The following is a 56,789-nucleotide window of genomic DNA, read 5'->3' on the forward strand; positions in this document are numbered from 1 at the left end:
AGATAATGTAGATCCCGGCAAGCGTAGCGATAAACGGCAGGATAGCCAGCACGCCCACGCTCGCCATATTGGCGCCGGTCAGGTTCTTGAGGATCGTCGGCAGCCACAGCGTGTAACCGTAATCCCCGGTCTGGTAGAAGAAGTTGAGCAGTACCAGCTTCATCAGTCCCGAGTTGCGAAACACTTCCCGCACCGGCGCGTTGCTCACCGGCGCTTCCGAACGTCGAGCCTCCCGCTCGGCGGTTAATGCGGTAATCAGATATTCGCGCTCACGCTCCGGCAGCCAGCGCGCCTCTTCCGGACGGTCGCTAATCATCAGCCACCATACGGTCAGCACCACCAGCGACAGCAGCCCTTCGATGATAAACAGCCAACGCCAGTCGAGCGCCGAGATAATCGCCCCGGAGACCGGCGCGGTGAGCATGCCGCCCAGCGGGGCAAACATCATCACAAAGGCATTCGCACGGCCAATCTCTTTTTCCGGGAACCAGTTGCTGACCATCGTCAGCACCACCGGCAGCATGCCGCCCTCGGATACACCGAGGATAAAACGCAGCGCCAGCAGCTGGTATTCATGGGTCACAAAACCGGTAGCAATCGAGACAATCGCCCACGCCAGCAGCGACCAGGCGATAAACCGCTTACCGCTGCCGTGAACCGCAATGCGCCCGCCCGGTATTTGCAAAAAGAGATAGCCAATAAAGAATATCCCACTCGCGACCCCCGCCATCTGGCTGGTAATACCCAGGTCGGATTCCATGCCGCCGGGCAGCGCGAAGCTGATATTAACCCGGTCCATAAACGAAATAATGCACGCGATGAGAACAGGCGCAATGATGCGCAGCCAGCGAGTGCCAGGTATTTTCTCATTCATCATTCATACTCTCTCTCGAGGGGAAGCCATGCTCAGCATGGCGAAAAGAACCGAGGGTTAATCAATGGCATTCGGTAATGGCATCGCGTTGAAAAAGGCGTCGACGTTCTTGAACACCACCTCGCTCATCCGTTGGCGGGTTTCGTGGGTGGCGCTCGCCACGTGCGGCAGCAGCACCACGTTATCCATGGCAATCAGCGCCTCAGGCACGTGCGGCTCTTCTTCATACACATCCAGCCCTGCACCGGCAATGACACCGTTTTGCAGGGCGTGAATCAGGGCTTTCTCATCCACCAGGGTGCCGCGCGCGATGTTAATCAGCCACGCGTGTTTTGGCATCACGTTAAACACGCTGGCATCGATCAGCCCGCGGTTTGCCGCACCGCCTGAAGCGGCAATCACCAGAAAGTCGCTTTCGTGGGCCAGGGTGTGCAGGTCGGCGCACCATTGATAGTCAACGTGATTAAGCTTTTTACGGTCGGTGTAGAGGATCTCCATATCAAATCCGCTGGCGCGACGGGCAATGGCCTGGCCGATGTTGCCCATGCCAAAGATACCGAGGCGTTTACCACTAACCTGAGTCGCCAGTCCCGGTCCTTGTTTCAGCCATTTGCCTTCGCGAACAAATTTGTCGCCCTGGCACAGCTGACGCGCGCCTGCCAGCAGCAGCCCCATCGCCAGGTCGGCAACATCGTTGGTCAGCACGCCGGAAGTGATGGTGACGGCAATGTCATGAGCGCGGGTATAGTCGAGATCCACCGCGTCAGTACCAACACCAAACACCGCCACCAGCCCGGCGTTAGGCAGCTGTTCCAGCACGGCGCGGGTGACGCCGATATCACCACGGGTGACCACCGCCTGCACCTGATGGCCGACTTCGCGTAAGAAAGCCTGAGGGTCAGCCTGTTCATACAGACGATAGACCAGGAAAGCGGTGGAGAGTTTATCCATCAGGCCGTCTACGACCGGAGCAATCAACAGTACCGTGTTTGGGTTTACAATATTCATCGTGTTACCTGTTTAAGCGTTTATACACTTCATCCTTCAAGCCGCCTCGGCGTTGGCTGCGCTCGCTCACCCCAGTCACTTACTTTAGTAAGCTCCTGGGGATTCACTCGCTTGCCGCCTTGATGCAACTTGAAAGATGTTGTGTAGAGAAATTTGTTACGCCTATCAAACGGGTTTTCACGATGTCATTTTGCGATCTGCATCACGGCAGATCGTGTTAGAACTCCGTGTTACGGATGACGTGATCGTGGAAGCAAAAGCCCGCTGGAATGCGGGCTGGATGGCAACAATTGAATAACATGGCCAGCGTGGCAGGTGAAGGCTAGATGGTCTCGCCCATCGATAAACGATAGTGCAGGTCCACCTTCTCGATTGTAGGTAACCCTTTTATTTTCTTGATTAAAATCTCGGTGGCGACCTTGCCCATTTCAAAACGCGGGGTCAATACGCTCGCCAGACGCGGGCTAACCACCTGGCCAATCTCCAGCCCGTGGAACCCAGCAATCGCCATCTCCTGCGGCACCGTGATACCCGAAGCGATGCACTCCTGTAACACCCCGACCGCCAGGTCATCGTTGGTGCAGAGAATGGCGTCCATCTCTTTATACATCTGGCGGGCAAGGGTCATCATTCCGGTGCCAATTGACACCGAAGAGACCTTGTTTGGCGCTATGCGCCCAACGGCCAGACCCGCCTCTTCCATTGCCCGGCAGTAGCCCGCATAGCGCTGCTCATCGCGAATATCCGACATCGAGCCAAAATAGATAATCTGTTTTTTGCCGCTGGCCAGCAGCATGTTGGTCATATCCAACCCGGCGCGGTAATTATCGAAGCCCACGTTGATGCGGTCGGCGTTATCCGATAGCCCCATCACCTCGGCAATGGGTATTTTTGCGGCTTTCAGGTATTTCTCCGCCCGCAGCGTATGGACCGATTCGGTTAGCAGCAGCGCCTTGACGTTCAGCGCCAGTACGGTAGCAATCTGTTCCTCTTCACGCTGGCTGTCGTAATCGTAGTTCACCACCAGCGTTTGATAGCCGTGGGCGGTGGTGACCGATTCAATGCCTGCCAGCACGTCGGAGAAAATCTGATTATTAAAAGAGGGGATCAGCACGCCAATGCGCGGCGCAACGTTACTGCTTATGGCTGGATTATCGGCATCCGGCTGGTAGCCCACCTCTTCAATCACGCTGGCAATGCGTTCGGCGGTTTCCGGCTTAACCTTCTCGGGGGTACGTAAATAGCGGCTGACGGTCATTTTGGTTACCCCCGCCAGCGCGGCGATATCCTCTAACGTGATGCGTTGTACTTTCATTAGCCCTGCCCGTCATTGCCGAAATCCTGTGGCCTATTATGCCAGCAGGTTACAAAAAAGAGAAAGCGATAACCCATCGTCAAAGCCCCGTATGGCGCGGTTTTCGCCCGGTTTTCCTCTTCAGGATCACACATGCTGTAACCCCTTTTTGTAACATAGTTGAGAGTGATCTTCATCACAGTTTCACCGAGGCAAAAACCGTGAGATAGGGAGCATCTTCTTGGCGCATCGGCTCGCAATACAGGACACTGTGATGAACAACTTATTCAGCCTGCAAGGCAAACGCATTTTAATTACCGGTTCCGGACAAGGTATCGGCTACGTGATGGCTCAGGGACTGGCCCAGTACGGCGCGGAAATCATCATCAACGATATCTCCGCAGAACGCGCCGAGCAGGCGGCGATGAAACTCCGCGACGAGGTTGCCACCGCCCATACTGCGGTCTTTAACGTCACCGACCCGGAGTCGGTGGAAAACGCTATTGCCGATATTGAAACTCGTATCGGCGCTATCGACGTGCTGTTTAATAACGCCGGTATCCAGCGCCGCCACCCGTTCACCGAGTTTCCAGTGAAAGAATGGAACGATGTGATTGCCGTGAACCAGACCGCGGTATTTCTGGTGTCCCAGGCCGTGGCCAAACGCATGATGACGCGCGGCGCGGGGAAAATCGTCAATATCTGCTCGATGCAGAGCGAACTGGGGCGTGACACCATCACCCCGTACGCCGCCGCCAAAGGCGCGGTCAAAATGCTGACCCGCGGAATGTGCGTGGAGCTGGCGCGCCATAACATTCAGGTTAACGGTATCGCTCCTGGCTACTTTAAAACCGCCATGACCCAGGCGTTGGTTGATGATAAAGCCTTCACCGACTGGCTATGCAAACGTACGCCAGCCGCCCGCTGGGGCGACCCGCAGGAGCTGGTTGGCGCGGCGGTATTCCTGTCGTCGAAAGCCTCTGATTTTGTAAATGGGCATCTGCTGTTTGTTGACGGCGGCATGCTGGTTGCCGTCTGAGTCGGGAGCAAAACCATGGCAGGACAATGCATTATTTTAATGGGCGTCTCCGGCACCGGAAAAACCACCGTCGGGCAGGCGCTTTCCCAGGCGCTGGGGGCGAAGTTTATCGACGGCGATGACCTTCACCCACGGGCCAATATCGTCAAAATGGCCGCCAGCCAGCCGCTGGAGGATAGCGACCGCCAGCCGTGGCTGGAACGTATAGGCGATGTGATCTTTAGCCTCGGGCAGAAAAACGAGTCCGGCGTGCTGGTCTGCTCGGCGCTGAAAAAGCGCTACCGCGACCAGCTGCGCGCGGGTAATCCGCACCTGCGTTTCCTGTGGCTAACCGGCGACTACGACTGCATCTTGAAACGTATGCAGGCACGCAAAGGCCACTTTATGCCGGAAGCGTTGCTGCGAAGCCAGTTTGCTGCGCTGGAAGCCCCAGACGACCGCGAGCCGGACATTCTGCCGGTCGATATTTCCGGCGATGTACCGGGCATTGTCGCCCGCTCGCTCACCCTTTTAGCCCATCAACCCGCATCGGGAGTTCCGGCATGATTATCGACACGCTGTACAACGCGGAGAAAACCACCTTTTATCCGCAGGCTATCCGCAAGGCGCTACGCGCCGTGATCCAACAGGAGCCACATACCCTGCCGCCGGGTAAATATACCGTCGATGGCGATAACCTGTTCTTCAACGTGGTGGAAGGAGAAAGCAAACCGCTTGCCGAGCAGCGCCCGGAGTACCATCGTCAATATATTGATATTCACATCGTACTGAAGGGTGAAGAGATTATTGGGGCAGGCAATAAAGGGCTGGAGATTGTCGAAGATGGCGCCTTTAACGACGCGCACGATATCGGCTTTTGCACGCAAATCAGCAGCGAAACGCTGATTCACCTGCACCCGGAAGAGATTGCCATCGTCTTCCCCGGCGAGCTTCACCGCCCGATGAGCAGCCTTGGCGCAGGCGCACCGCTGCATAAGATCATCGTCAAAATCAATAGCGCACTGATTTAAACGCTATGCGCTGGCCCCGCACTGCATTGCATTCGCGGGGCCACGAATAACGTTTAGTTATCGAGCTCACCCATCGACCGCACCTGATCGCGGTTGATCTGTTCGGTTTTGCCGGTTTCAGCATTTTTGTACGACACCAGGCCTGTATCTTCATCGACCTGCGGTTTCCCGTCGGTGACGATAGTCTTCCCATCGGTGGTTTTTAACGCCTGGTTGGATGAACACCCAGCAACGGTAAAGAGCGCGCCGGCGGTCAGAATCGCTACGGTAAGTCGCTTATATTGCATCATGTTTCCCTCCTGCTTCTCAGCTAAAATCGTTATCACTCTAACCATTTTAGGTTAGCGGGCTGAACGCGAGAGGGAAACCAGAACACTCCGAAGCGGCATTTTAGCCGTGTTGTTGAGCAAAGCTCACCGCTGCGCCAATAAGATTGGCGTCGTTGCGGTACTGGCAGAGCAGCAGCTTCGGCATAAATTCCGCGAGATCTTTTTCCGCGACCAGATCGGTTAAGCGAGAGGCGATCCCGGCAAAAATGGTATCGCTGGCAGAGATCCCACCGCCAATCACCAGACAATCCGGATCGTAACAGACCTGCAAATTCAGCAGCCCAACGGCCATCCAGTGATAGAACTGCGCCACTTCCTGCTTCGCCACCTCATCGCCCTGCTCGGCCAGACGAAACATCTCGGCCCCGGAAACCGAATCCAGCTCAAGCGACATCCGCTGCGCGTAGCGCCTCGCCATCGCGACGGCAGTGCCCAGTTCGCTGAACGTCTGCCCGCCCTCCAGCGTCATCAGACCAAATTCTCCGGCATAGCCGTGGCTGCCACGGCGCAGCACTTTATCTTCCAGGATAGCCCCGCCCACACCTGACCCGACAATCACAAACAGCACATGGCGGTCGTCGCGCCCTGCCCCGAGCGCTGCTTCGGCAATGCCCGCCGCGTTGGCGTCGTTCTCAATACTGACCGGCAGACCAAGCAGCGCCGTCAGCGCCTCGACAATCGGGAAGTGGTGGATGTAGGGAATAGCGCTGAGGCCGCCAATCACGCCGCGCGCGGGGTCTACGCTGCCGGGAGCGCTGATGGCCACGCCCTGAATGTCATAGCGCTGCTGGTACTGACGGCAGATGTCCAGCAGCTGGGCCTGCATCTTCTCCCAGCTATCAGGCGTTTTTACTGCCCCCGTATCCGTTAAAGCTTCCTGATGCCAGACGCCGTATTTAATAGAACTCCCACCCCAATCAAATAACAAAATAGCCATATATATTCCGTAGTTATGAGTGTTAACAGAAAGCAAGAGGGCTATTATGCCGGGAGGATAAGGACTTAAACTTGTGCGTTCTCTCAACATGAGAAATACCACCGTAACCCGTCCAGGCGAAGCGGGTTAGCGCTGAGCCGACCCCGGCGGCGCTTTGCCTGGACGGCTACAAAAACAAAAACGCCGGGCAGTTGCCCGGCGTTTTATTTTATCGCTCGCACTTATTTTTTAATCTGTGCGTGCATTTCCTGGACGGAAGTCACTTTGTCTTTGGCATCCGCATTCAACGCCATCGCCGTCGCGAAACCGCCGTTCAGGGTGGTGTCGTAGTGCACTTTGTACTGCAGCGCGCTGCGGCGAATCAGCTTGGAGTCTTCAATCGCCTGACGACCTGCGGTGGTGTTGATGATGTAGGTGTATTCGCCATTCTTGATACGGTCCTGAATGTGCGGACGACCTTCATGCACCTTGTTCACCAGACGCGGGTTGATACCGGCTTCGCCCAGCACAATCGCGGTACCGTGGGTCGCATCCAGCTCGAAGCCCTGTTTCAGCAGCTTAGCGGCCAGGTCAACCACGCGCTCTTTATCGCCTTCGCGAACGGAGAGCAGCGCACGGCCCTGTTTCTTCATGGTGGAGTTGCTGCCCAGCTGTGCCTTGGCGAACGCTTCCGCGAAGGTACGGCCCACGCCCATCACTTCCCCGGTAGAGCGCATTTCTGGCCCTAACAGTGGGTCAACGCCTGGGAATTTGTTGAACGGCAGCACCACTTCTTTCACCGAGTAGTACGGTGGGATGATCTCTTTGGTCACGCCCTGCTCGGTCAGGGTTTTCCCTGCCATCACGCGCGCCGCCACTTTGGCCAGCGGTACGCCGGTTGCTTTGGAGACGAACGGTACGGTACGCGCCGCACGTGGGTTGACTTCAATCAGGTAGACTTCGTTGTCTTTCACCGCAAACTGCACGTTCATCAGGCCGCGTACCTGCAGTTCGAAGGCCAGTTTCTGCACCTGCTCACGCATCACATCCTGAATTTCCTGGCTCAGCGTGTAGGCTGGCAGGGAACACGCGGAGTCACCGGAGTGAACGCCAGCCTGCTCGATGTGCTCCATGATGCCGCCAATCAGCACCATTTCGCCGTCGCAGATAGCGTCGACGTCGACTTCAATCGCGTCATCCAGGAAGCGGTCCAGCAGCACCGGCGCGTCGTTGGATACGCTGACGGCGGTCTGGAAGTAGCGCTTAAGGTCAACTTCGTCATAGACGATTTCCATCGCACGGCCGCCGAGTACGTAGGACGGGCGCACCACCAGCGGGTAGCCAATCTCTTTCGCCTTCTCAACCGCTTGTTCAATCGCGGTCACGGTGGCGTTCGCCGGCTGCTTCAGCTTCAGACGGTCAACCGCATGCTGGAAGCGTTCACGGTCTTCCGCACGGTCGATGGCATCCGGGCTGGTACCGATAACCGGTACGCCTGCGGCTTCCAGTTCACGCGCCAGCTTCAGCGGGGTCTGGCCGCCGTACTGCACGATAACGCCCTTCGGCTTCTCGATGCGCACGATTTCCAGCACGTCTTCCAGGGTGACCGGCTCGAAGTACAGACGGTCGGAAGTGTCGTAGTCGGTAGAGACGGTTTCCGGGTTACAGTTGACCATGATGGTCTCGTAACCGTCTTCGCGCAGCGCCAGTGAGGCGTGTACGCAGCAGTAGTCGAATTCGATCCCCTGACCGATACGGTTCGGGCCGCCGCCGAGGACCATGATTTTATCGCGGTCAACGGACGGGTTGGACTCGCACTCTTCTTCATAAGTGGAGTACATGTAAGCGGTGTCGGTGGCGAATTCCGCCGCACAGGTGTCCACACGCTTGTAGACCGGGTGCAGGTTGTACTGGTCACGCAGCTTGCGGATTTCCGCTTCGCGTACGCCCGCCAGTTTTGCCAGACGCGCATCGGCAAAGCCTTTGCGTTTCAGGTGGAACAGGAAGTCAGCGTCGAGGCCGTTGATGCCCACTTCCGCCACTTTCTCTTCCAGACGTACCAGCTCTTCAATCTGTACCAGGAACCAGCGGTCGATGTTGGTCAGGTTGAACACGCCGTCGACGGAGAGGCCCGCGCGGAAGGCATCGGCGATGTACCAGATACGCTCAGCGCCCGCGTCTTTCAGCTCGCGGCGGATTTTGGTCAGCGCTTCAGGATCGTCGAGGCTCACTTTCGGGTCGAAGCCGGTCGCGCCGACTTCCAGGCCGCGCAGCGCTTTCTGCAGGGATTCCTGCTGCGTGCGGCCAATCGCCATCACTTCACCAACAGATTTCATCTGCGTGGTCAGACGGTCGTTCGCGCCGACAAACTTCTCAAAGTTGAAGCGTGGAATCTTCGTCACAACGTAGTCGATGGACGGTTCGAAGGAGGCCGGAGTACGGCCGCCGGTGATGTCGTTCATCAGTTCGTCGAGGGTGTAACCCACTGCCAGCTTGGCCGCCACTTTCGCAATCGGGAAGCCGGTTGCTTTGGAGGCCAGCGCCGAGGAGCGGGATACGCGCGGGTTCATTTCGATAACAATCAGGCGACCGTCTTTCGGGTTCACCGAGAACTGGACGTTAGAACCGCCGGTTTCGACGCCGATTTCACGCAGTACCGCCATCGAGGCGTTACGCATGATTTGGTATTCTTTGTCGGTCAGGGTCTGCGCGGGCGCCACGGTGATGGAGTCACCGGTGTGGATACCCATCGCATCGAAGTTTTCGATAGAGCAGACGATGATGCAGTTGTCGTTCTTATCACGCACCACTTCCATCTCGTACTCTTTCCAGCCGATCAGTGATTCATCTATCAGCAGCTCGTTGGTTGGCGAGAGGTCCAGGCCGCGTTCGCAGATTTCTTCGAACTCTTCACGGTTGTAGGCGATACCGCCACCTGTGCCGCCCATGGTGAAGCTTGGACGGATGATGCATGGGAAGCCGACGTCAGCAGCAACTGCCAGCGCTTCTTCCATGGTGTGCGCGATACCGGAACGGGCGGTGTCGAGGCCGATTTTCTTCATCGCCACGTCGAAACGGCGGCGGTCTTCTGCTTTATCAATCGCGTCGGCGGTAGCACCAATCATGGTCACGCCGAACTCTTCCAGCACGCCCTGACGCTCCAGTTCCAGCGCGCAGTTCAGCGCGGTCTGGCCGCCCATTGTTGGCAGAACCGCATCCGGACGCTCTTTTTCGATGATTTTGCGTACCACTTCCCAGTGAATCGGCTCGATGTAGGTGGCATCGGCCATTTCCGGGTCGGTCATGATAGTCGCTGGGTTGGAGTTCACCAGAATGACGCGGTAGCCCTCTTCGCGCAGCGCTTTACACGCCTGGGCACCGGAGTAGTCAAACTCACACGCCTGACCGATAACAATCGGGCCCGCGCCCAGAATCAGGATACTTTTTATGTCTGTACGTTTTGGCATGGCTCTTATTACTCCTGATTATTTCGCGGACTGACGGTATTGCTCAATAAGCTCGATAAAGTGGTCGAACAGCGGCGCCGCATCGTGCGGGCCTGGGCTCGCCTCTGGGTGGCCCTGGAAGCTGAACGCCGGTTTATCGGTACGGTGAATCCCCTGCAGGGTACCGTCGAACAGAGATTTGTGGGTCACGCGCAGGTTGGCTGGCATCGACGCTTCATCCACCGCAAAACCGTGGTTCTGCGCGGTGATCATCACCACGTTCTTATCCATGTCTTTCACCGGGTGGTTACCACCGTGGTGACCAAACTTCATCTTGATGGTCTTCGCACCGCTCGCCAGCGCCAGCAGCTGATGGCCGAGGCAGATGCCAAATACCGGCACATCGGTCTGGAGGAATTTTTCAATCGCGTCGATAGCGTAGTCGCACGGTGCCGGGTCGCCAGGGCCGTTAGACAGGAACACGCCGTCTGGATTCATCGCCAGAACTTCTTCGGCGGAGGTTTTCGCTGGCACCACCGTCAGGCGGCAGCCGCGGTCAACCAGCATACGCAGAATATTGCGCTTCGCGCCAAAGTCGTAGGCCACCACGTGGAACGGCAGCTCTTCTTCGGATTTCGCTTCCGGCAGGTCACCCGCCAGCGTCCAGCTACCCTGCGTCCAGCTGTAGGCTTCAGCCGTGGTCACTTCTTTTGCCAGGTCCATCCCATTTAAGCCCGGGAACGCTTTGGCTTTTTCTAAGGCCAGCGTAGCATCCAGGTTATCGCCTGCGATGATGCAGCCGTTCTGAGCGCCCTTCTCGCGCAGCAGTCGCGTCAGCTTACGGGTATCGATATCGGCAATCGCCACAATGTTATGGCGCTTGAGGTAAGAAGAGAGGTCTTCGGTGTTGCGGTAGTTGCTGGCAATCAGCGGCAGGTCGCGAATAACCAGACCCTGAGCGTGAACCTGAGAGGACTCTTCATCGGCGGCGTTGGTGCCGACATTACCAATATGGGGATAAGTAAGGGTGACGATTTGGCGAGAATAGGAAGGATCAGTGAGGATTTCTTGATAACCGGTCATTGAAGTATTGAAAACGACTTCCCCAACCGCCGAACCCGTTGCCCCGATGGCCCGACCGTAAAACTGGGTTCCGTCTTCCAGAACCAATAGCGCTGACTTAATCAAAACACCCTCCAGAGAATATTTACTCGCTTTATTTGCATATTAATGCATAACAATGGCACAAATCAATGCAAATCTGCTTACCGACGTATTTCTGGCAAACGGCGGTATTCTAGAGATAGCCTCGGCAAATGTCTACCTTAAAGGACAATTTTTATTATTATTTTGCGCCACTGATGTGACAGCAAGGCGATAGCCATCAAAAAGATCAACTAACTCATTGTAGAAAACGCTTGCGGAGCAGGAAGAGTGTTAAATTTCACTGAAGGGAGTAAAAAAGTAGACCAGATGGTCAAAATTTACATTTAACCAACACATTTAAGCAGGATAACATCTAAAAATAAGCCCTTCATAAACAAATCATAAAAAAAAGACAAAATAAAAGGGCAATAAAATATTGCCCTCTGTAATCAAGTAATTACGACTACAATAACCACATCACGATGGGTAATAAATACTTATAGCTCATTCAAATTCAGCACATCACGCATATCAAAAAGACCATTTTGCTTTGACTTAAGCCACAAAGCCGATCTTACCGCGCCGTTGGCAAACGTCATGCGGCTGGAAGCCTTATGCGTGATCTCTACACGCTCGCCAATATCAGCAAACATCGCGGTGTGTTCACCGACAATGTCACCGGCGCGAACGGTGGCAAAACCAATGGTGCCCGGCACGCGTTCGCCGGTATAACCTTCACGCGAGTAGACCGCGCACTCTTTTAAATCTTTATCCAGCGCCCCGGCGATCGCTTCGCCCATTGCCAGCGCCGTACCCGATGGCGCATCCACTTTGTGGCGGTGGTGTGCTTCAATAATTTCGATATCGGTATAGTCGCCCATTACCTTTGCCGCTTTCTCCAGCAGCTTGAGCATGACGTTAACGCCAACGCTAAAGTTGGCCGCGAAAACGATCGCAATCTCTTCTGAAGCCTCGCGAATGGCCTGTTTCCCCGCATCGTCAAAGCCGGTGGTGCCAATGACCATGCCTTTACCGTGCTGGCGGCAAAACGCCAGATGCGCCAGCGTGCCTTCCGGGCGGGTAAAATCGATGAACACGTCAAAATCATCTTTTACCGCTTCCAGGCTGCTCTGAACGGTGACGCCAGACTTGCCCGCGCCCGCCAGTTCACCGGCATCGCTGCCCAGTAAAGAAGAGCCTTCACGCTCAAGCGCGGCCCCTAATTGAACCCCTTCCATCGCCAGGGTTGCCTGGATTAACTGCCGTCCCATGCGGCCGCCAGCGCCAGCAATGGCGACGCGGATTTGTGCATCATGCATAGCTATTCTCTTTTGTTAAAATTGCGTAAATCGTTTTCAGAGTAACCAGCCCGCTGCAGGGTCGCCAGCCGAAAACGCCCATAATTAGAATTTAATGATAAACAGAGAGGAATATCAGTAAAAGACATGATTCATCCCGCAGGATGAATCAATAGCATAGGCAGGAAATGAAGTGAAACTTACTCAGAATAGAAAGGACCGGCCGGGAAATGACTTAAAAACCAGGTCACCGCCAGTAAATCCGCGCTACCACCTGGGCTTAAGTTGCGCGCTATCAGCTCGTCATCAAGTTGCTGCATCGCTTCAATTCCACCGTCTACCAGCACCCCGCCCTGCCACAATAATTTTTGCGCCTGCTGCTGAACGTAATTGAGCCCTTCCAGCCCACCGCGGGAAACCAGATTGGTGTCGTCATTCCAGGCCATCAAATGTAATAACGTTTGCAGCAGCGCCAGATTGATATCGTCATGCTCCTGAAGTACACGGTGATAAACGGGCAGCGCCTGCGTTCTGACGGTACGAAAACCGCTCTCCGCCTCGCCGCGCGCCCCCGCCAGCCCGTAACGTAAAAAGTGCAGTTCTCCCTTGCTGAGCTTACCGCCTTTCTCCAGCGACAGTTCCCGCGCCACCATATCCCGGCACAGGCTCGCCACGGTGTCGCAAATATGGTGCTGCGAGAGCGACTCCCCCTGCGCGACGAGGCGGCCTATCACCGTACTGAGCAGCCCGAAGGCAAAAATCGCGCCGCGATGCGTGTTCACGCCGTCGGTCGCCTGCAGCATGTCATTTTCGCAAGCCAGCCCCAGCGGACGAATCATCACCAGTACCATCTGCGGCTCCAGCTTTGCGGTGCTGCTTCCCATCATGAAAAACTTTTCCATCCACGGCGCAATCGCCGCGGTGCTGCGCTCAAAGGCAGCCAGATCCATGTCCCGATGGGCACCGGTATTGCGAATATCCACCAGCCCCGGTTTTGGCGTTAACCGCACTTCAGTCAGCAGCGCACGCGCCACCAGTCCAATAACCTCTTCGGCTTTCAGCGTTACGCTAACTGGCGTATGCCGTTCCGTCACTACGTTCACGCTCATAGCTATCAATCCTTCGTGCAATTTCATCCAACAAGAGGTCGAGAGAGTGCACTCGACCTCGCGCACAGACGTGGGCATTCTCCTGACAAATCAGGCATTGCCGGGCAGGTAGCCCCAGTTCACGACGCGAAAGCGACCGGCCGTCGCTATCAATCACGTCAATATCCCAGAGCCTGCCCAGCGGATGCTGCTGCTCCAGCAACACCAGCTGTCGTTTCAACGCTTTAGCAGGCGCGCAGACCGCCGCCATCCATTCCGGGCCGCTCGGCGCATCCGTGTGCGCTTCCCAGACGGTGACCCATTCCCTCTGCTGACAGACCGCCGTCATCTCACGTTGCGCATACTGCGCAACGCGCTGCCACACGGGGGAGTTTTTGACCGCTCCCGGCGCCACCAGTGAAAATGAGATCAGCGGCAGCCGGTAACAGTCCAGCGCCTGACGCTGACGCGCCGCGCGGCTATCGCGCGCATGGAGCATCGCTTCCAGCGTTACCGGCTGACCACTAGAGAGTAGGTCTGCGCCGTTCATCAGTGTTTCACCTGGCGGATCACGTCGATCACCGAACCATCGCGATAGCGCACCACTGCCACGATTCGGTCGGTAAAGGCAATAGGTTCCGGTTTACCCGTCAGTTGTTCCGCGCGCTGCTGGAGCTGTTCGATGGCCATCAGCGCTACGCCAGCCTGCTTCAGGTTATCAATCAGATCCTGACGCGCCGGGTTCACCGCGATGCCGTGATCGGTGACAAGCACATCGACGCTCGCCCCTGGCGTGACGGTAGTCAGCACCTTCTCCACCACGCAAGGAATGCGCCCGCGCACCAGCGGTGCGGTAATAATGGTGAGGTCGGCCCCAGCCGCCGTGTCGCTATGCCCGCCGGACGCGCCGCGCAGCACGCCGTTCGAACCGGTCATCACGTTCACGTTGTAGTTCACGTCAATTTCCAGCGCGCTGAGCATCACGACGTTCAGCCGTTCGCATGCCGCCCCTTTGGAGCCAGGGTTAGCGTACTGGTTGGTGGAAATCTCAATGTGATTAGGGTTTTGCGCCAAAGACCGCGCGGCATCGCCGTCAAAGGATTGGGTATCGAGCAGCGCTTTGATCAGCCCCTTCTCATGCAGATCCACCATCGTGCCGGTGATCCCACCAAGGCCGAAGCTGGCGGTAATATTGTGGCGACGCATTTTATCTTCGAGGAAGCGCGTCACTGCCAGCGACGCGCCGCCGGTACCGGTCTGCAGGGAAAAGCCGTCGTTAAAATAGCCCGAATGTTCAATCACCTGCGCCGCCTGACGCGCGATCAGCAGCTCGCGTGGGTTGCTGGACAGGCGAATCGCCCCCGCGGTGATCTTCGCCGGATCGCCCACTTCATCGACCTGAACAATATAATCCACCTGATCCTGCGCAATGCTCGCCGGATAGTTCGGGTATGCCACCCACTCTTCCGTTAGCAGCACCACACAGTTGGCATGTTCGGCATCAACCTGCGCATAGCCCAGCGAGCCGCAGCGCGATTTACCGCTAAAGCCGTTCGCGTTGCCGAACTCATCGCAGCACGGTACGCCGAGGAAAGCGACATCGATATTCAGTTCACCGCTCTGGATAAGCTTCACGCGCCCACCGTGAGAGTGGATCTGCACCGGATTTTCCATCAACCCGGCGGAGATCTCCTCACCTAGCTGGCCGCGCAGCCCGGAGGTGTAGATCTGGCGGATCACGCCATTTTTAATATGCTCGATAAGCGGCCAGTGCGCGTCAATCAGGGAACTGGAGGCGAGCGTTAGATCGCGAAAACCCATTTCCGAGAGCTTCGCCATCACCATATTGACGACTTTATCACCACCGCGAAACGCGTGGTGGAAGGACACGGTCATGCCATTTTTAAGCCCGGAGCGACGAATCGCCTCTTCTAATGAGTCGCATACCTTGCGCTGGCGCTTTTCGTTTTCGCAGGCCAGCCACGGGCTATTGTGGGTCACGCCCTGGTATGGCTGTAATCCTTCCGGCACGACGTATTGCTGTTCCAGCATGTTGATTGTCTCTTTCATGGTTCCCTCCTTAATCACGAATGCCGGAAGCCGACAGCGCCACCACTTTGCGAGCGTGGTCGATAATCGGGCCGTCGATCATTTTGCCGTTCAGCGACACGACGCCAAGGCCTCGGGACTCCGCCTCTTCGGCTGCGGCAATCACTTCCCGCGCATGCTCCACCTCTTTTAAGGTCGGTGAATAAGCCTGATGCAGCAGCTCAATCTGGCGCGGGTTCACCAGCGATTTGCCGTTAAACCCGAGCCCCTTAGCCAGCTGAACCTCTTTGAGGAACCCTTCTTCATTGTTGATATCTGACCAGACCACGTCATAGGCGGCGATACCGCCTACGCGGGCGGCGTGCAGCACGGCGCAGCGCGCGTAAAACAGTTCGGTGCCGTCGCCACGGCAGGTGCCCATATCCATCACGTAATCGAAGGCCGCCAGGGCAATCGCCACCATGCGTGGGCTGGAGGTGGCAATCTCCACCGCGTTCACCACGCCCAGCGCTGATTCAATCGCCGCCATCAGTTTGGTGCTGCCTACTTCACGCCCGCATTCGCGCTCAATGCGCTCAACGTGGGCTTCCAGCTCAAGCACATCCTCTTTACGGTCAGTTTTTGGCAGACGGACAATATCCACGCCAGCGCGGACGACGGCTTCCAGGTCGGCCAGGCCAAACGGTGTGTTTAGCGGGTTAATGCGCACCACTTTCTCAACGTCTCGATAGAAAGGATGCTGTAGGGCGTGGTGTACCAACAGACGAGCGGTGTCCTTTTCGCGCAGCGAAACGGCATCTTCCAGGTCAAACATTACCGCGTCGGCGCCGTAGACAAATGAGGTACTCAGCATGGCGGCATTCGCGCCGGGGATAAACAGCATACTGCGACGAGGTTTCATAGCGCACTCCATTGAATGTCGGTCTGCTCAGCCGCGCGCAGCGCTGCCGCCTGTACCCTGGCCCGCAAAATGCACTCCAGCGCCCCTTTGTCATCGACGCTGACCTGCGCACGTTCGACCCCCAGTTTCTCCAGCGTTTCGCGAACTACGCTTTCAATCGCCGCGCCAAACTGCTGCTTCACCAGGCTCTCCAGCTCCAGCCGGATACCCGGCTCGGAGGAAGGGCCAATCCTGACCATTACATCGCTGGATTCCAGCGTGCCGGCCAGGGCATCCTTAATGATTTCCATAGGTTATGTTCCTTGTTAACGGTATTACGTCATGCGGTTTCAGTCTGTTCAGCGGCAAGGCGCTGTAAAAAAGCCAGCGTCCCGGCGGGCACCAGCGCACTCACCGCTCGCCAGTCACGTTCGGCGTAGAGCTTTCTGACCCGCGAGGCAGAAACGGGAGCCCCCCCTTTCTCCATACGCGCCAGCTCCACCACCTCAATTGCCGGGCCGCGACCGTGCGCTGAGCCCAGAATGTCGTGCATTCGCTGGTTGTATGCGCGCGTCAGAGGGCAGAACGGCTCGTTGCCGACAAAGCGGTGGGTAATGCCCAGCGCAGGCGCCAGATGTTCGCGAAATAGCTGAAGATCAATCTGGCTGTGGCAACCGTCCACCGCCCCCTTTTCTTTGAGGAAGTAGCCTGGGAAGGTCGCTCGCGAAATCAGGTAGGCGGAACCAGGGTGAAGCGTGAGGTTCTCGATGCCGCCGACCCCTTGTTCGATCAGCGCCCAGCGGTCGGTGTAACGAAACTGCGAGGCGTCTTCTTTCACCACAAACAGATGCAGCCAATCACAGCGCGCCGCCGCTTGTTCAATCAGATAGCGATGGCCGAGCGTAAAGGGATTGGCGTTCATCACGATGGCGCCAATGGTCTTTCCCGGCTGACGATAGAGCGCCAGTTGGCGGCAAAAGCGGGCCAGCCGCTCGCTGCTGTTTTCCATCAACACCGCCAGCGTCCCCGCCTGTGCGATGGGCCAGAAACCCGCGCCGGAAAACAGCACGCTATTTTCTGGTTTGGTAAACAGAAACAGTTCGCTGCGATTGAGTTCATAGGCCAGCGTGAGCAGTTCGGTCAGCAGCTTCAGGCTCAGCCCTTCGCCCTGCAAGATGGGAGAGACGGCGATGCATTTGAGTACGTTGCCAGCGATAGCGCCGCAGCCCACAATGTCGTTTTGCCACTCGGCGCACACCACCACTTCACAATCGGCTTCCAGAGAGAGCCCGGCCTGCTTCAGAAAGCTCGCCACCGCCTGGCGGCGCGTTTCATCTTTCTGCGGATAAATACGTTTAAACGTTAGATTCATTATTCTGCGTCCGTAAGCAAATAACGCCGCATATTTCGCCAGCGTTTACGCTATTCGTCTGGAATAGAAATCACATTTCCCATGCTAGTTTTATTACCTTTATGGTTTTTATGTTCTTAATTAAAGAGGAAAATAAAAATAATTAAATTAATAAAAAACACCACCGTTCAGTGAACATAATCACATCTCATCGGGAATTGAATTTATTAATATGCGCGGCGTTACCTCTCACGATAAACAGGATGATGTTTATGACTAACATGACCCAAACTCCCGCTGCGGAGAAGAAGGGCGCGCGCGACCTGCTGGGATTTAAAATCTTCGGCATGTCGTTACCGCTTTACGCGTTTGCTTTAATTACGCTATTACTTTCACACTTTTATAACGCCCTCCCCGATGACTTAGTTGGCGGCTTTTCCATTATGTTTATTATCGGCGCCATTTTTGGCGAAATAGGGAAGCGCCTGCCAATATTTAATAAATATATTGGCGGCGCACCAGTAATGATATTCCTGGTTGCCGCCTACTTTGTTTATGCCGGCATTTTCACGCAGAAAGAGATTGATGCGATTAGCAACATCATGGATAAGAGTAACTTCCTTAACCTGTTTATTGCGGTGCTGATTACCGGCGCGATTCTGTCGGTTAACCGCAAGCTGCTGCTGAAATCACTGCTCGGCTATATTCCAACCATTCTGACCGGGATCGCAGGTGCCGCCCTTTTTGGGATCGCCATTGGTCTGTGCTTCGGTATTCCGGTTGACCGCATCATGATGCTGTACGTGCTGCCAATTATGGGCGGCGGTAACGGCGCGGGCGCGGTACCGCTGTCTGAAATCTACCATTCCGTCACCGGGCGCTCCCGCGAAGAGTACTACTCTACCGCCATCGCCATTCTGACCATCGCCAATATCTTTGCCATTATCTTTGCTGCATTCCTCGATATCGTTGGTAAAAAATACACCTGGCTTAGCGGTGAAGGTGAGCTGGTACGTAAAGCCTCGTTCAAAACTGAAGACGATGAAAAAGCGGGCCAGATCACCCACCGTGAAACGGCTATTGGCCTGGTGTTATCCACCACCTGCTTCCTGCTGGCTTACGTTGTCGCCAAAAAGATCCTGCCCAGCATTGGCGGCGTATCTATCCACTATTTCGCCTGGATGGTACTGATCGTCGCGGCTCTGAACGCCTCTGGCCTGTGCTCACCAGAGATCAAAGCCGGTGCTAAACGTCTTTCCGACTTCTTCTCCAAACAGCTGCTGTGGGTGCTGATGGTTGGTGTCGGCGTTTGCTATACCGACCTGCAGGAAATCATTGATGCGCTGACCTTTGCGAACGTGGTGATTGCGGCGGTTATCGTGGTCGGTGCCGTTATCGGTGCCGCAATTGGCGGCTGGCTGATTGGCTTCTACCCTATCGAATCGTCCATTACCGCAGGCCTGTGTATGGCGAACCGCGGCGGTTCCGGCGACCTGGAAGTGCTTTCCGCCTGTAACCGTATGAATCTTATCTCCTATGCACAAATCTCCTCCCGTCTGGGCGGCGGTATTGTGCTGGTCATCGCCAGCATCGTGTTCAGCATGATGGTGTAATCAATATGCACGGCGGTGTTCGTGTTGCCAATGCCAAAGTGAACGTAGAGGCCAGAGCCGGGGGCGGCCGAGGGAAATCCACTCTACGACTCCTTAGCCGGATTCATGAGGCATTGGTCAACACCGGCACCGCCGTGCCCTTGTTCTGGATAATCATTTATGGCTGCTGCCGTACTGCTGGGTGAAGGCTTCACCCTGATGTCTATGGGGATGGGATTCGTGCTGGCGTTTCTGTTCCTGCTTATTTTCGCTATCCGCATGATGTCCACCGCCATCGCCCGTTTTTTCCCCGAGCCCGCCGCCACTCCCGCGCCGCGCGCCGTGCCCGTCGTGGACGACTTCACCCGCTTAAAGCCGGTGATTGCCGCGGCCATTCACCATCACCGTCTTAACGCTTAAGTTCCGGAGGGAACCATGACTCTCGCGATTACCGATGTCGTCCTGCGCGACGCCCACCAGTCCCTGTTTGCCACCCGTCTGCGCCTTGATGACATGCTGCCCATTGCCGCTCAGCTTGATGACGTCGGCTACGGCTCGCTCGAATGCTGGGGCGGCGCCACCTTTGACGCCTGCATCCGCTTCCTCGGCGAAGACCCGTGGCTGCGCCTGCGCGAGCTGAAAAAAGCCATGCCGAAGACCCCGCTGCAGATGCTGCTGCGCGGGCAGAACCTGCTCGGTTACCGTCACTATGCCGACGATGTGGTGGAGCGCTTTGTCGAGCGGGCGGTGAAAAACGGCATGGACGTGTTCCGCGTTTTCGATGCCATGAACGACCCGCGCAATATGAAAGCCGCCCTGCAGGCGGTGCGCAGCCACGGCGCGCATGCCCAGGGCACGCTCTCCTACACCACCAGCCCGGTGCACACCCTGCAGACCTGGCTGGACCTGACCGAACAGCTGCTGGAAACCGGCGTTGACTCCATCGCTATCAAAGATATGTCCGGCATCCTGACCCCGATGGCGGCCTATGAGCTGGTCAGCGAAATCAAAAAACGCTACGACGTACGGCTGCACCTGCACTGCCACGCCACCACCGGGATGGCGGAGATGGCGCTGCTGAAAGCCATTGAAGCCGGCGTTGACGGTGTGGATACCGCCATCTCTTCGATGAGCGCCACCTACGGCCACCCGGCTACCGAAGCGCTGGTCGCCACGCTGGCCGGCACTGCCCATGACACCGGGCTCGACATTAACAAACTGGAAAATATCGCCGCCTATTTCCGCGAGGTGCGCAGGAAATACCACGCCTTTGAAGGCCAGCTGAAAGGCTATGATAGCCGCATTCTGGTGGCGCAGGTGCCGGGCGGGATGCTGACCAACCTGGAAAGCCAGCTGAAGCAGCAGAACGCGGCGGACAAGCTTGACCTGGTGCTGGCGGAAATCCCCCGCGTGCGCGAAGACCTCGGCTTTATTCCACTGGTGACCCCGACCTCGCAGATTGTCGGCACCCAGGCGGTGCTCAACGTGCTGACCGGCGAGCGCTACAAAACCATCGCCAGAGAGACGGCGGGCATTCTGAAAGGTGAATACGGCCGCTCCCCGGCCCCGGTGAACGCCGCGCTGCAGGCGAAGGTGCTTGACGGCGCGCAGGCCATCACCTGCCGCCCGGCGGACCTGCTGAAGCCGGAGCTGGCGGCGCTGGAAGCGGACATCACCCGTCAGGCGCAGGAGAAGGGGATTCCGCTGGCGGATAACGCCATCGACGACGTGCTGACCGTGGCGCTGTTCCCGCAGCCGGGCATGAAGTTCCTCGAAAATCGCCACAACCCGGCGGCGTTTGAACCGCTGCCGCAGGTGGAGCGCGCGAAGCCCGCCCCGGCAGAAAAACCATCCTCCGCCGGTATCTACACCGTGGAAGTGGAAGGTAAAGCCTTTGTGGTGAAGGTCAGTGACGGCGGCGATATCAGCCAGCTGACAACCACGACCGCCGCGCCGGTTGCAGCCCCGGCTCCGGCGGGCGCAGGTACTCCGGTTGCCGCCCCGCTGGCAGGCAACATCTGGAAAGTGGTGGCGACCGAAGGCCAGCACGTGGCGGAAGGCGACGTGTTGTTGATTCTGGAAGCGATGAAGATGGAAACCGACATCCGCGCTGCGCAGGCCGGAACGGTGCATGGCATTGCGGTGAAAGCCGGGGATGCAGTCGCGGTCGGCGACACCCTGATGACGCTGGCATAACGGAGAGGACGAATGGAAAGTCTGAACGCCCTGTTCCAGGGCATGGGGCTGATGCACCTTGGCGCCGGCCAGGCCATCATGCTGCTGGTCAGCCTGCTGCTGCTGTGGCTGGCGATTGCGAAGAAGTTTGAGCCGCTGCTGCTGCTGCCGATTGGCTTCGGCGGCCTGCTCTCCAACATCCCGGAAGCGGGCATGGCGCTGACCGCGCTGGAGAGCCTGCTGGCCCATCACGACGCCGGACAGCTGGCGGTGATTGCAGCGAAGCTCAACTGCGCGGCGGACGTACACGCCATTAAAGAGGCGTTAGCGCTGGCGCTGCCGTCAGTGCAGAGCCAGATGGAGAATCTGGCGGTGGACATGGGCTACACGCCGGGCGTGCTGGCGCTGTTCTACAAAGTGGCGATTGGCTCCGGCGTGGCGCCGCTGGTTATCTTTATGGGCGTCGGCGCGATGACCGACTTCGGCCCGCTGCTGGCGAACCCGCGCACCCTGCTGCTCGGCGCGGCGGCGCAGTTCGGCATCTTCGCCACCGTGCTGGGTGCACTGACGCTGAACTACTTCGGCATCATCCCCTTCACCCTGCCGCAGGCGGCGGCGATTGGCATCATCGGCGGCGCGGATGGCCCGACGGCGATTTACCTCTCCAGCAAGCTGGCCCCGGAACTGCTGGGGGCGATTGCGGTGGCGGCCTACTCCTATATGGCGCTGGTGCCGCTGATTCAGCCGCCGATTATGAAGCTGCTGACCAGCGAAACGGAGCGGAAAATCCGCATGGTGCAGCTGCGTACGGTCAGCAAGCGGGAGAAAATTCTTTTCCCGGTGGTGCTGTTGCTGCTGGTAGCGCTGCTGCTGCCGGACGCAGCGCCACTGCTGGGGATGTTCTGCTTCGGCAACCTGATGCGGGAAAGCGGGGTGGTGGAGCGTCTGAGCGACACGGTGCAGAACGGGCTGATTAATATCGTGACGATATTCCTCGGGCTGTCAGTGGGGGCGAAGCTGGTGGCGGATAAATTCCTGCAGCCGCAGACGCTGGGCATTCTGCTGCTGGGGGTGATTGCGTTTGGCATCGGGACGGCGGCTGGCGTACTGATGGCGAAACTGATGAACCTGTTCAGCGCGAACAAAATCAATCCGCTTATCGGCTCGGCGGGGGTCTCGGCAGTGCCGATGGCGGCACGTGTCTCGAACAAGGTAGGGCTGGAGTCGGACGCGCAGAACTTCCTGCTGATGCACGCCATGGGGCCGAACGTAGCCGGGGTGATTGGCTCGGCGATAGCCGCAGGCGTGATGCTGAAGTACGTAATGGCGATGTAATTTACGTTGGGATACGCGTGGCGTATCCCATTTTCATCCCAATGTAATCTGAAAAAAAAGCAAATATGAACTGGCTCAGGAACCGTATGTCCCGAATGTCGGAATATCTCCTTTTTAAATATATACACCTCCCTATGTTTATCCGAAAAATGGCCCTGTGGTTTTCCCGATGTTCCTTCCAGAATCGCATCTTTCTGCTGATCTTATTTACCTCAACGGTGGTGATGCTGGCGATGTCCTGGTACCTCACCAACATCACTAAAGACCGATTGCACTATCAGGTCGGCCAGCGCGCGCTGATTCAGGCGATGCAGATCTCGGCAATGCCCGAACTGGTTGAAGCCGTGCAGCACAACGATCTTGCGCGGATAAAGGCGCTCATCGACCCAATGCGATCGTTTTCCGATGCCACTTACATCACGGTTGGAGACGAAAAAGGCCAGCGCCTTTACCATGTGAATCCCGATGAGATTGGTAAATATATGGAAGGGGGAGACAGCGATGAGGCGCTGTTTAATGCCAAAAGCTACGTCTCCGTTCGTGAAGGATCGTTAGGGTCATCGCTGCGCGGCAAGTCGCCTATTCAGGATCAAACCGGCAAGGTCATTGGCATCGTGTCCGTCGGCTATACCATCGATCAGTTGGAAAACTGGCTCAATCTCCAGATTGGATCGTTTATGTTTCCCATGGCCGTCTTACTGCTATTGCTCCTCTACTGTGCCAGACGGTTTTCCCTGCACATTAAAAAACAGATGTTGAATATGGAGCCGCAGCAGCTTTCGCAGTTGCTCATCCAGCAAAGCGTATTATTTGAGTCGGTTTTTGAGGGGCTTATCGCTATCGACTCGTTTCACCGCATTACCGCCATTAACCAGACGGCACGGCGAATGCTGAACCTTAGCCAGCCAGAGGCCGAGCTGATTGGGCAAGCAATAGATAGCGTGGTGACGCCTGAAACCTTTTTTTATGATGCGCAGCAGAAGAACAAAAAAGATGAGATTGTGACGTTTAATGACGTCAAAGTGATTGCCAGCCGCATGGCCGTTATCTTAGACAGCCAGCCGCAGGGATGGGTAATCAGCTTTCGCAGCAAAGATGATATCAACACCCTCAGCCTGCAATTAAGCCAGATTCAGCAGTACGCCGACAACCTGCGCGCCGTTCAGCACGAGCACCGCAACCTGATTTCCACCATCGCCGGGCTGCTTTTCCTCAAGCGCTACGATAACGCGTTGGCGCTAATTCAGCAGCAGTCTGAGAGCCACCAGAAAGTGCTCGATTTTATTGCCCACAACTTTAAAGACCACCACCTCGCCGGTTTACTGATTGGCAAATATTACCGCGCGAAGGAGCTGGGTCTGGAACTGGTTTTCGACCCCGCCTGCTACGTCGAGCAGCTACCGCTATCACTCTCTCATAACGAATGGATCTCCATTGTCGGCAACTTACTGGATAATGCCTACAACGCCACCCTGCTCAATCAGGCGGGCGCACGCCAGATCGAATGTCTGATCAACAGCGAAGGCAGCGAGGTGATCATCGAAGTCGCCGATCAGGGTATCGGCATTGATGAAGATATCCGCCAGCATATTTTTGAACGCGGCGTGACCAGCCGTGACAGCGGCGATCACGGCATCGGTTTATGGTTAGTTCGCAGCTACGTCGAGCAGGCTAACGGCAACATTATTATTGATAACAATAGCCCTTACGGCACCATTTTTACCCTCTACCTACCCTTTACCAGAGACGAACATCATGGATAGCATTACGACGCTGATTATTGAAGATGAGCCGATGCTGGCGGAAATACTGGTGGATACCATCAAGCAGTCACCGCAATTTCAGGTCATCGGCGTGGCCGATAAAGTGGAAAGCGCCAAAAAGCAGATTCGCCTGTATCAACCCGATCTGATCCTGCTGGATAACTTCCTACCCGATGGTAAAGGCATTGATTTAATTCGCCATACGATCAACACACAGTACACCGGGCGGATTATATTTCTCACCGCCGATAACCATATGGATACCATCAGCGAAGCATTGCGACTGGGGGTGTTTGATTATCTGATTAAGCCAGTGCACTACCAGCGATTACAGCATACGCTGGAACGCTTTGCCCGCTATCGTGGCTCGTTACGCTCCAGTGAGCAGGCGAACCAAACCCACGTTGATGCACTTTTTAATATTCAGGCCAAAGAGCAGATAGCGGAGCCCTCCTCAGGGCTGCGCGGTATCGATGAAAACACCTTCAACCGCGTACTGCAGATATTTTCCGACCCGCGCACGGTGCACACCGCCGACTCGTTAGCGCGGATCCTCGGCAGCAGTAAGACCACCGCCAGACGCTATCTGGAGCAAGGCGTGAAGAACGATCAGCTGGAGGCGGAGATCAGCTATGGCAAAGTCGGCAGGCCAGAGCGCATCTATCGCGGCAAGATTCCAGAACTATGATCCCAGCGTGTAGTTGACGATCATCTGCCCCTTTTTCATCTTCACCTGGGTAATCGTGACCGGCCCAATCTCAGAAAGATGGGCAACGTGCGTTCCTCCACACGGGTAAGCCGGGAGATGGCCAAAGCCAACCTGTCGTAGTCCGTCAGCGAACGTCACCTGACGGGCGAGATTTTCCGCCTGCCAGGCGCTGATTTTCGCCAGAAGCGACGGCGCATCCGGCAACGTGGCGTTGTCCTCCGCGGCGAAAGTAATACGCCCCTCATTGGGCCAATGGTGCGCTTTGATCGGATGCCAGCCGTACTCTGTCCCCGCCAGGCCGATCAGATGCCCCGCAGAATGCAGCCGAGCGTGCAGCTTGCGCTGCGCCGCATCCACACGCAGATTCACTGCCCCGGAGGATAACGGTTTTGCCACCATATGCAGCACGTCGTCACCGCGCGCAAGCACCGCTTCAACCGGTTCATCATCAATCCAGCCCACGTCGGCAGGCTGCCCGCCGCCCTGCGGGTGAAACAGCGTGCTATCCAGCACCACCGCGTACCGCCCGTCCGGCTCAGGCGTACAGCTCAGTACGTTAGCCCGGCCTTCAGTATCATCGCAGGTGTAATAAAGACGTTCAGTCATGGTTGTTCTCCTCTTAATGAGAAGAGTATATTCACTTTATCAACGGCGATAATCCTGCTCTCACTCAATGCATCTTTGCCTGGTACGCACAAATGAACCCTAACCTTCTACCCGACCTTGCCACCTTTGTGTTGATTATCGACCAGGGTAGCTTTACCGCGGCGGCAAAAGCCGCTGGAGCCACGCCTTCCGCTATTAGCCGCAGCGTGTCGCGCCTGGAGCAGGCGCTGGGCAGTAGGTTGCTGCATCGCACCACCCGCAAGCTGGCGCTGAGCGAGACGGGGAAAATGGTGTACGAACACGCGCAGGAGATGCTGAATGCCGCGCAGATGGCGCTGGATTCCGGCAGTAGTCGCCAGCAGGTAGCCCAAGGCAAGCTGACCGTTAGCGTGCCGAAAGCGGTGGGGCATTTTGTGATTCACCCGCTAATGGCCGAATTTCTTAAGCGCTACCCGGATGTCGACGTGTGCCTGCGCCTGGAAGACCGCTATATGGATTTGATTGACGACGGTGTCGACCTGGCGCTGCGCATCAGCCAGTCCCCCTCCCCCGGCCTGTACGGCAAAGCGTTGATGCCGGTAAGCCATGTGATTTGTGCTACCCCGGCGTATTTGCGTCAGCACGGCACGCCCGACACGCCGCAGGCATTGCGCCACCATAGCTGTATCAGCCTCGGCGAAACACCCGCCGATGCACGCTGGAAATTCCGACTTGGCGAGAAGAGCGAGACGATTCAGACCCACGGACGCTACGCCGCCAACCATACCGGCGTGCGGCTAGACGCGGTGAAAAACCATCTTGGTATCGGCAGCCTGCCGCTATTTACCGCGCGGGAAGCGCTGGCTAACGGTGAGATTGTGCAGGTACTGCCGGAGTGGGAGTTTATCAGCGACTACAGCGGCGATCTGTGGCTGTTATGGACGCGTAACCAGCATATGCCCGCCAGAATGCGGGCGATGATTGATTATCTGAGCGAGAAGCTGCCGCAGCGCTATGACTGACAAACGCTGAGCAGCAAACGCCGCAGCCAGCGGTGTGCGGGGTCGGCATCCATACGCGGGTGCCACATCTGTGAGACGGTAATCTCAGGCGTCTTTACCGGCAGCGTAAATGATCGATACCGCTCAGCCCCAATACGGTTCTGTAGCCCCGCAAACCAGGATAATGGCACCTGCGCAATAAGGTCAGTATCCTGCACAACCGCCAGCGCCGCCGTATACCCCGGCACAATCGCCGCCACGCAGCGCGATAGTCCTAGCGCTGCCAATGCCTCATCAACCGGCCCTTGCCCACTGCCGTGACGCGAAGCCACCACATGCCCCCAGCGCGCGTACACTTCAGCGCTCAGCGTACTGGCCAACAGCGGATGGTTTTTTCTCACTACGCCGACAAAGCGATCCCGGAACAGCGCCTGCAAACGGATCTCCGGCCCCATCTCCTTCTGCACGCCAATCTCCAGGCACACCCGCCCTTCACGCAGCGGTGCAGACTCCTTTTCCGGTTTGGCGACAAAACAGAGACGCACACCAGGCGCTTCCGCTGCTGCCGCGGCGACCAGACGGGCGCCAAAGGTTTCAACAAAACCTTCATTGGTGCGCAGCATGAAGGTTCTTTCCAGCGTCGGTAGCGTCAGCGCGGAAAGCGCCGGGCTGAGCACCTGACGTGCTTCCAGCGCTGCGCTGTTAGCCCTTTCCTGAATCGCTTGCGCATGTGGCGTAAGCACCATCTTTCTTCCCGCTCTCACCAGCAGTGGGTCGTTCGTCGCCGCACGTAAGCGACTCAAGGTGCGACTCATCGCCGAGGCGCTCAGCCCCAAACGGCGCGCCGCACCAGCCACGCTCGCTTCACTGAGCAGCGCATCAAGCGCCACCAGCAGATTGAAATCAGGTTCCGTCATGTCATCTCTTTTTGATAAGGCGTTTGGTGCAGGTTATTACTGTAGATGCTGCGTCTTCCGCCGTATATGAAATGCACCTATATTTTCTGCAACTCATCCGTATTACCGCAGGAGATACCCCCATGCAGGCAAAAACCGTACTCATCATTGGCGCATCACGCGGCCTCGGGCAGGCAATGGCAGAGGCGTTTATCGGTCATGGCTGGAATGTGATTGGCACCGTACGTCAACTGGCACCCGCTACTCCTTTACATCAGTTGGCGCTCCAGCATCCGGGCAGCGTGCGTATTGAGCTGCTGGATATTTGCGACGAGGAGCAGATAGCCGCGCTGGCGCAGCGCCTGCAAGGCCAGCGCATCGATATGCTGTTTGTGAACGCCGGTACCACCAATCGCGAACCTTCTCAGGGCATCGGAGATATTACAACGGAAGAGTTTATGCAGATAATGCTGACTAACGCGCTGGCCCCGATGCGGGTGATTGAGAAGCTAGAACCACAGGTTACCACCGGAGGACTGATTGGCGTGATGTCCTCAGGACAGGGGAGTATTGCTAATAACGAAAACGGGCAGCGGGAACTGTATCGCGGCAGTAAGGCGGCGCTAAATATGTTTATGCGCAGCGTTGCCGCACGCCCGGCCATGCAAAGCCGGCCAATGGTGACCATGGCACCGGGGTGGATCAAGACCGATTTAGGCGGCCCTGATGCCCCTTACACCATCGCCGAGACCATTCCCTCACTGGTGAACGTGCTGCTGGAAAAACAGCAGCGTCCCGGGCTAGAGTACCTCGATTTTCGCGGTAACACCGTCCCCTGGTAAACGCTTATGGCGCTAATGCAAAAACCTCCGCCACCCACTGGCGGAAGCCTTCAACGTCCAGCCCCAGCGCCACCTGCGCGTTAGCGGGCTGGCCGAGCTTCCCTTCAATATCCACGACCGTTGTCCCAGCGGTAAATTGCCCCTGCGTTTCAACGGCGACGTAGCAGCTTTGCAGGGTAAACAGCGCCGGACGCGCCAGCCAGGCAATCGCGCATAGATCGTGCATGCGCAGGCCGCTCTGCATACTGCCGCTGCGGTAGTGGCTGAACAATGCATGGAGCATACCGCCGGTTTTATTCAGCGCGGGCAGCGAGGCCAGATATTCCGGCGAGAGTGTCGCCTGGTTGGTGACGTCCAGACCGCACATCACAATCTCCAGACCGCTGCGGAACACCAGCGCCGCCGCTTCCGGATCGATAGCGATATTAAATTCGGCGTTCGGCGTAAAGTTACCGCGACCGGCGGAACCGCCCATAATCACCAGGCGGCGAATATTGAAGCGGCATTCGGGGTACTGCGTCAGCAACAGCGCGATATTGGTCAGCGGACCAATGGCAACCAGCGTGACGGGTTCCGACGCCAGCATCAGCGCATCGCGGATTGCCTGAAATGCCGGTTTTGCCAGCGGCTGGCGGTTATGCTCGACAAAATCATAGCCCTCCATGCCGGACTCACCGTGCACCGATGCGGCGTCGCGCAGTGGACGAACCAGCGGCGCGGCCGCGCCCTGCGCCAGCGGCACATCCGCCTCCCAGAAATGCAGCAGCTGCAGGCCATTTCGAGTCGTTTTCTCGACAGAGACGTTGCCGGCGACGGTGGTCATAAGCTGGAGATCCAGCTCGGGAGCAAACAGCGCGGCGGCAATCGCCGCAGCATCGTCGATACCGGGATCGGTATCCAGGAAGATAGGCAGTCGCATGATTTCTCCATAAAAAATGCCAGACGTTAAGCCTGGCATTTTTTCACATCTGCGGGAGAATTAATTTATTCGACTTCACGAACATCCACACGCAGTTCACGCGGCACCTCAAAGACGATGTTCTCTTCGCGGCCTTCAAGGGTTATCGCCTCGCCGCCGCCTAACGATTGCAGGCGAGCAATGACGTTCTGCACCAGAATATCCGGCGCGGATGCCCCGGCGGTGACGCCAACGCAGGCCGCTTCTTTAACCCAGGCTTCCTGAATGTCAGACGCATCGTCAATCAGATAGGCCGCTTTACCCATCCGCTGCGCCAGTTCGGCCAGACGGTTGGAGTTGGAAGAGTTCTTCGACCCAACGACCAGCACCACGTCAGCCTGCTGGGCGAGCGATCGCACGGCTTCCTGACGGTTGGTGGTGGCGTAGCAAATATCATCTTTGCGCGGGCCAACGATTTTCGGGAAGCGCTGGCGTAGCGCATCGATAACGTCGGAGGTATCATCCACCGAGAGCGTGGTCTGAGTCATAAACGACAGCTTGCTTTCGTCTTTGACATCGAGCGTCAGCACGTCTTCCGGCGACTCAACGAGGTACATGCCCCCTTTCGGATTGCTGTACTGGCCCATCGTGCCTTCAACTTCCGGGTGACCGGCGTGGCCGATAAGAATCGACTCTTCACCACGACGACTCGCGCGCGCCACTTCCATATGCACTTTAGTGACCAGCGGGCAGGTCGCGTCAAAGACCGTCAGGTCACGACTTTTCGCTTCGTTCCGCACGGCCTGAGAGACACCATGGGCGGAGAAGATCAGGATAGCGCCGTCCGGCACTTCGCTAATCTGCTCGATAAAGATCGCGCCACGTGAACGCAGGCTATCCACCACGTAGCGGTTATGCACAACTTCGTGACGAACGTAGATTGGCGCGCCATAGATGGCGAGCGCATTTTCAACAATGCTGATAGCGCGGTCAACGCCTGCACAAAAGCCGCGTGGGTTGGCCAACAGGATCTGCATGTTACGCCTCCAGTACCGGATCGACTTCCAGTACTTCAATATCAAAATGAACGGTATGGCCCGCCAGCGGGTGGTTGAAATCAACCGTGATGGAGTCACCGTTAATCTCGCGGATCACGCCAGGCATCTCGCTGCCGTCCATTGCGGTGAACAGCATGATAGCGCCGATTTCCGGTTCGCCCGCATCCATAAATTCGCGGCGGGAGAAATACTGGATAAGATCTGGCGTGGAAATACCAAACGCCGCGTCAGGCTCCAGAGAGAAGGATTTTTTGTCCCCGGCCTTCAGGCCGAGAAGATGCTGCTCCAGCCCTTCAGACAGGGAGGCATCGCCCAGACGAAACAGCGCCGGTTTGCCGTTGTTACGGGTCGACTCTGCGGTAGAGCCATCGTCCAGTTTCAGCGTGAAGTGCACCAGCACCGCACTATTGCTTTGAATCGAGTTAGACATGCAGGGACAGCCTTTTATCTTACGACATTGGAATGACGATTATTGTTATAAAATAGTGCACCGTTGAGACTCCCCGGCGTCGCTTTGCTCGGCCGGGCTACAGACTGGAGTAGCCCGGCCGAGCAAAGCGACGCCGGGAAAATCACGGAACTATGCCTGCTTTTTCGGCAGGAAACCTTCCAGCACGATCAGCGCTGCACCGATACAGATTGCCGTATCGGCCAGGTTGAAAGTAGCAAAGTGCCAGTCGCCGACGTAGAAATCGATCATGTCGACAACAAAACCGTGCCACAAACGGTCGAACAGGTTACCCAGCGCGCCGCCAATAATCAGCGCGTAGGCAATGTTGTTCAGCTTTTGCGTGGCCTTCGAGCGATACATCAGCACCGCCAGCGCAATACAGATACCGATAGCGATACCCGCAAAGAACCAGCGCTGCCAACCGCCACTGTCGGCCAGGAAGCTAAACGCCGCACCATAGTTACGCGCATAATGCAGATTAAGCGACGGGAACAGCGAAACCGTCTCCCCCAGAGCAAAGTTCTGGAGGATCAGGTATTTGCTGCCCAGATCGATAATCAGCACGACGACAACCAGCCACAGCCAGCGTAGCCCTGTTGAACAAATCGATTTACTCATCAGGCAAACTTACGTTTTTCGCCGTCACCGGCCACGTTGCTCACACAGCGTCCGCAGATTTCTGCGTGTTCCGCCACCTTACCGACGTCCTGAGTGTAGTGCCAGCAACGCGGGCACTTCTCGCCTTCGGCTTTATTCAGCGCCACTTTCAGCCCTTTCAGCAGTTCGCTCTGCTGGGCATCAGCGGTTGCCGCTTCATAATCAGCAACGGTCGCCCCGGAGGTCAACAGGACAAATCGTAATTCGTCGCCAAGCGCGTTCAGCTTAGCCGCCAGTTCTGGCTGGGCGTACAGGGTGACTGCCGCTTCCAGAGAACCACCGACTTTCTTATCAGCACGCGCCTGCTCGATGACCTTGTTCACTTCGCCACGAACCTGCAGCAGTTCTTCCCAGAACGCATCGTTCATCGCTTCGCTGTCGGCCAGGCCAAACAGACCTTCGTACCATTCACCGGTGAAGACGTACTTCTCGCGGTTACCCGGCAGGTAGCCCCAGATTTCGTCGGCGGTGAAGGACATGATCGGCGCCATCCAGCGAACCAGCGCTTCTGCGATATGGTACAGCGCAGTCTGGCAGCTACGACGCGCCACGCTGTCCGCTTTCGCGGTGTACTGGCGGTCTTTGATGATGTCGAGGTAGAACGAGCCCATTTCTACGGAGCAGAAGCGCATCAGGCGCTGTACCACTTCGTGGAAGTCATAGGATTCGTAGGCTTTCATGATGTCAGCCTGCGCTTCTTGCGCACAGCCTACGGCCCAACGATCCAGCACCACCATCTCTTCCGGTTTCACCATGTCTTTTACCGGATCGAAACCGTTCAGGTTCGCCAGCAGGAAGCGCGCGGTGTTACGGATACGACGATAGCTGTCGGCAGCACGTTTCAGGATCTCATCCGATACCGCCATTTCGCCGGTGTAGTCGGTAGATGCCACCCACAGACGCAGGATATCCGCGCCCAGTTTGTTCATCACGTCCTGCGGAGAAACGGTGTTGCCGATAGATTTAGACATCTTACGGCCCTGACCATCCACGGTGAAGCCGTGGGTCAGTACCTGGCGATACGGCGCTTTGCCTTTCATGGCGACGCTAATCATCAGGGAGGACATGAACCAGCCGCGGTGCTGGTCAGAACCTTCCAGATACATGTCAGCTGCGTGGCCGCCGAATTCAGGGCGCGCATCGACGACGGAGTAGCTGGTTGAACCGGAATCGAACCATACGTCCAGGGTATCCGGCACTTTGACGTAGTTGTCTGCGTCGTCACCGAGGATTTCACGCGGGTCGAGATCCCACCACGCCTGAATACCGTCTTTCTCAACGTACTTAGCGACCGCTTCCATCAGTTCAGTGGTACGCGGGTGAAGCTCTTCGGTGTCTTTATGCACGAACAGCGCCATTGGCACGCCCCAGGTACGCTGACGGGAGATACACCAGTCAGGACGGTTCGCCACCATGGATTCGATACGTGCTTTACCCCAGGCCGGGATCCAGCCGCTCAGATCTTCTTTCGCCAGGCCTTCCTGCTCGATGCGGTCGATCTCTTTCAGAGACTGAATACGCAGGCCTTTTTTATCCATGCTGACGAACCACTGCGGGGTCGCACGGAAGATGATCGGTGACTTGTGACGCCAGCAGCATGGGTAGCTATGCTGCATTTTTTCTACGTGCAGCAGTGCGCCTTTTTCCGTCAGCAGCGCAACGATTTTGTCGTTGGCTTTGAAGACGTTCACGCCGTCCAGTTCTGGGTAAGTGCCTGCCAGGTAAGCGCCATCAGGGCCAACCGGGTTAGCGATCTCCAGACCGTATTTTTGGCTGATCACGTAGTCGTCAGGGCCGTGGCCACCGGCGGTATGTACCGCACCGGTACCGGCATCCAGCGTCACGTGGTCGCCCAGAATAGCCGGAACGTCGAAGCCCATGAACGGGTGGGTGAAGCGCAGCAGTTCCAGCTCGGCGCCTTTGACGGTGCCCAGAATGGTGTAGTCGCTCACGCCGATGCGCTTCATCACGCTCTCAACGAGGTCGCTTGCCAGAATCAGCGCCTGGCCGTCAATTTGCACCAGCGCGTAGTCGAAATCAGGTGCCAGAGAGATAGCGCGGTTCGCTGGCAGGGTCCACGGGGTGGTGGTCCAGATAACCAGGGAGACTGGGCCGGTCACGTTCGCGGCACCAAATTTCGCTTTTACCGCATCCGGGTCAGCGGCGTGGAACGCCACATCGATGGATGGAGAGGTTTTGTCGTAATACTCAACTTCCGCTTCCGCCAGCGCAGAACGGCAGTCAACGCACCAGTGCACCGGCTTCGCGCCTTTGTGCAGGTGGCCGTTAGCTACGATTTTGCCCAGCGCACGAATGATGTTGGCTTCGGTTTTGAAGTCCATAGTCAGGTATGGCTTCTCCCAGTCGCCCAGCACGCCCAGACGGATGAAGTCGGTACGCTGACCGTCAACCTGGGTTGCGGCGTATTCGCGGCACTTCGCGCGGAACTCGGCAGCGGTAAATTTCTCGCCCGGCTTGCCAAACTCTTGCTCAACTTTCAGTTCGATAGGCAGGCCGTGGCAGTCCCAGCCAGGCACGTACGGAGAGTCATAACCGGAAAGCCCTTTGGACTTCACGATAATGTCTTTCAGAATCTTGTTAACCGAGTGACCAATATGAATGTTGCCATTCGCATAGGGAGGGCCATCATGCAGAATGAACGTTTTTTTGCCTTTTTTGGCTGCACGAATGATGCCGTACAGGTCATCATCAGTCCAACGCGCCAGCATTCCCGGTTCGCGCTTGGCGAGATCGCCGCGCATCGGGAACCCTGTTTCCGGCAAATTCAGGGTTGATTTATAGTCACTCATCAGATTCTCGGTTCCGTATATTTACGTAGGCATTTAAGCCGGGTTTGAAAGCCCAAAAAACTCGCGGGCCGTTAATTCATCACGCGCAATCTGCGCTTTTAGTTCATCCAGCGACGCAAATCGCTGCTCGTTGCGTATTTTTTTACGCAGCACTACATCTATATGGCGACCGTAAAGGTCCATTACAACGTCGAGCAAATGCACTTCCAGTTGCTGACGAACGCCAGCAACGGTCGGGCGCGTACCAATGTTTGCCACGCCCGGCAGAGGCTTATCACCCAGCCCCATGACTTCTACCGCATAGACCCCTTTTACCGGGGACACCTGACGACGCAGCGGTAAGTTCGCCGTCGGGAAACCGATGGTTCGGCCCAGTTCATCGCCGTGCACCACGCGCCCGGAGATGATAAACGGATGGCCAAGAAGACTTTCGGCCTGTTCGAGATTATCCTCGGCCAGCGCCTGACGTACAGCGGTGCTGCTGATACGTACGCCGCCGTGACAGAAGGTTTCGGTGCTGGTGATATCGAAACCAAAATCTTCGCCAGCCTTCTGTAATAACAAGAAATCGCCCTGACGACCAGCGCCGAAACGGAAATCATCGCCAACAGCGAGGAACTGCACCCCCAGACGCTTCACCAGCAGTTCGCTGATAAAGTCCTGCGCGGTCAGCGCCGCAAAGCGACGGTCAAAACGCAGGCAGAGGACGTAGTCCACTCCACTCTCGGCCAGATAGCGCAGCTTTTCGCGCAGGCGCGTCAGGCGAGCCGGGGCCTTGTCAGCCGCGAAGAGCTCCAGCGGCTGCGGTTCAAAAATCATCACCACCACAGGCAAACCGCGCGCTCTGCCCTCGGCACGTAAGCCTTGCAGTAACGCCTGATGCCCGCGATGCACACCGTCGAAATTACCAATGGTCAGCACGCACCCATGCGGTGCCTGACTGAGATTATGTATGCCGCGTATCAGCTTCATGTCTGGCTCAAAAGAGTGAAAATCGTCAGAGTATACCTTGTACAACCCGCCACGTTAACCCGCGATTACGCCTCACGGCGGAAAGAAGGAATGTTTTCATCAGCATCCGCTGGAAAGGTAAGAAAATATGGCCGACGCGCATGATTTTTGTGCCGGAAGGACTGTATTCGTCGCCCACAAGCTGGTAGAATCCTGCGCCATCAATACGTAATGCAGCGTTGTCAAATTAACGGCGCTTATTTGCACAAATCCATTGACAAAAGAAGGCTAAACGGGCATATTCCTCGGCCTTTGAATTGTCCATATAGAACACATTTGGGAGTTGGCCTTGGCTAATATCAAATCAGCTAAGAAGCGCGCCGTTCAGTCTGAAAAGGCTCGCAAACACAACGCTAGCCGTCGCTCTATGATGCGTACTTTCATCAAGAAAGTATACGCAGCTATCGAAGCTGGCGACAAAGCTACTGCACTGAAAGCATTTAACGAAATGCAACCAATCGTGGACCGTCAGGCTGCTAAAGGTCTGATCCACAAAAACAAAGCTGCACGTCATAAAGCAAACCTGACTGCACAGATCAACAAACTGGCTTAATCGCCCGCTTGTTATCAGCTTTGAAAAAGACCCGCTTAATGCGGGTTTTTTTATGCCTGTAATTTGGGTATTTTCCCGGCGGCGCTTCGCTTGGCCGGGCTACAACCCTTTGTAGCTCGGGCGAGGTGTGCAACACCGCCCCCGGGGAACTACCGGTTACATCAACGGTTCGGCAAACAGCGCCGAATAATCGCGATGGCAGATACGCTGCACCGCTGGGTGCTGGATCATCCGTTCGGCGAATATCGCGTGATACTCTTCCATCACGTTGTCCATCCGGCCAATCTCGACGATATTGTCATCGGCATAGAAGTCATGCGCGTACAGCGTTGGCGCGACAAAAATAGCGTTATGCGCCGCGCCAAACGCCTTCATCAGCGCCGCATCGTCAAACTCACCCAGAATCTCGACCTTCAGTCCCTGCACGTTAAACCAGTTCAGCAGCTTACGGCCCAACATGGAGCGGCGGCCTGGGATCAATAGTCGACGCTCCTCCAGGCAGGCCGGAAACGGTTTTTCCGGTGGCGGATTCATGCACCAGAAGCTGACGCTGCATTCACCGATTTTCACCGAGAATAGCCCTTCCTGCTGCGTAGAGTCGATCGGGCAATCGGAGATGATCATATCCAGCTTATGCTGGCTCAGCTGCTCCAGCAGCATCTCATGCGTCGATTCAAAGCAGCGCAGATGGATCTGCTCATCTTCCACCACTGCGGCATCCAGCACGCCGCTGACCAGCCGCTTAGACAGCGCGTCCGCCACGCCGACGTCGAACAGCAGGTTCGACTCTTTGCGGTAGTTAACGATATCCAGCATCTCCTGGCTTAGGGTGAACATTTTGTCTGCGTAGCGGAAGACCAGCTCACCCAGCTCGCTCGGCTCAATCCCGCGCCCTTTACGTTTAAACAGCTTGCCCTGTAACCGTTCTTCCAGCGCCTTGATCTGCCCGGTGATGGTTTGCGGCGTCAGGAACAGCGCCTCCGCCGCCCCCACGACCGAGCCTTCCTTGTAGACATGCCAGAAGTAGTAAAGGTGGTTGTAATTAATATGCGACATGCCCTGTGCTCTCCTCTCCTTTGATTTTCATCTTGTGCTTAGGCCGTCTGCGGCTTCAAACGCGCACGCAATAAACTGTATCCAACGACCGCCGACATCACCGAGCCAATCAGAATGCCAAGCTTCGCCCAGTTAATCAGCGACGGGTCGACGCTGCCGAAGGCCAGGCTGGCGATAAAGATAGACATGGTGAAGCCAATCCCGCACAGCAGGCCAACGGCCATAATCTGCGAGAAGTTTGCCCCTTCCGGCAGCTTCGCCAGCTTGAGCTTCAGTGCCAGCCAGCAGAACAGGCTGATACCCAGCGGCTTACCGATAAACAGACCCGCGATGATACCCAGCGGCAGCAGCGAAGTCAGCCCGGCAAGCGTGACGCCTTGTAAAGAGACACCCGCGTTGGCAAAGGCAAACAGCGGCAGGATCATAAAGGCCACCCATGGGTGCAGCACGTGCTCAAGCTGCTTCGCCGGCGACTTACCGTTCTGCTCGCGCAGCGGGATAAAGAAGCCAACAATCACTCCGGCCAGGGTGGCATGAACACCGGACTTCAGCACCGCCGTCCACAGGATTACGCCCACCAGAATATAGATACCGGTCCGACGCACGCCGCTCATATTCAGAATCGCGAGCACCACAATGGCAGCCGCAGCAATCGCCAGCGACAGCAACGACAGATCATGGGTGTAAAACAGCGCGATAATCACGATGGCTCCCAGATCGTCGATAATCGCCAGCGCCATCAGGAATATCTTGAGTGAGGCCGGTACGCGGCTGCCCAGCAGTGCCAGCACCCCAAGCGCAAAGGCAATATCCGTCGCCGCAGGAATTGCCCAGCCGCCGCTCGCGACCGGGTCCTGAGCGTTAAACGCCAGGTAGACCAGCGCAGGCACCACCATACCGCCCAGCGCGGCAATGACCGGGAAAATCGCCTGACGACGCGTAGCCAGTGAGCCCTGCATCATCTCGCGTTTGACCTCAAGACCAATCAGCAGGAAAAACACCGCCATCAGGGCATCGTTAATCCACAGCAGCATGTTCTTGTTAATTTCTAATGCGCCCACGCGCAGCTGCACCGGCGTTTCCAGAAAGGCATGATACAGGCCGCTGGTCGCGCCCATGTTGGCCATCAGCATGGCCAGGACCGCAGCAATAATCAGGATGATGCCACCAGAGGCATCGTTGCTAAAAAAGCGCTGAAGATGCTTCACTTTTACTCTCTCTATAAGCAGATATTCATCGATAAAACCATGCTATCGCGTCTAACAGATCGGTAAAATCAGATTATAACTGGATGATAATTCAGTTTAGCCGAACAATAAAAAACCCGAAGCGGAAAGCTTCGGGTTTTTGTCTGGTCCGCACTCGCCCGAGGGGGCGAAGGGTTAGCGGGTCAAATCGTCAAAGAACTTCTTCACGCCGTCGAAAAAGCTTTTCGAACGCGGACTGTTGTTCTCGCCGGTTGGACCGCCGAAGCTTTCCTGCAGGTCTTTCAACAGCTGTTTCTGCTTCTCGTTCAGGCCGACCGGGGTTTCTACCACCACACGGCAAAGCAGGTCGCCCTGCACGCCACCGCGAACGGATTTAACGCCCTTGCCGCGCATACGGAACAGTTTGCCGGTTTGCGTTTCGCCTGGAATTTTCAGCTTCACACGACCGTCGAGCGTCGGGACTTCAATCTCGCCGCCCAGGGCAGCCATAGAGAAGTTAATCGGCACTTCGCAATACAGGTTGTTGCCTTCACGCTCAAAGATAGCGTGCTGCTTCACCTGCACCTGAACGTACAGATCGCCTGCCGGTGCGCCGTGCTCGCCTGCTTCACCTTCGCCAGTCAGACGAATGCGATCGCCGGTATCCACGCCTGCCGGAATTTTAACGGACAGGGTTTTGGTTTTCTCAACGCGACCGTGGCCGTGACATTTGTTGCACGGATCTTTAATCAGCGTACCGCGCCCCTGGCAGTGCGGACAGGTCTGCTGTACGGCGAAGAAGCCCTGACGCATCTGCACCTGGCCGGAGCCATGACAGGTTGGACAGGTCTGCGGTTGCGAGCCCGCTTTAGCGCCGCTGCCGTGGCAGATGTCGCACTCTTCAAGCGTCGGGATGCGGATCTCTTTGGTCACACCACGAACCGCTTCTTCCAGCGTCAGATCCATGTTGTAGCGCAGATCCGCGCCACGGGACGCGCGCTGGCGACCACGACCACCACCGAAGATATCGCCGAATACGTCACCAAAGATATCGCTGAAGTCCGCGCCGCCGCCGAAACCACCTGCACCGCCGCCACCCATACCGCCCTGTTCAAAGGCCGCATGTCCGTACTGATCGTAGGCCGCACGCTTCTGCGCGTCGGTCAGGATCTCGTACGCTTCTTTGATCTCTTTAAACTTGGCTTCGGCCTCTTTATCACCCTGATTGCGGTCCGGGTGGAATTTCATGGCCAGGCGCTTGTACGCCTTTTTGATTTCACGCTCTTCCGCTGTTTTGGAAACGCCCAAAATCTCGTAATAGTCTTGCTTTGCCATTGGTTTTTTTCAGCCCCTTAACATGCGAGCACGGGCGGAGAGGAAACCCTCTTCGCCCGTGCTGATTAATTACCCTGCATCAGGGCGATTATTTTTTGTCTTTCACTTCTTCGAACTCAGCGTCAACAACGTCGTCGTCTTTCGCATTGTTCGCGGAAGCGTCAGCGCCTGCGGCACCCGCCTGCTGCTGTGCGTGCTGCTGCTGAGCGATTTCCATCAGTTTCTGGGAAACCTGCGCCAGCGCCTGCATTTTCGCTTCGATGTCCGCTTTGTCTTCGCCTTTCAGAGACGCTTCCAGCGCGGTCAGCGCAGACTCGATGGCAGTTTTGTCGTCAGCTGGCAGCTGTTCGCCTGCTTCTTCAACCTGCTTACGGGTGCTGTGCAGCAGATGGTCACCCTGGTTACGGGTCTGGACCAGCTCTTCAAACTTACGGTCAGCTTCGGCGTTCGCTTCAGCTTCACGAACCATTTTCTGAATTTCTTCTTCGTTCAGACCGGAAGAAGCCTTAATGGTGATCTTCTGCTCTTTACCGCTGTTTTTGTCTTTCGCGGAAACGTGCAGGATACCATCAGCATCGATATCGAAGGTGACTTCGATCTGCGGCATGCCGCGCGGTGCTGGGCTGATACCGTCCAGGTTGAACTGACCCAGTGATTTGTTATCGGATGCACGTTTACGCTCACCCTGAATCACATGGATGGTTACCGCAGACTGGTTGTCTTCAGCGGTAGAGAACACCTGGCTGTGCTTAGTTGGAATGGTGGTGTTTTTGTTGATGAGCGCAGTCATCACACCGCCCATGGTTTCGATACCCAGAGACAGCGGGGTAACGTCCAGCAGCAGCACGTCTTTTACTTCACCGGTCAGAACACCGCCCTGAACCGCTGCACCGATAGCAACAGCTTCGTCCGGGTTAACGTCTTTACGCGGTTCTTTACCGAAGAACTCAGCAACTTTCTTCTGCACCATTGGCATACGAGTCTGACCACCGACCAGGATAACGTCCTGGATATCGGATACGGACAGGCCAGCATCCTGCAGCGCAACTTTCAGCGGCTCGATAGAACGGTTAACCAGGTCTTCTACCAGGCTTTCCAGTTTCGCACGGGTCACTTTGATGTTCATGTGTTTAGGACCGGTCGCGTCTGCGGTGATGTACGGCAGGTTCACGTCGGTCTGCTGAGCGGAAGACAGTTCAATCTTCGCTTTCTCAGCGGCTTCTTTCAGGCGCTGCATCGCCAGCGGGTCGTTACGCAGGTCGATGCCCTGATCTTTCTTAAACTCGTCAACGAGGTAGTTGATCAGACGAGTATCGAAGTCTTCACCACCCAGGTGGGTATCACCGTTGGTCGCCAGAACTTCAAAGGTTTTTTCGCCATCAACTTCGTCGATTTCGATAACGGAAATATCGAAGGTACCACCACCGAGGTCGTATACCGCGATAGTGCGGTTGCCGACTTCTTTATCCAGACCGTAAGCCAGCGCAGCAGCGGTTGGTTCGTTGATGATACGTTTGACTTCCAGACCTGCGATACGGCCAGCATCTTTGGTTGCCTGACGCTGAGCATCGTTGAAGTATGCAGGTACGGTGATCACAGCTTCAGTTACCGGCTCACCCAGGTAATCTTCAGCGGTTTTCTTCATTTTCTTCAGCACTTCAGCAGAGATCTGCGGTGGTGCAGTTTTGGTGCCTTTCACATCAAGCCATGCGTCGCCATTGTCTGCGGCAACAATTTTGTAAGGCATGATAGAAACGTCACGCTGAACTTCTTCGTCCTGGAAGCGGCGGCCAATCAGGCGTTTAATCGCAAACAGGGTGTTTTGCGGGTTTGTCACTGCCTGACGTTTAGCCGGCTGACCAACCAGAGTTTCACCATCCTGGGTATAAGCAATGATAGAAGGCGTGGTGCGGTCGCCTTCGGCGTTCTCCAGAACGCGAGCGGTAGTGCCATCCATAATCGCTACACAAGAGTTGGTAGTACCCAGGTCGATACCAATAATTTTACCCATCTAAACGTCTCCACTAAAAATTCAGTCAACATGTGGTTGTGAATCTGTAATAAGGGCGAAACCTGCGGTTTCAACTGCCCTGAATCGTTTTTTTTCAGACTCACTCACTGCGGTTGACTACAAGATGGGGTCGCAACGTCATCCATCAAGGGGCAGCAGTAAAATTTTTTCATTCAGTGCGGTTTTATTGCGGAAAAAGTGAGATTAATTCGATAAAACTCATTCACGCTTAATATATAAAAATACCAATATATTCAGTTAATTGCTGTCATAAGTTGAAATGATTGAGCACTGAAAGCCATATCGGAGAGGGATAAAATCCGCCCCCTATATTTGAGGTTGTTAAAAGGTCTCTCCGGTAAGGAATAAAATGAAAACCGTATTAAATGTCTCTGCAAGCCTGGCTTTCGGCCTGATGCTGGCCTCTTCCGCCTACGCGAACGATCACAAAACCCTGGGCGTCATCGCTTTACCTCGTAATGAAACCAACGATCTGACGCTGAAGCTGCCGGTTTGCCGCGTCGTCAAACGTATCCAACTCACCGTCGATCGTGGTGACGCTGAACTCAGCGGCGCCTCCGTCTACTTCAAAGCCGCCCGCAGCAGCAGCCAGAGCCTGAACGTACCGTCGTCGCTGAAAGAGGGCGTGACCACCGATTGGATCAATATCAACAGCGATAACGATAACAAACGCTGCGTCTCAAAAATCACCTTCTCCGGGCATACCGTGAACTCCTCCGATATGGCCTCTTTAAAAATCATCGGCGACGACTAAGCGAATCTTCGAGAAGCGATACCCCTAATGAAAGTTTCCTATCTGAATGATGAAGACCTCGTTTTTCTCCAGCACTGCAGCGAAGAGCAACTGGCCAATTTTGCCCAGCTGCTAACGCACAACGAAAAAGGCAAACGTCGCCTGTCCAGCACCCTGCTGCACAACGAACTCTATATGTCGATGGACGGACACCCGGAGCAGCATCGCCGTAACTGGCAGCTGATTGCTGGCGAGTTCCAGCATTTTGGCGGCGACAGCATCGCCAACCAGATTCGCGGCCACGGCAAGTTGTATCGCGAAATTCTGCGCGATGTGGCAAAGCGTCTGGGGCTCAAAACCGACAAGGCGATTCCGACGCCAGCCATCGAAAAACTGCTGCTGGAGCAGTTTGTTCGCAGCGCCTGGAAGCGTATGAGTGATGAGCAGAAAGCCCGTTTTCATACCGCCGTTGAGCTGAAGGTGATGGAGCTGGAAGCCCTGCTGCCGCACTTAATTGACCACCATCGTCTGGACCACGGTATTGAGCATCTGCTGGGCGATCAATTGAGCCATATTCTGCACAAGCATGCTGCCGTTAGCGTCATTGGTCACGGTCTGATGCGCGGCGCAGGCCTGGGCGGCCCGGTGGGTGCTGCGGTAAACGGGGTGAAGGCCGTCAGCGGTAGCGCCTATCGCGTCACCATTCCGGCAGTGCTGCGCATTGCCTGTTTGCGTCGAATTATTGCCAGAGCCGCACTGCAACGCGCCGGTTAATCGCCCTCTCGGGGAGAAAATATTTCATTTTCACCCGTTCAGATCATAGACAGCGGGTTTACCCATGATTATGATGCCGCGCCCCCTAATTTGGGGAGAGAACTTCACCATTCAATGATGATTTGAGGAATTATGGGCAACACTAAGTTGGCTAACCCGGCACCGCTGGGCCTGATGGGCTTCGGCATGACCACCATTCTGTTGAACCTGCATAATGCGGGTTTCTTTGCTTTCGACGGTATTATTCTCGCAATGGGTATTTTTTACGGCGGTATCGCGCAGATTTTCGCGGGCCTGCTGGAATACAAAAAAGGGAATACTTTCGGTCTGACCGCATTCACTTCCTACGGCTCTTTCTGGCTGACGCTGGTCGCTATTCTGCTGCTGCCGAAGATGGGTCTGTCTGACGCCCCTAACGCACAGTTCCTCGGCGCCTACCTGGGTCTGTGGGGCGTGTTCACGCTGTTCATGTTCTTCGGTACGCTGAAAGCGGCACGCATGCTGCAGTTCGTATTCCTGAGCCTGACCGTGCTGTTTGCTCTGCTGGCGATTGGCAACATCAACGGCAACGAAGCGATCATCCATGTCGCGGGCTGGGTTGGCCTGATCTGTGGCGCGAGCGCCATTTACCTGGCAATGGGTGAAGTGCTGAACGAGCAGTTCGGTCGCACCGTACTGCCGATCGGTGAAAAGCACTAATCCTCAGCTCATCCTGAAAAACGCCGGCCTGTCCGGCGTTTTTTTTGCCTGCAAACTACCGTTCCTGGGATTCTTGATTCCTCACCCTCTGCGCGATTCCCCATCAGGCGTCGGCTTACGCCTCGGCCGGGCTACGGTTTTCTGCGGGTATCTCTTTACGCAGCCAGATGCCAAGCCCAAGGCCAATCAACGACAGCGCCAGGACGTACCAGGCTGGCGCCATTGGCGATACGCCCATCAGCATGGTGACAGCAATCGGCGTCAGGCCGCCGAAGATGGCGTAGGAGACGTTGTAAGAGAAGGAAATCCCGGTAAAGCGTACTTCCGCCGGGAAGGCGCGCACCATGACGTACGGTACCGCACCCACCACGCCAACGCACAGCCCCACTAACCCATAGAGCAGGAATAGCTGTTCAGGATGCGTTCCTGCGAGATGGTAGAAGAACCAACTTGAGCAGGCCAGCAGGACGCTGCCAACCATAAAGGTTTTGCTGGCACCAACGCGATCGACAATCAACCCTGCCAGCAGGCAACCGACGCAGAGCATGATCGTCGCCACGCTATTGGCCTGTAAGGTCAGCGCGGGGGCAATGCCGTACTGCTTTTGCAGCCAGACTGGCGACATCAGGATAACCACTACAATGCCCGCCGACAGCAGCCAGGTCAGCAGCATCGAGACCACCACCGCCTGCTTGTGCTTGAGGACAACGGATTTAATTGGTAGCTCCTGCGCCAGCGCTTTACGCTGCTGCATCTCCAGGAAGATAGGCGTTTCCTGCAGCCAGCGGCGCAGATACATCGCCACCAGGCCAAAGATACCCCCCAGCAGGAACGGAATACGCCAGCCGCCGTCATGAATCGCCTGCGCGGAGAGTTGGGTATTAATCAGCGTCGCCACCACCGAGCCCAGTAAGATCCCCACCGTCAGCCCAGCCGTCAACGTACCGCAGGCAATGCCGATACGGCGTGCGGGTACATGTTCTGCCACAAACACCCATGCCCCCGGCACTTCCCCACCGATTGCCGCGCCCTGCAAAATACGCATCAACAGCAACAGCAGCGGCGCAACCAAACCTGCAGTGGCAAAGGTCGGCAGCAGGCCAATCGCCAGCGTCGGCACCGCCATCAGCAGAATGCTAAGGGTGAACATTTTTTTGCGCCCGACCAGATCGCCAAAATGCGCCATGATAATGCCGCCCAGCGGACGAGCAAGGTAACCTGCAGCAAAGATGCCAAAGGTCTGCACCTGGCGCAGCCACTCGGGGATATCGGCCGGGAAGAAGAGTTCACCGACAACGGCGGCGAAGAAGACGAAAATAATGAAGTCATAAAACTCCAGCGCGCCGCCTAATGCCGCCAGCGTCAGAGTTTTATAGTCTTGTCGATTCAGAGGTCGGGTGTAATGTGACATAACAAACCATTCGCAAAGTCGAGCTGTTGATATAAGTTTACGATTTGTGTAAAGCAAAAATGACTATACCGTAAACCCTATCGCACTCCAGAGGAATGATAGGTTATGTCAGAAAAGCATCACATTCAGGATAAAGTCTCGCGGCGAGCGCTCTTAGGGCGAAATGCTGCTACGACATCGTTGTTCGTCTCAATATAAGGCCCCTCCAGCAACTGTACACAATACGGTACACTTGCAAAGATACCGTTCACCAGCACCTTACCGTCAGCGTCTTTCACCCCTTCCAGCGTCTCCTGAATGGCTTTCGGTTGGCCCGGCAGGTTGAGGATCAACGCCTGCTTACGGATAACGCCGACCTGACGGGAAAGAATGGCCGTCGGGACAAAGTGCAGGCTCACCTGACGCATCTGTTCGCCAAAGCCCGGCATCACGCGGTCGGCAATCGCCAGAGTCGCATCCGGAGTCACATCGCGCCGGGCTGGGCCGGTACCGCCGGTGGTCAACACCAGGTGGCAGCTCATCTCATCCACCAGCTCACACAGCGTTTGCTCAATAATGGTTTGTTCATCAGGGATCAGGCGAGTTTCCACCTTAAAAGGGGTCGTCAGCGCCGATGCCAGCCACTCTTCCAATGCTGGAATGCCTTTGTCTTGATAAACGCCGCTGGAAGCGCGGTCAGAGATAGAAACTAAGCCAATGCGTAAAGTGTTCATGATTATTCCGTTAAAACTGTAGCGTTAAGCAGAATAATACACGCGAATGGGCGGCAATACTAAGACCCCAAACGGGTTATCCACCGGGTTTCCCGAGGCGCGCCGCAAAATGAAAAAACCAAATAACGATTCGCTATCGTATCAAGAGTGAGGGTGGCAGACTCCGGCCAAATGTTTCCACGGAGGGTTGGATATGCGAAAAAACAGGACACCTACGCCGCACGATCTCGTGTTTAAAACATTTCTTTCCACCATGGAAACCGCACGGGATTTTATTGCCATTCATCTTCCTCCCGCGCTGCTGCGGCTCTGCGATTTGCAAACGCTGAAGCTCGAGTCCGGCAGCTTTATCGAAGAAGATTTACACCCCTACTACAGCGATATGCTCTACTCACTAAAAACCGCCTGCGGTGACGGCTACATCCATGTACTGATAGAACATCAAAGCTCGTCGGATAAGCATATGGCTTTTCGCCTGATGCGCTACGCTATTGCCGCCATGCAGCGCCATCTGGAAGCAGGCCATAAAACGCTACCGCTGGTGATTCCCATTCTGTTTTACCATGGACGAGAAAGCCCCTATCCCTACTCCATGAACTGGTTGGATAACTTTACCGATCCGGTGCTGGCGACGCGTATTTATAGCCAGAATTTTCCGTTGGTCGACATCACGGTTATCCCCGATGATGAAATTATGCGCCACCGTAGCATGGCTGCGCTAACGCTGATTCAGAAGCATATCCGCCAACGCGATCTCACGCGGTTTCTCGACAAACTCGCTGGGTTATTAACTCGAAACCACATCAGCGGACAACAGGTCATTGCGCTGGTAAACTACATGCTTCAGGCGGGAGAAGCGCAGGATGCCCGCACATTGCTGTATGAAATGGCGCAGCGCGCACCACAGTATGGAGACGAACTCATGACGTTAGCAGAACAGCTAAAGCAGGAAGGACGCATCGAAGGAATACAACAAGGCATGCAACAAGGTCTACAGCAGGGTATCCAAACCGGGGAACGCGAAACATCGCGTAAAATTGCGCGGGCAATGCTCGAAAAAGGAATCCCGGCGGCCGATATCATCGAAATGACCGGTGTGAGCGCAGAAGAACTCCCCACCCTCCAGCATTAATAAAAAACAGCCCGATCTCTTTAGAGAAGCGGGCTGTTGTCATGCTACCGGGCTGAATTACAGCAGGTCGCCGATCATTTTTTCCAGTTTTTCCTGGTCGATGGCAAACTTACGGATACCTTCCGCCAGTTTATCAACGGCCATTGGATCCTGGTTGTGCTGCCACAGGAACTCGGACTCGGTGATGCGGTCTGGACGCGCTTTCACTTCGCCGGTGTAGGTCAGTTTACGTTCCAGAGCGCCTTCGCTTTCTGCCAGCTCTTTGAGCAGCGCAGGGGCGATGGTCAGGCGGTCACAGCCAGCCAGTTCCAGAATTTCACCGATGTTACGGAAGCTTGCGCCCATAACGACGGTTTCGTAACCGTGCTGTTTGTAGTACTGGTAGATTTCGCTAACAGAAACCACGCCTGGATCTTCCGCTGGTGCGTACTCTTTCTTATCAGTATTGGCTTTGTACCAATCCAGAATACGGCCCACGAACGGGGAGATCAGGAACACGCCAGCTTCAGCACAAGCACGCGCCTGAGCGAAGGAGAACAGCAGCGTCAGGTTACAGTTGATGCCTTCTTTTTCCAGCTGCTCCGCTGCGCGGATACCCTGCCAGGTAGAAGCCAGTTTGATCAGAATACGATCGTTGCTGATGCCAGCATCGTTGTACATTTTGATCAGACGTTTCGCTTTGGTGATAGACGCGTTGGTGTCGTAGGACAGACGCGCGTCGACTTCGGTAGAGATACGGCCAGGGACCAGCTTCAGAATTTCCAGGCCGATATTGACGGCCAGTTTGTCAGTAGCATCCACAACCTGCTGAGCACGGTCGCTGCTCTGGCTACGCGCCCACTCAATCGCATCATCAATCAGTTTGCGATATTCAGGGATCTGCGCGGCGCCCAGAATCAGGGAAGGGTTGGTTGTCGCATCCTGAGGCTGATACAGCTTCATTGCTGCGATGTCTCCGGTGTCAGCCACTACGGTTGTGTACTGACGCAGAGATGTCAATTTATCCGTCATGATAGTGTTTCTCTTTAAACAGCTGTTAGGGGGATGTAACCGGTCTGCCTCGATAATATCACGCCCCGACCTCAGCGCAACCGCCGACATCACCAGACCGCAGAGTATGATAAACTGAAGCATCAAACTTTACGGGTAGAGATTCTCCGCCCTTATTGTGGTAACGCTTACATTGGCTGAATCGAATCGTGCGAAGGAACGTGACCTTCCCGGAAGCAGTCATCAGTTTCGGCATAGACAAGAGGACGTTTAATGCCAGATTTCCTGTCTTTTATCAGCGAGATACTGTGGGGTTCGGTAATGATTTACCTGCTCCTCGGGTGCGGCATCTGGTTCACCTGGAGAACCGGCTACATCCAGTTTCGCTACATCCGTCAGTTTAGCAAAAGTCTGAAAAGAAGCCTGGCCCCGCGTGAAGGTGGGCTAACCTCATTTCAGGTTCTGTGTATCAGTCTCGCCGCGCGCGTAGGCAGCGGCAACCTGGCTGGGGTCGCGCTGGCTATCACCATCGGCGGCCCTGGCGCCGTGTTCTGGATGTGGGTAGCAGCGATTATCGGTATGGCAAGCAGCTTCGCAGAGTGCTCACTTGCCCAACTCTACAAAGAGCGCGACGCCAAAGGACAGTTCCGCGGCGGCCCGGCATGGTATATGTCACGCGGGTTGGGAATGCGCTGGATGGGCGTGCTCTTCTCCCTGCTGCTGCTCGCCGCCTACGGTTTAATCTTTAATACCGTGCAGGCCAACTCCACGGCTCATGCGCTGAAATATGCTTTTAATGTTCCCGGCGGCGTGACCGGCGTGGTCATGGCATTCATCGCCCTTCTGGTCATTATGCGTGGGCTGAAAGGGGTCGCACGGCTTAGCCAGTGGCTGGTACCGTGCATGGCGCTACTGTGGGTGATGACGTGTTTACTGATTACCCTGTGGCACATTGTCGAGCTCCCTTCCATCGTCAATCTGATCATCCGCAGCGCCTTTGGCTGGCAGGAAGCGGCGGCCGGGGCGGCAGGCTACACCGTAAGTCAGGCCATCACCAGCGGTTTTCAGCGCAGCATGTTCTCCAACGAAGCAGGTATGGGCTCAACACCAAATGCCGCCGCTGCTGCCGCATCGTTCCCTCCGCACCCGGCAGCGCAAGGGATTGTGCAGATGATTGGCGTGCTGATTGATACCATCGTTATCTGTAGCGCCAGCGCGATGGTGGTCCTGCTGGCTGGCCACGGCACAAAAACCACCAGCTATGACGGTATTCAGCTCATCCAGCACGCCATGAGCGTGCTGGTTGGGGAATGGGGCGCCAGCTTTGTCGCCGTGGTGATGATGCTGTTCGCCTTCACCTCTATCGTGGCGAACTACATCTACGCCGAAAACAACCTGATCTTTTTACGCTGGGATAAGCCGTGGGCAATCTGGCTGCTGCGCATCGCGACGCTATCGATGGTGGTGCTGGGGAGCCTGCTGAGTCTGCCGGTGGTCTGGCAAATGGCGGATGTGATTATGGCGCTGATGGCCATCACCAACCTGACGGCCATTCTGCTGCTCTCGCCGGTGGTGCGTATTATCGCGCGGGACTATCTGCGCCAGCGTAAGCTCGGCGTAACGCCAGTATTTGACCCTGATTATTATCCGGAAATCGCCCAGCAGCTGGCGCCGGAGAGTTGGGATCAACCGCCGCGCCAATGACAGCAATCGATCACGTTGCGCCATTTTTTTGTTAAAGTTGCGTGAAATTTTCTGCAAGGACTGGATATGCTGATTCTGATCTCCCCGGCCAAAACGCTCGATTATCAAAGCGAGCTTGCCACCACGCGCTTTACCCAGCCCGCGTTGCTGGAGCACTCCCAGCAGTTGATTCGCGAAGCGCGCAAGCTCTCCGCACCGCAGATAAAGGCGCTGATGGGCATTAGCGACAAGCTGGCCGACCTCAACGCCACCCGCTTCCACGACTGGCACCCGGATTTCACGCCCGATAACGCGCGCCAGGCGATACTGGCGTTTAAAGGCGATGTCTATACCGGGCTACAGGCGGAAACCTTCAGCGAGGCGGACTTCGATTTCGCCCAGCAGCATCTGCGGATGCTCTCAGGCCTGTACGGCGTGCTGCGCCCGCTGGATCTGATGCAGCCTTATCGTCTGGAAATGGGCATTCGTTTTGAAAACCCGCGCGGGAAAGATCTCTACCAGTTCTGGGGCGATGAAATAACCCAAACGCTGAACGCGGCGCTACAGGCGCAGGGCGATGATGTGGTGGTTAACCTGGCCTCGGACGAGTATTTCCGCTCGGTGAAGCCGAAGGCGCTTGAAGGCCGCATCATCAAGCCGGTGTTCCTCGACGAGAAGAACGGCAAGTTTAAGGTGATCAGCTTCTACGCCAAAAAGGCGCGCGGGCTGATGAGCCGGTACATCATTGAAAATCGTCTGAGCAAGCCGGAGCAGCTGACCGGGTTTGATAGCGAAGGGTATTTCTTCGATGCGGAAAGCTCGAGCGCTGAAGAACTCATCTTCAAGCGCCACGAGCAGTAACTAAGTCGCCCGGCCGAGCAAAGCGACGCCGGGGCTGCTGCGGTATAAAAAACCCGGCGTCGCTTCGCTCGGCCGGGCTACAGGCTAGTGATGGTCATTCGGTGGTGGCGGTCGATGATCGTTGCCATGGCCATGATCGTTGTGATCCCAACCGTCATGGCGATCGCCATGATGATCATCGTGCCCACGGTTATCATAGTGCGGCGGCGGTGGCGTATGAGCATGCCAGCGGTTGTCGCGCCATTCATAGTGATCCTTCCACCAGCTATGGTCACGCCAGTGTCCACCATCCCAATAGTTGCCGTGATTGTCCTGGTCGCCAATTTGCAGCGTCACTGCCGGCAGCAGAGTAATCTCTGCGGCCTGTGTCATAACCGGAGCCGCCAATAGCATTGCCAGTGCTAACATCGCAGGTTTTAACATAGGTAACTCCTTTGTTCATCATTCGCCAATGTGGCCGATAAACAAAGCTTACTGCGGCGAAACCCAGCTTGTTATTGTCCGCAATCCTATATTCTGAGGCCCCGCATTTATTGGGAATTCCTCCTTTTTCCCTGCCGAATCCCTGCATAATTTCTCCCTATTTCCCCCTTCGCTGAGAAAGGGGGAAACGGAGAAATTACGCCTTGCTCATCATCAGCTTACGCAGCTCGGCATAATCAGCCGGCAGGTTGTGCGATAACAGCGGCAGGTCAGCGCGATCCGCCAGCGCTTTTGGCAATGGCAGCGTTTCGCCCAGAATCTCTTCGACGCTCTCTTTAAACTTCGCCGGGTGCGCGGTGCCGAGGAACAGGCCGTACTCGCCTGGCTGCAGCTGGTCACGCAGCGCACGGTAGGCAATCGCCGCGTGTGGCTCAGAAGTGTAGCCGAGCCCTTTCAGTTCGCGCATGGTCGCTTTGGTGGTTTCATCGTCCACCGCCGCATAGCCCAGTTCGTTCAGACGCCAGATTTTGCGACGGAACAGCTCTTCAACGCGCGGCCAGTTGTTAGGCTGGCTGACGTCCATGGCGTTCGATAGCGTGGCCTGAGTGGCCTTCGGTGCCCATTTGCCGTCCTGCAGGAAGCGCGGCACAGTGTCATTGGCGTTGGTGGCCGCAATAAAGCGTTTCACCGGCAGACCCAGCGATTTCGCCAGCAGACCTGCAGTCAGGTCGCCAAAGTTGCCGCTTGGTACGGATACCACCAGCTGATTGCGCGCTTCCTGCGGCAGCTGTGCCACCGCTTCGAAGTAGTAACAAATCTGTGCCAGCAGGCGGCTGATGTTGATGGAGTTAGCAGAGTTCAGGCCCAGCGCGACCTTCAGCTCTTCGTCGTCGAAGGCCTGTTTGACCAGCGCCTGGCAGGCATCAAAATCACCGTCAATGGCCACGGTTTCAATATTGCCGCCCAGAGTACAGAACAGTTTTTCCTGCAGCGGGCTGATTTTGCCGCGCGGATACAGGATAACCACTTTGACGTTTGGCAGGCCGTAGAAGGCATGCGCCACGGCCGCACCGGTATCGCCCGAAGTAGCGGTAAGAATCGTCACCGGCTTGTCGCCTGCGATAAGGGTCAGCATCTGCGCCATAAAGCGGCCGCCGAAGTCTTTAAACGCCAGCGTTGGGCCGTGGAACAGCTCCAGACAGCCGACATCTTCCTGCACCTTGTTAACCGGCGCCGGGAAAGTAAATGCCTTGCCGATACGCGCGGCTAGCTCAGCCTGCGGGATTTCATCACCGATAAACGCAGAGAGGATCTTCGCGCTACGAGTGACGAAGTCCTGGGTCAACAGGTCATCAATGTCAGTCAGGTTGAATTCCGGCAGGTCGTGCGGGAAGAACAGCCCCTGGTGTTTGCCAAGCCCTTGAGTCACAGCCTGCGCAAAGCTGACCTGCTCATTGTGATCTTTTAAGTTATAGAGTTTCATCGGTTATCCCACTACTCGTGCGCCCGCTGTGTCCAGCCGGCAAATATGAACGAAGCCTTCTTGATTCTGCAGATAATGCTGGCCAAGCCAGTCCGCCACGCGCTGCGCCGTTTCCGTTTTATCGCACAGGGCAAACAGCGTTGGCCCGGAACCGGAGATACCGCAGGCGACGGCGCCAATACCGGCTACTGCCTGACGCGCTTCATTAAAGCCTGGCAGCAGTTTGGTACGGTAAGGCTCAGCAATCACGTCTTTCATCAGTTTCGCCGCCAGCTGAGGCTGACGGGAGTAGCAGGCGTGAATAAAGCCTGCCAGGTGGCGGCCGTGAGCGATACAGTCCTGACGGCGATACTGCGCTGGCAGAATGGCCCGCGCTTCCGCCGTCGAGACTTTAATCCCCGGATAGGCCAGCACCCAAAGCCAATCGTCGAAGCACGGCACCTGCTGGCTGATGATATCGTTCTCTTCAATCATCAGTTGCATGCCGCCCAGATAGCACGGTGCGACGTTATCGTAGTGCACGCTGCCGGAGATCCGCCCTTCCAGCTCGCCCATCAGCGCCAGCATGCGGGTTTCATCCAGCAACTTACCGCAGAATTCGTTCATCGCCACCAGCGCGGCGACCACCGAACAGGCGCTGGAACCCAGGCCTGAACCGATCGGCATATTTTTTTCCAGCGTCATCGCCACTGGAACATTTTTGCCAATTTCCTGGCAATAGCGCTCCCAGCATTGATAGACGATGTTTTCATGCGGATCGCTCGGCAGCTTGTCCGCAAAGCGCCCCAGATTTTGCAGGCTGAAGCGCTCTGCCGCCTCAACCGATACGTTATCGCCCAGCAGACTGCCGTCAATCGGCGTCACGGCCGCACCCAGTACATCAAACCCGACGCTCATATTGGCACTGGAAGCCGGGGCATAAACCTTAACCATGTTAAACTCCTAACTTCCATGACAGCGTGCGAAGAAGGTCGGCAAATACCCCTGCCGCCGTCACATCGTTACCGGCGCCATAGCCGCGCAGTACCAGCGGAAGCGGTTGATAATAGCGGCTGTAGAACGCCAGCGCGTTCTCGCCATTTTTGATTTTATACAGCGGGTCGTTGCCATCGACGGCGGCCACTTTCACCCGGCACACGCCGTCTTCTTCGATGTTGCCAACATAGCGCAGCACTTTACCTTCATCACGCGCTTTCGCCACACGAGCGGAAAATTCATCATCTAGCTGCGGCAGACGCGCCATGAAACTCTCGGTATCGCCCGAGTCATCGAAGCTTTCCGGCAGCACAGACTCGACCACAATATCACTCAACTCAAGGTTACGCCCGGTTTCACGTGCCAGAATCAGCAGCTTACGCGCGACGTCCATCCCGGAAAGGTCATCACGCGGGTCCGGCTCGGTATAACCCATTCCACGCGCCATCGCCGTGGCGTCGGAGAGGCTCATCCCCTCATCCAGCTTACCGAAAATAAACGACAGCGAGCCGGAGAGAATCCCGGAGAAGTGCTGCAGTTCATCGCCCGCGTTGAGCAGGTTTTGCAGGTTTTCAATCACCGGCAGACCCGCGCCGACGTTGGTGTCGTAGAGGAACTTACGGCGCGACAGCCCGGCGGCATGACGCAGTTGATGGTAGTAATCCATCGACGAGGTGTTGGCCTTTTTGTTCGGCGTCACCACGTGGAAGCCTTCACGCAGGAAGTCGGCGTACTGATCGGCCACCGCCTGGCTTGAGGTGCAGTCGACGATCACCGGGTTCAGCAGGTGATACTCCTTCACCAGACGAATCAGGCGGCCCAGGTTGAACGGCTCTTTGGCTTCCGCCAGCTCGGCTTCCCAGTTTTCAAGATTCAGGCCATGGACGCTGGTCAGCAGCGCACGGGAGTTAGCCACGCCACACACGCGCAGGTCGATATGCTTTTTCTTCAGCCATGCCTGCTGGCGTTTGATCTGCTCCAGCAACGCGCCTCCAACACCGCCAACGCCCACCAGGAACACTTCAATCACCTGATCGGTGTTAAACAGCATCTGATGGGTCACGCGCACGCCGGTCGTCGCGTCGTCGTTGTTCACCACCACGGAGATAGAGCGCTCTGAAGAGCCCTGAGCAATCGCCACAATGTTGATATTGGCGCGGGCCAGCGCGGCAAAGAATTTCGCCGAGATACCGCGCAGCGTCCGCATACCGTCGCCGACGACGGAGATAATTGCCAGACGTTCCATGATGGCCAGCGGCTCCAGCAGCTCTTCTTTCAGCTCCAGATAGAACTCATCTTCCATCGCCTTCTTCGCCCGCGCGCAGTCGCTTTGCGGCACGCAGAAGCTGATGCTGTATTCAGAGGACGATTGGGTAATCAGCACTACCGAGATACCGGCGCGAGACATGGTCGCAAACACGCGCGCCGCCATGCCAACCATCCCCTTCATGCCTGGGCCAGAGACGTTAAACATCGCCATGTTGTTGAGGTTAGAGATCCCCTTCACTGGCAATGAATCATCGTCACTGCTGGCACCGATAAGCGTACCGGGGGCTTGAGGATTACCGGTGTTTTTAATCAGACAAGGGATCTGGAACTGGGCGATGGGGGCAATCGTGCGAGGGTGGAGAACTTTGGCGCCGAAGTAGGAGAGCTCCATCGCTTCCTGATACGACATGCTCTTCAGCAGGCGCGCATCCGGTACCTGGCGCGGGTCACAGGTGTAAACACCGTCGACATCGGTCCAGATTTCACAACAGTCGGCGCGTAAACAGGCGGCCAGCACGGCAGCGGAGTAGTCGGAGCCATTACGCCCCAGCACCACCAGCTCGCCCTTCTCGTTACCGGCGGTAAAGCCTGCCATCAGCACCATGTGGTCTGATGGAATCTGGCTTGCCACGATACGGCGGGTAGATTCAGCAATATCGACAGTAGATTCAAGGTAGTGGCCAACGGCCAGCAGTTTTTCAACCGGGTTAATCACGGTGACTTTGTGGCCGCGGGCGCTCAGCAGGCCTGCCATGATAGCAATCGACAGCTTCTCACCGCGGCAGATAAGCCCTGCGTTGACGCTGTCCGGGCACTGACCCAGCAGGCTGATGCCGTGCAGGATGTGCTTAATCTGGGAGAATTCCAGCTCAACGGCGGCTTTCAGATCGGCGAGCGGAAAACCGGGCTGGGCGTTAGCGAGTCCCTGAAGCAGTTCAGCAAAGATTCGTTCGGCATCGGCGATATTGGTCAGCGCATCCTGGCCACCAATGGTTTTTTCAATCATCGCCACGAGGTGGTTAGTGATTTTTGCCGGGGCAGAGAGCACGGTTGCTACCTGCCCCTGCCTGGCGTTGCTTTCCAGGATATCGGCAACACGCAGAAACCGTTCCGCATTTGCCACTGATGTACCGCCGAACTTCAAGACTCGCATGGTTTTTACCCCTTGATCACTAGTCGAAAAAAAAGCCCGCACTGTTTAGGTGCGGGCTTTTTTTTGTGTTTCCTGTACGCGTCAGCCCGCACCGTTACCTGTGGTAATAGTGGTGGTGGTAATGGTCATAATGCTGCTGATGCGAATCATGGATGTTGTGTGCTCTGTTATTTCTCTGTCTGTATACCTATATTGGTTAAAGTATCTGCCCATCTAAGTCAATGAATTTTTAACTTCGTCACGTTCCGCAATCAGTTCACATCAGCCCAAACAACCACCGATAAACCACCACAACAGCCATAAGTTAAGCAAAATGTTGGGGCATAACACCATACGTAAACACGATGACAGAATTTTACTCTGGCATATTTTTTTCAATATCATGCAGCAAACGATGCAACATTGCCGTATCGCGATGCGTTAGTAAGCCAATACGTTGTTGCAGCCAGTCAGCCATTTTTACATCTCCGGCGACATCCAGGCGTGCCAGCAAAGCAGTGATACGTGCCCTTAACGCAATCAGCTGATTCTCGTCACCTTCCGTTGCCGTCGGGTTCGCGGTTTGTAACAGCGAGGAGAGCTGATAACAATAAACCATCACCGCCTGCCCCAGGTTCAGCGAGGGATAATCAGCGACCATTGGCACGCCGGTCAGCACATCGGCCAGCGCCAGTTCGTCGTTGGTTAACCCCGAATCTTCACGGCCAAAGACCAGCGCGGCGTGCCCCATCCACTGCGCTTTTTCCTCCAGCATCGGCAGCAGCTCCTGCGGCGTGGCGTAGTAGTGAAAGCGGGCACGGCTGCGGGCGGTGGTGG

At 56.2% G+C, this 56,789-nt stretch carries 53 protein-coding genes and 1 other annotated feature (2 of these 54 running past the window's edge); of the genes, 18 read left to right on the top strand and 35 right to left on the bottom strand.

Annotated features, from left to right (window positions below):
• The 3 genes from V6944_RS12335 to V6944_RS12345 all read right to left on the bottom strand — a co-directional run.
• Positions 1 to 874, bottom strand: partial view of an MFS transporter gene (locus V6944_RS12335; protein ID WP_333499237.1) — the 5' portion only. 437 nt of this gene lie to the left of the window's left edge; the window shows 874 of its 1,311 coding nt (coding positions 1-874); the start codon lies at positions 872 to 874; the stop codon falls past the left edge of the window.
• Positions 875 to 931: 57 nt separating this feature from the next.
• Entirely contained in the window at positions 932 to 1,882 is a 951-nt protein-coding gene (locus tag V6944_RS12340) for a 2-hydroxyacid dehydrogenase (RefSeq protein WP_333499157.1), read from the bottom strand.
• Between the two features lie 322 nt (positions 1,883 to 2,204).
• Positions 2,205 to 3,197, bottom strand: coding sequence for a LacI family DNA-binding transcriptional regulator (locus tag V6944_RS12345; RefSeq protein ID WP_333496015.1), 993 nt, complete (start codon positions 3,195 to 3,197; stop codon positions 2,205 to 2,207).
• Between the two features lie 253 nt (positions 3,198 to 3,450).
• Between V6944_RS12345 and idnO the strand changes: the two genes are divergently transcribed.
• Genes idnO through V6944_RS12360 form a run of 3 tightly spaced genes read left to right on the top strand, consistent with a single transcriptional unit; the run spans position 3,451 to position 5,225 of the window.
• Positions 3,451 to 4,215: a gluconate 5-dehydrogenase gene (gene idnO, locus V6944_RS12350; protein WP_333499158.1), complete on the top strand. Its 765-nt coding sequence runs from the start codon at positions 3,451 to 3,453 to the stop codon at positions 4,213 to 4,215.
• Positions 4,216 to 4,230: 15 nt separating this feature from the next.
• Complete coding sequence (locus V6944_RS12355) at positions 4,231 to 4,761, top strand: gluconokinase (protein WP_333499159.1); 531 nt, start codon at positions 4,231 to 4,233, stop codon at positions 4,759 to 4,761.
• Positions 4,758 to 5,225 carry a YhcH/YjgK/YiaL family protein gene (locus V6944_RS12360; RefSeq protein WP_333499160.1) on the top strand — a complete coding sequence of 156 codons (468 nt, stop codon included), beginning with the start codon at positions 4,758 to 4,760 and terminating at the stop codon, positions 5,223 to 5,225. Before V6944_RS12355 ends, V6944_RS12360 begins: the two co-directional genes overlap by 4 nt.
• Before the next feature lie 53 nt (positions 5,226 to 5,278).
• Here V6944_RS12360 and V6944_RS12365 read toward each other — a convergent pair whose 3' ends face one another.
• The 11 genes from V6944_RS12365 to citC form a co-directional block, all read right to left on the bottom strand.
• Positions 5,279 to 5,512, bottom strand: a complete 234-nt coding sequence (locus V6944_RS12365; RefSeq protein WP_035896033.1) for a YgdI/YgdR family lipoprotein — start codon at positions 5,510 to 5,512, stop codon at positions 5,279 to 5,281.
• Positions 5,513 to 5,615: 103 nt separating this feature from the next.
• Complete coding sequence (locus V6944_RS12370) at positions 5,616 to 6,491, bottom strand: ROK family protein (RefSeq protein ID WP_333499161.1); 876 nt, start codon at positions 6,489 to 6,491, stop codon at positions 5,616 to 5,618.
• A 221-nt stretch (positions 6,492 to 6,712) separates the two neighbouring features.
• A complete protein-coding gene (gene carB, locus V6944_RS12375) occupies positions 6,713 to 9,937 on the bottom strand; it encodes a carbamoyl-phosphate synthase large subunit (protein WP_333496027.1) in 3,225 nt (1,074 codons plus the stop codon).
• A gap of 18 nt (positions 9,938 to 9,955) precedes the next feature.
• The gene (carA, locus tag V6944_RS12380) at positions 9,956 to 11,104 is read right to left on the bottom strand and encodes a glutamine-hydrolyzing carbamoyl-phosphate synthase small subunit (protein ID WP_333499162.1); all 1,149 of its coding nucleotides are present in this window, start codon (positions 11,102 to 11,104) and stop codon (positions 9,956 to 9,958) included.
• Positions 11,105 to 11,559: 455 nt separating this feature from the next.
• A complete protein-coding gene (gene dapB, locus V6944_RS12385; RefSeq protein WP_333499163.1) occupies positions 11,560 to 12,381 on the bottom strand; it encodes a 4-hydroxy-tetrahydrodipicolinate reductase in 822 nt (273 codons plus the stop codon).
• A 179-nt stretch (positions 12,382 to 12,560) separates the two neighbouring features.
• Positions 12,561 to 13,469: a triphosphoribosyl-dephospho-CoA synthase CitG gene (citG, locus tag V6944_RS12390; protein ID WP_333499164.1), complete on the bottom strand. Its 909-nt coding sequence runs from the start codon at positions 13,467 to 13,469 to the stop codon at positions 12,561 to 12,563.
• On the bottom strand, positions 13,429 to 13,998 hold the full coding sequence (citX, locus tag V6944_RS12395) for a citrate lyase holo-[acyl-carrier protein] synthase (protein WP_333499165.1): 570 nt from the start codon (positions 13,996 to 13,998) through the stop codon (positions 13,429 to 13,431). The genes citG and citX overlap by 41 nt, the downstream gene beginning before the upstream one ends.
• Positions 13,998 to 15,518, bottom strand: a complete 1,521-nt coding sequence (gene citF / locus V6944_RS12400; protein WP_333499166.1) for a citrate lyase subunit alpha — start codon at positions 15,516 to 15,518, stop codon at positions 13,998 to 14,000. Before citF ends, citX begins: the two co-directional genes overlap by 1 nt.
• Before the next feature lie 10 nt (positions 15,519 to 15,528).
• The gene (citE, locus tag V6944_RS12405; RefSeq protein ID WP_333499167.1) at positions 15,529 to 16,398 is read right to left on the bottom strand and encodes a citrate (pro-3S)-lyase subunit beta; all 870 of its coding nucleotides are present in this window, start codon (positions 16,396 to 16,398) and stop codon (positions 15,529 to 15,531) included.
• Positions 16,395 to 16,688, bottom strand: a complete 294-nt coding sequence (gene citD, locus V6944_RS12410; RefSeq protein WP_333499168.1) for a citrate lyase acyl carrier protein — start codon at positions 16,686 to 16,688, stop codon at positions 16,395 to 16,397. The genes citE and citD overlap by 4 nt, the downstream gene beginning before the upstream one ends.
• A 29-nt stretch (positions 16,689 to 16,717) precedes the next feature.
• Entirely contained in the window at positions 16,718 to 17,749 is a 1,032-nt protein-coding gene (gene citC, locus V6944_RS12415) for a [citrate (pro-3S)-lyase] ligase (RefSeq protein WP_333499169.1), read from the bottom strand.
• Between the two features lie 251 nt (positions 17,750 to 18,000).
• Between citC and citS the strand changes: the two genes are divergently transcribed.
• The 6 genes from citS (at position 18,001) to citB (ending at position 25,281) form a co-directional block, all read left to right on the top strand.
• On the top strand, positions 18,001 to 19,341 hold the full coding sequence (gene citS, locus V6944_RS12420; protein ID WP_333499170.1) for a citrate/sodium symporter CitS: 1,341 nt from the start codon (positions 18,001 to 18,003) through the stop codon (positions 19,339 to 19,341).
• A 159-nt stretch (positions 19,342 to 19,500) separates the two neighbouring features.
• On the top strand, positions 19,501 to 19,740 hold the full coding sequence (locus V6944_RS12425; RefSeq protein WP_333499171.1) for an oxaloacetate decarboxylase subunit gamma: 240 nt from the start codon (positions 19,501 to 19,503) through the stop codon (positions 19,738 to 19,740).
• A 15-nt stretch (positions 19,741 to 19,755) separates the two neighbouring features.
• Entirely contained in the window at positions 19,756 to 21,516 is a 1,761-nt protein-coding gene (gene oadA, locus V6944_RS12430) for a sodium-extruding oxaloacetate decarboxylase subunit alpha (RefSeq protein ID WP_333499172.1), read from the top strand.
• 12 nt (positions 21,517 to 21,528) lie between these two features.
• The gene (locus V6944_RS12435; RefSeq protein ID WP_333499173.1) at positions 21,529 to 22,830 is read left to right on the top strand and encodes an oxalacetate decarboxylase subunit beta; all 1,302 of its coding nucleotides are present in this window, start codon (positions 21,529 to 21,531) and stop codon (positions 22,828 to 22,830) included.
• Between the two features lie 134 nt (positions 22,831 to 22,964).
• Entirely contained in the window at positions 22,965 to 24,593 is a 1,629-nt protein-coding gene (gene citA, locus V6944_RS12440; RefSeq protein ID WP_333499174.1) for a citrate sensor histidine kinase CitA, read from the top strand.
• Complete coding sequence (gene citB / locus V6944_RS12445; RefSeq protein WP_333499175.1) at positions 24,586 to 25,281, top strand: citrate response regulator transcription factor CitB; 696 nt, start codon at positions 24,586 to 24,588, stop codon at positions 25,279 to 25,281. The genes citA and citB overlap by 8 nt, the downstream gene beginning before the upstream one ends.
• On the opposite strand, the gene V6944_RS12450 is transcribed toward citB, so the two are convergent.
• Positions 25,276 to 25,908: an alanyl-tRNA editing protein gene (locus V6944_RS12450; RefSeq protein ID WP_333499176.1), complete on the bottom strand. Its 633-nt coding sequence runs from the start codon at positions 25,906 to 25,908 to the stop codon at positions 25,276 to 25,278. The genes citB and V6944_RS12450 overlap by 6 nt on opposite strands.
• Positions 25,909 to 26,000: 92 nt before the next feature.
• Here V6944_RS12450 and V6944_RS12455 point away from each other — a divergent pair, with 92 nt between their 5' ends.
• Positions 26,001 to 26,909, top strand: coding sequence for a LysR family transcriptional regulator (locus V6944_RS12455; RefSeq protein ID WP_333499177.1), 909 nt, complete (start codon positions 26,001 to 26,003; stop codon positions 26,907 to 26,909).
• On the opposite strand, the gene V6944_RS12460 is transcribed toward V6944_RS12455, so the two are convergent.
• A complete protein-coding gene (locus tag V6944_RS12460; RefSeq protein ID WP_333499178.1) occupies positions 26,900 to 27,805 on the bottom strand; it encodes a LysR family transcriptional regulator in 906 nt (301 codons plus the stop codon). The genes V6944_RS12455 and V6944_RS12460 overlap by 10 nt on opposite strands.
• Positions 27,806 to 27,927: 122 nt before the next feature.
• Between V6944_RS12460 and V6944_RS12465 the strand changes: the two genes are divergently transcribed.
• Positions 27,928 to 28,626: an SDR family NAD(P)-dependent oxidoreductase gene (locus V6944_RS12465; protein ID WP_333499179.1), complete on the top strand. Its 699-nt coding sequence runs from the start codon at positions 27,928 to 27,930 to the stop codon at positions 28,624 to 28,626.
• A gap of 4 nt (positions 28,627 to 28,630) precedes the next feature.
• Here the strand turns inward: V6944_RS12465 and rihC are convergent, their stop codons facing one another.
• From rihC to ribF, 6 genes are all read right to left on the bottom strand, one after another.
• On the bottom strand, positions 28,631 to 29,545 hold the full coding sequence (gene rihC, locus V6944_RS12470; protein WP_333499180.1) for a ribonucleoside hydrolase RihC: 915 nt from the start codon (positions 29,543 to 29,545) through the stop codon (positions 28,631 to 28,633).
• Positions 29,546 to 29,610: 65 nt separating this feature from the next.
• Positions 29,611 to 30,561 (bottom strand): 4-hydroxy-3-methylbut-2-enyl diphosphate reductase, encoded by a 951-nt coding sequence (ispH, locus tag V6944_RS12475; RefSeq protein ID WP_333499181.1) that lies wholly within the window; start codon positions 30,559 to 30,561, stop codon positions 29,611 to 29,613.
• A 1-nt stretch (position 30,562) separates the two neighbouring features.
• On the bottom strand, positions 30,563 to 31,012 hold the full coding sequence (gene fkpB / locus V6944_RS12480) for an FKBP-type peptidyl-prolyl cis-trans isomerase (protein WP_064547280.1): 450 nt from the start codon (positions 31,010 to 31,012) through the stop codon (positions 30,563 to 30,565).
• A gap of 150 nt (positions 31,013 to 31,162) precedes the next feature.
• Complete coding sequence (lspA, locus tag V6944_RS12485; RefSeq protein ID WP_333499182.1) at positions 31,163 to 31,651, bottom strand: signal peptidase II; 489 nt, start codon at positions 31,649 to 31,651, stop codon at positions 31,163 to 31,165.
• Positions 31,651 to 34,500: an isoleucine--tRNA ligase gene (ileS, locus tag V6944_RS12490; protein ID WP_333499183.1), complete on the bottom strand. Its 2,850-nt coding sequence runs from the start codon at positions 34,498 to 34,500 to the stop codon at positions 31,651 to 31,653. Before ileS ends, lspA begins: the two co-directional genes overlap by 1 nt.
• A gap of 33 nt (positions 34,501 to 34,533) precedes the next feature.
• Entirely contained in the window at positions 34,534 to 35,472 is a 939-nt protein-coding gene (ribF, locus tag V6944_RS12495) for a bifunctional riboflavin kinase/FAD synthetase (protein ID WP_333496038.1), read from the bottom strand.
• 328 nt (positions 35,473 to 35,800) lie between these two features.
• Between ribF and rpsT the strand changes: the two genes are divergently transcribed.
• Complete coding sequence (gene rpsT, locus V6944_RS12500) at positions 35,801 to 36,064, top strand: 30S ribosomal protein S20 (RefSeq protein ID WP_003018940.1); 264 nt, start codon at positions 35,801 to 35,803, stop codon at positions 36,062 to 36,064.
• A 156-nt stretch (positions 36,065 to 36,220) separates the two neighbouring features.
• Here the strand turns inward: rpsT and nhaR are convergent, their stop codons facing one another.
• From nhaR to dnaK, 4 genes are all read right to left on the bottom strand, one after another.
• On the bottom strand, positions 36,221 to 37,120 hold the full coding sequence (gene nhaR / locus V6944_RS12505) for a transcriptional activator NhaR (protein WP_333499184.1): 900 nt from the start codon (positions 37,118 to 37,120) through the stop codon (positions 36,221 to 36,223).
• Between the two features lie 38 nt (positions 37,121 to 37,158).
• On the bottom strand, positions 37,159 to 38,328 hold the full coding sequence (gene nhaA, locus V6944_RS12510; protein ID WP_333499185.1) for a Na+/H+ antiporter NhaA: 1,170 nt from the start codon (positions 38,326 to 38,328) through the stop codon (positions 37,159 to 37,161).
• 174 nt (positions 38,329 to 38,502) lie between these two features.
• Positions 38,503 to 39,642: a molecular chaperone DnaJ gene (dnaJ, locus tag V6944_RS12515; protein ID WP_185668290.1), complete on the bottom strand. Its 1,140-nt coding sequence runs from the start codon at positions 39,640 to 39,642 to the stop codon at positions 38,503 to 38,505.
• Between the two features lie 88 nt (positions 39,643 to 39,730).
• Positions 39,731 to 41,653: a molecular chaperone DnaK gene (gene dnaK, locus V6944_RS12520; protein ID WP_035896220.1), complete on the bottom strand. Its 1,923-nt coding sequence runs from the start codon at positions 41,651 to 41,653 to the stop codon at positions 39,731 to 39,733.
• A gap of 370 nt (positions 41,654 to 42,023) precedes the next feature.
• On the opposite strand from dnaK, the gene V6944_RS12525 reads away from it, so the two are divergent.
• The 3 genes from V6944_RS12525 (at position 42,024) to satP (ending at position 43,880) form a co-directional block, all read left to right on the top strand.
• On the top strand, positions 42,024 to 42,428 hold the full coding sequence (locus V6944_RS12525; protein ID WP_333499186.1) for a DUF2541 family protein: 405 nt from the start codon (positions 42,024 to 42,026) through the stop codon (positions 42,426 to 42,428).
• Positions 42,429 to 42,455: 27 nt separating this feature from the next.
• Positions 42,456 to 43,181, top strand: a complete 726-nt coding sequence (msyB, locus tag V6944_RS12530; protein ID WP_333499187.1) for an acidic protein MsyB — start codon at positions 42,456 to 42,458, stop codon at positions 43,179 to 43,181.
• A 132-nt stretch (positions 43,182 to 43,313) separates the two neighbouring features.
• A complete protein-coding gene (satP, locus tag V6944_RS12535; protein ID WP_202216527.1) occupies positions 43,314 to 43,880 on the top strand; it encodes an acetate uptake transporter in 567 nt (188 codons plus the stop codon).
• Between the two features lie 115 nt (positions 43,881 to 43,995).
• Here the strand turns inward: satP and V6944_RS12540 are convergent, their stop codons facing one another.
• Positions 43,996 to 45,291 (bottom strand): MFS transporter, encoded by a 1,296-nt coding sequence (locus tag V6944_RS12540; RefSeq protein ID WP_333499188.1) that lies wholly within the window; start codon positions 45,289 to 45,291, stop codon positions 43,996 to 43,998.
• A 125-nt stretch (positions 45,292 to 45,416) separates the two neighbouring features.
• Entirely contained in the window at positions 45,417 to 46,004 is a 588-nt protein-coding gene (mog, locus tag V6944_RS12545; RefSeq protein ID WP_333499189.1) for a molybdopterin adenylyltransferase, read from the bottom strand.
• A gap of 193 nt (positions 46,005 to 46,197) precedes the next feature.
• Here mog and V6944_RS12550 point away from each other — a divergent pair, with 193 nt between their 5' ends.
• Positions 46,198 to 47,136, top strand: coding sequence for an Rpn family recombination-promoting nuclease/putative transposase (locus V6944_RS12550; RefSeq protein WP_333499190.1), 939 nt, complete (start codon positions 46,198 to 46,200; stop codon positions 47,134 to 47,136).
• Between the two features lie 57 nt (positions 47,137 to 47,193).
• On the opposite strand, the gene tal is transcribed toward V6944_RS12550, so the two are convergent.
• Positions 47,194 to 48,147 carry a transaldolase gene (gene tal, locus V6944_RS12555; protein ID WP_333499191.1) on the bottom strand — a complete coding sequence of 318 codons (954 nt, stop codon included), beginning with the start codon at positions 48,145 to 48,147 and terminating at the stop codon, positions 47,194 to 47,196.
• 252 nt (positions 48,148 to 48,399) lie between these two features.
• Here tal and V6944_RS12560 point away from each other — a divergent pair, with 252 nt between their 5' ends.
• Both V6944_RS12560 and yaaA read left to right on the top strand, forming a co-directional pair.
• The gene (locus tag V6944_RS12560) at positions 48,400 to 49,830 is read left to right on the top strand and encodes an alanine/glycine:cation symporter family protein (protein ID WP_333499192.1); all 1,431 of its coding nucleotides are present in this window, start codon (positions 48,400 to 48,402) and stop codon (positions 49,828 to 49,830) included.
• Between the two features lie 66 nt (positions 49,831 to 49,896).
• Complete coding sequence (yaaA, locus tag V6944_RS12565; protein ID WP_333499193.1) at positions 49,897 to 50,670, top strand: peroxide stress protein YaaA; 774 nt, start codon at positions 49,897 to 49,899, stop codon at positions 50,668 to 50,670.
• A gap of 84 nt (positions 50,671 to 50,754) precedes the next feature.
• Here the strand turns inward: yaaA and V6944_RS12570 are convergent, their stop codons facing one another.
• The 6 genes from V6944_RS12570 to V6944_RS12590 all read right to left on the bottom strand — a co-directional run.
• Positions 50,755 to 51,093 (bottom strand): DUF2502 domain-containing protein, encoded by a 339-nt coding sequence (locus V6944_RS12570; protein ID WP_333499194.1) that lies wholly within the window; start codon positions 51,091 to 51,093, stop codon positions 50,755 to 50,757.
• A 196-nt stretch (positions 51,094 to 51,289) separates the two neighbouring features.
• Positions 51,290 to 52,576 (bottom strand): threonine synthase, encoded by a 1,287-nt coding sequence (gene thrC, locus V6944_RS12575; RefSeq protein ID WP_333499195.1) that lies wholly within the window; start codon positions 52,574 to 52,576, stop codon positions 51,290 to 51,292.
• 3 nt (positions 52,577 to 52,579) lie between these two features.
• Positions 52,580 to 53,509 (bottom strand): homoserine kinase, encoded by a 930-nt coding sequence (gene thrB / locus V6944_RS12580; RefSeq protein ID WP_333499196.1) that lies wholly within the window; start codon positions 53,507 to 53,509, stop codon positions 52,580 to 52,582.
• 1 nt (position 53,510) lies between these two features.
• Complete coding sequence (gene thrA, locus V6944_RS12585) at positions 53,511 to 55,973, bottom strand: bifunctional aspartate kinase/homoserine dehydrogenase I (protein ID WP_333499197.1); 2,463 nt, start codon at positions 55,971 to 55,973, stop codon at positions 53,511 to 53,513.
• 25 nt (positions 55,974 to 55,998) lie between these two features.
• Positions 55,999 to 56,116 (bottom strand) — a sequence feature (Thr leader region).
• Complete coding sequence (gene thrL, locus V6944_RS23340) at positions 56,055 to 56,186, bottom strand: thr operon leader peptide (protein WP_220440339.1); 132 nt, start codon at positions 56,184 to 56,186, stop codon at positions 56,055 to 56,057. (Overlaps the previous feature by 62 nt.)
• Before the next feature lie 142 nt (positions 56,187 to 56,328).
• Positions 56,329 to 56,789: the 3' portion of a tRNA/rRNA methyltransferase gene (locus V6944_RS12590; RefSeq protein ID WP_185668276.1), read on the bottom strand. 226 nt of this gene lie beyond the right edge of the window; only the last 461 of its 687 coding nucleotides appear in the window; the start codon falls outside the window, past its right edge — the gene reads right to left on this strand; the stop codon is at positions 56,329 to 56,331.

This window comes from Kluyvera sp. CHPC 1.2972 (genome assembly GCF_036759925.1).
Classification (GTDB): Bacteria; Pseudomonadota; Gammaproteobacteria; order Enterobacterales; family Enterobacteriaceae; genus Kluyvera.

What these genes read in the sequence shown, in the direction of transcription:
- citG (WP_333499164.1), bottom strand. Translation starts at nt 13,469, where the DNA reads ATGAGCGTGAACGTAGTGACGGAACGGCATACGCCAGTTAGCGTAACG.
- citX (WP_333499165.1), bottom strand. Translation starts at nt 13,998, where the DNA reads ATGAACGGCGCAGACCTACTCTCTAGTGGTCAGCCGGTAACGCTGGAA.
- V6944_RS12360 (WP_333499160.1), top strand. Translation starts at nt 4,758, where the DNA reads ATGATTATCGACACGCTGTACAACGCGGAGAAAACCACCTTTTATCCG.
- V6944_RS12425 (WP_333499171.1), top strand. Translation starts at nt 19,501, where the DNA reads ATGGCTGCTGCCGTACTGCTGGGTGAAGGCTTCACCCTGATGTCTATG.
- V6944_RS12550 (WP_333499190.1), top strand. Translation starts at nt 46,198, where the DNA reads ATGCGAAAAAACAGGACACCTACGCCGCACGATCTCGTGTTTAAAACA.
- V6944_RS12465 (WP_333499179.1), top strand. Translation starts at nt 27,928, where the DNA reads ATGCAGGCAAAAACCGTACTCATCATTGGCGCATCACGCGGCCTCGGG.
- lspA (WP_333499182.1), bottom strand. Translation starts at nt 31,651, where the DNA reads ATGAGTAAATCGATTTGTTCAACAGGGCTACGCTGGCTGTGGCTGGTT.
- V6944_RS12435 (WP_333499173.1), top strand. Translation starts at nt 21,529, where the DNA reads ATGGAAAGTCTGAACGCCCTGTTCCAGGGCATGGGGCTGATGCACCTT.
- citE (WP_333499167.1), bottom strand. Translation starts at nt 16,398, where the DNA reads ATGAAACCTCGTCGCAGTATGCTGTTTATCCCCGGCGCGAATGCCGCC.
- ispH (WP_333499181.1), bottom strand. Translation starts at nt 30,561, where the DNA reads ATGCAGATCCTGTTGGCCAACCCACGCGGCTTTTGTGCAGGCGTTGAC.
- dapB (WP_333499163.1), bottom strand. Translation starts at nt 12,381, where the DNA reads ATGCATGATGCACAAATCCGCGTCGCCATTGCTGGCGCTGGCGGCCGC.
- V6944_RS12340 (WP_333499157.1), bottom strand. Translation starts at nt 1,882, where the DNA reads ATGAATATTGTAAACCCAAACACGGTACTGTTGATTGCTCCGGTCGTA.
- citA (WP_333499174.1), top strand. Translation starts at nt 22,965, where the DNA reads ATGTTTATCCGAAAAATGGCCCTGTGGTTTTCCCGATGTTCCTTCCAG.
- tal (WP_333499191.1), bottom strand. Translation starts at nt 48,147, where the DNA reads ATGACGGATAAATTGACATCTCTGCGTCAGTACACAACCGTAGTGGCT.
- satP (WP_202216527.1), top strand. Translation starts at nt 43,314, where the DNA reads ATGGGCAACACTAAGTTGGCTAACCCGGCACCGCTGGGCCTGATGGGC.
- citS (WP_333499170.1), top strand. Translation starts at nt 18,001, where the DNA reads ATGACTAACATGACCCAAACTCCCGCTGCGGAGAAGAAGGGCGCGCGC.
- V6944_RS12370 (WP_333499161.1), bottom strand. Translation starts at nt 6,491, where the DNA reads ATGGCTATTTTGTTATTTGATTGGGGTGGGAGTTCTATTAAATACGGC.
- thrA (WP_333499197.1), bottom strand. Translation starts at nt 55,973, where the DNA reads ATGCGAGTCTTGAAGTTCGGCGGTACATCAGTGGCAAATGCGGAACGG.
- V6944_RS12455 (WP_333499177.1), top strand. Translation starts at nt 26,001, where the DNA reads ATGAACCCTAACCTTCTACCCGACCTTGCCACCTTTGTGTTGATTATC.
- V6944_RS12570 (WP_333499194.1), bottom strand. Translation starts at nt 51,093, where the DNA reads ATGTTAAAACCTGCGATGTTAGCACTGGCAATGCTATTGGCGGCTCCG.
- thrC (WP_333499195.1), bottom strand. Translation starts at nt 52,576, where the DNA reads ATGAAACTCTATAACTTAAAAGATCACAATGAGCAGGTCAGCTTTGCG.
- thrB (WP_333499196.1), bottom strand. Translation starts at nt 53,509, where the DNA reads ATGGTTAAGGTTTATGCCCCGGCTTCCAGTGCCAATATGAGCGTCGGG.
- V6944_RS12540 (WP_333499188.1), bottom strand. Translation starts at nt 45,291, where the DNA reads ATGTCACATTACACCCGACCTCTGAATCGACAAGACTATAAAACTCTG.
- V6944_RS12560 (WP_333499192.1), top strand. Translation starts at nt 48,400, where the DNA reads ATGCCAGATTTCCTGTCTTTTATCAGCGAGATACTGTGGGGTTCGGTA.
- V6944_RS12525 (WP_333499186.1), top strand. Translation starts at nt 42,024, where the DNA reads ATGAAAACCGTATTAAATGTCTCTGCAAGCCTGGCTTTCGGCCTGATG.
- V6944_RS12365 (WP_035896033.1), bottom strand. Translation starts at nt 5,512, where the DNA reads ATGCAATATAAGCGACTTACCGTAGCGATTCTGACCGCCGGCGCGCTC.
- V6944_RS12460 (WP_333499178.1), bottom strand. Translation starts at nt 27,805, where the DNA reads ATGACGGAACCTGATTTCAATCTGCTGGTGGCGCTTGATGCGCTGCTC.
- mog (WP_333499189.1), bottom strand. Translation starts at nt 46,004, where the DNA reads ATGAACACTTTACGCATTGGCTTAGTTTCTATCTCTGACCGCGCTTCC.
- citC (WP_333499169.1), bottom strand. Translation starts at nt 17,749, where the DNA reads ATGAATCTAACGTTTAAACGTATTTATCCGCAGAAAGATGAAACGCGC.
- nhaR (WP_333499184.1), bottom strand. Translation starts at nt 37,120, where the DNA reads ATGTCGCATATTAATTACAACCACCTTTACTACTTCTGGCATGTCTAC.
- idnO (WP_333499158.1), top strand. Translation starts at nt 3,451, where the DNA reads ATGAACAACTTATTCAGCCTGCAAGGCAAACGCATTTTAATTACCGGT.
- citB (WP_333499175.1), top strand. Translation starts at nt 24,586, where the DNA reads ATGGATAGCATTACGACGCTGATTATTGAAGATGAGCCGATGCTGGCG.
- thrL (WP_220440339.1), bottom strand. Translation starts at nt 56,186, where the DNA reads ATGGGCAGATACTTTAACCAATATAGGTATACAGACAGAGAAATAACA.
- msyB (WP_333499187.1), top strand. Translation starts at nt 42,456, where the DNA reads ATGAAAGTTTCCTATCTGAATGATGAAGACCTCGTTTTTCTCCAGCAC.
- ribF (WP_333496038.1), bottom strand. Translation starts at nt 35,472, where the DNA reads ATGAAGCTGATACGCGGCATACATAATCTCAGTCAGGCACCGCATGGG.
- ileS (WP_333499183.1), bottom strand. Translation starts at nt 34,500, where the DNA reads ATGAGTGACTATAAATCAACCCTGAATTTGCCGGAAACAGGGTTCCCG.
- yaaA (WP_333499193.1), top strand. Translation starts at nt 49,897, where the DNA reads ATGCTGATTCTGATCTCCCCGGCCAAAACGCTCGATTATCAAAGCGAG.
- oadA (WP_333499172.1), top strand. Translation starts at nt 19,756, where the DNA reads ATGACTCTCGCGATTACCGATGTCGTCCTGCGCGACGCCCACCAGTCC.
- V6944_RS12345 (WP_333496015.1), bottom strand. Translation starts at nt 3,197, where the DNA reads ATGAAAGTACAACGCATCACGTTAGAGGATATCGCCGCGCTGGCGGGG.
- citF (WP_333499166.1), bottom strand. Translation starts at nt 15,518, where the DNA reads ATGAAAGAGACAATCAACATGCTGGAACAGCAATACGTCGTGCCGGAA.
- dnaK (WP_035896220.1), bottom strand. Translation starts at nt 41,653, where the DNA reads ATGGGTAAAATTATTGGTATCGACCTGGGTACTACCAACTCTTGTGTA.
- dnaJ (WP_185668290.1), bottom strand. Translation starts at nt 39,642, where the DNA reads ATGGCAAAGCAAGACTATTACGAGATTTTGGGCGTTTCCAAAACAGCG.
- citD (WP_333499168.1), bottom strand. Translation starts at nt 16,688, where the DNA reads ATGGAAATCATTAAGGATGCCCTGGCCGGCACGCTGGAATCCAGCGAT.
- fkpB (WP_064547280.1), bottom strand. Translation starts at nt 31,012, where the DNA reads ATGTCTAACTCGATTCAAAGCAATAGTGCGGTGCTGGTGCACTTCACG.
- carB (WP_333496027.1), bottom strand. Translation starts at nt 9,937, where the DNA reads ATGCCAAAACGTACAGACATAAAAAGTATCCTGATTCTGGGCGCGGGC.
- V6944_RS12355 (WP_333499159.1), top strand. Translation starts at nt 4,231, where the DNA reads ATGGCAGGACAATGCATTATTTTAATGGGCGTCTCCGGCACCGGAAAA.
- V6944_RS12450 (WP_333499176.1), bottom strand. Translation starts at nt 25,908, where the DNA reads ATGACTGAACGTCTTTATTACACCTGCGATGATACTGAAGGCCGGGCT.
- rihC (WP_333499180.1), bottom strand. Translation starts at nt 29,545, where the DNA reads ATGCGACTGCCTATCTTCCTGGATACCGATCCCGGTATCGACGATGCT.